This window comes from Streptomyces polyrhachis (genome assembly GCF_042663125.1).
GTDB lineage: Bacteria > Actinomycetota > Actinomycetes > Streptomycetales > Streptomycetaceae > Streptomyces > Streptomyces polyrhachii.
In genome coordinates, this window is the sequence record NZ_JBHSZO010000015.1 from 57,672 (window position 1) to 111,337 (window position 53,666).

A 53,666-nucleotide genomic window follows, 5' to 3' on the forward strand; every position below is an offset into this window, starting at 1 on the left:
CTGGCGCTGGGCCGCCCCGGGCCCGACCACGGCGGGTACGGCAACCGCACGGACCCGGCGCTGGCGCCCATCGGCCGGATGCGCACCCGCCTGGAGTACCTCGACCCGGCCGACCTGGAGCGCGACCTGCCCGTACTGCTGCGGGAGGTCCAGGACGCCTGCACCCAGTCCGCCTCGGCCGTCGCCGAGCGGTTCTTCCCCTACGGCGGCCCCGTGGCCTGGGCATTGGAGGGCGCATGACCGAGCAGCCGAGACGCCGCCTGAAGATCAGCCACCGCACCCGGGCGGTGTACGAGGGAAGCGCCAACTCCTCGCACAACGAACTGCGGATGACCCCGCTGACCCTCCCCGGCCAGACCACGCTGGACTCGCGGATCACGATCACCCCGGCGACGTCGGTGTGGACGTACTGGGACTACTGGGGGACGCAGGTCACCACCTTCGACCTCGCCCAGCCGCACGGCGAACTGGCCATCGAGGCGCTCAGCCTGGTGGAGACCTCCGCCCCCGGGCCGCTGCCCGAGGACCCGGGCTGGGAGGCGGTGGAGGAGCGCCTGGACGCGGACCGGCTGTACGAGTACGTGCTGCCCACCCCCCGTACCGGCATCGCAGCCGCCCCGGTGGCGGCGGCCCGCGAGGCGTGCGCCCAACTCCCGCCCCAGCAGGCCGCGTTGGCAGTGGCGGAACTGGTGCGCGACCGGGTGGACTACCTCCCCGGCAGCACCGGCGTGCACACCGGCGCCCAGGACGCCTGGGACCAGCGCGCCGGCGTCTGCCAGGACCTCACCCACCTCACGATCGCCCTGCTGCGGCGCATCGGCCTGCCCAGCCGCTACGTCTCGGGCTACCTCCACCCCGCCCCCGACGCCCCCGCGCACACGGAGGTCGCCGGCCAGAGCCACGCCTGGCTCGAGTACTGGGCGGGCGACTGGATCGGCCACGACCCCACCAACCGCACCCGCCCCGGCGAATCCCACGTGGTGGTGGCCCGGGGCCGCGAGTACGGCGACGTGGTCCCCCACAAGGGCGTCTACCACGGCGCCCCCTCGGGGCCCCCGCAGGTGGAGGTGACGTTCACCCGGGTGCTGTGAACTGCTGGGCACGGACGGCCTCATGCACACCGAGTTCCGCAAGCGGGTACGCGGTCCCCTTCGGCTCCCAGGGATCGTCAGGGGATGCGCCAACCCCGGTCCGCGGAGAAGTGGCAGGGGAGCGGTCCCATCAACCCGCTGGTACGGAAGGGGAGTTCGCCCTCCCCGATGCGGGTGCGCTCGACCTGATCCCCCCGGCTCCACTCCACCTCCACGTACCACCGCACGTCCACGTCCGAGTCCACGCAGCCTTCGGACATCCCGCAGGCGTTCCACGGGAGCGGTCCGCCGCGCCCGACGACGTGGATACGGACGGCGCGTACCACCAGGGGAAGGCCGTCACGGGGTTCGAACACGACCTCCACGACGGTGCGCCCGCCGTGCACCGCCCCGTGGCTGCGTGCCCAGGAGGGGGCGTACGTACTGACGGGCGGCGGCGGACTCGCGGGCGCCTTCGGGCCAACGGGCGCGGCCGCAGGCGCTCTCGGGCCGCTCGGCTCGCGGCGCAGGGCGTCCGCGTACAGCCAGCGGCGGTGGAGCTCCAGCAGCTCCCCGGACGTGGCGCCGCACAGCCGGGCGAGGCGCTCGGCGGTCACGTACTCCAGGGGGACGGACTCGCCGCTGCAGTAGCGGTGCAGGGTGGAGGCGCTCAGGTGCAGCCGCGCGGCCAGCGCCCCGTAACTGAGTCCGGAGCGCTCCTTCACCTCCCGTACCAGCGCCGCGAACTCCTCCTTCGCACCACTCCTCATCCGGCTCTGCCTCCTGTTCCCCCGTCCCGGCGGGGCGTTCCAGGGCGGGGCGCTTCCCCCTGGTGGGAGGGGCGAATCCGTTCCACCCTCCCGTATCGACGTGTCGGACTTGCGGTTGGTTGCGGTAGTTCGCAAGGTTGTGGGGGAGAAGGCGTCGGACGGACAACGACCCGGCGCCCACGGGCGGTTGCACGAACGGGGGAAGCACATGTACGGCAGGAAGCGGATCGGCGCGGCGGCAGCGGCGGCGCTGGGGGTGGCGGCGCTCGCGGTCGGGGCGACGCAGCAGGGGGCGGTGGCGAAGGAGCCGGCGAAGGCGGCAGTGAAGGGGAGCCCCCACCACACGGGCACGCCCACGTTCCTTGAGCCCGGGGAGCTGCCCCCGTACGCCTACTCCCCGTGGTACGCGGGCCCGGTGACGGCGGGGCTGCCGGAGTACGGGGTGTTCTGCGCACAGGACGGCGTGCTGCCCCAACGGGGCACTTCCCACCGTGAGTTCGGCACCGAGATGGACACGGGGGCGCTGCAGGTGGTGGTCACCACGCGCAGCACGGACGCGGCCAAGCGGCTGGCGGCCCGCCTGGCGGCCTCGATCCGGAACTGCGCCGCGACCTTCGAACGGCAGATCCCCGGCGCGTGGGCCGACTGGAAGGACCTCGGCCCGGTCGAGGCGGAGGACGGCGCCTGGACGGCGGCGGTGGCGACCTCGGTGCCGGAGTCGGAGAACGGCATCGCGCTGTTCGGCGTGGGCCGCGACGGCGCGACGGTCACCCTCGTGCGGTGGAGCCAGATGGGCGGCTTCGCGGACGCCCCGGAAGCCGCGTTCAAGCAGACCACCGCCACCGCGGTGAACAAGCTCTACAACTGAGAGCAGCACCCCGGCGGCCGCCACCCGTGACCGGCGGACCGGGCGCCGCCTGGCGAACCGCCAGGAACGACGGCGGGTTGCTGACGCGGTCCTGTTCCCAGTCCGCACCCAAACCTTCGAACAGGACCGCGTCACACCGCCGCAAGCCCCGATCGACGGGATATGACCGAGCACTGCCCCAAGTCGCCTCTACCGCTGCCGCGTTCGAATCGGCATACTCCCCTTTCATGAGCATTTACGATTCGATCGGTGGCGCCGCGGCCGTGGACGCCGCGGTGGAGGACTTCTACCTCCGCGTCCTGGACGACCCCGAACTGGCGCCCTACTTCACGGGCGTCGACGTCCGCCGACTCAAGGGCCACCAGCGCGCCTTCATCGGCGCGGCGCTGGGCGGACCCGAGGCGTACGAGGGCCGCGGCATGGGCGAGGCGCACGCGCGGCTGGGCATCACCCCGGAGCACTTCGACCGCGTGGTCGGCCACCTGGTGGCCACCCTCGCCGCGCTGGGCGTACCGCAGGAGACGATCGGCGAGATAGGCACCGCCCTCGCCCCCCTCCAGGCGGACATCGCCCCGGGAGCGTCCTGAGGCCAGAATTCAGATCCACGGTGATGCGGGATTCCCGGCGGGGCGGGGGAACGGGCCGTAGGACCGCGGGGGATGCGAGCGGCCGTCGAGGGATGCGACCGTCGCACGCGACCACACCCTGGAGCTCTTCGCCCGCGGACGCTGTCAGCCGGGTATCGGCCACAGGCGGACGGTCTTGTCCCGGCCGGCGCTGGCGAGGACGCTCCCGTCGGGGCTGAAGGCCACCGAGTTGACCGCCTGGGTGTGGTCGGCGAGGGTGGCGACGGCCTTCCCGGTCGCGACGTCCCACAAGCGGACGGCCTTGTCCTGCTTGCTGGCACTGGCGAACTTTCTTCCCCCAGGGCCGAAGGCCACCGAGTTGACCGAGTCGGTGTGGCCGGTGAGGGTGGCGACGGGCTTTCCGGTAGCGGCGTCCCACAGGCGGACGGCCCTGTCTCCCCAACTGGCGCTGGCGAGGGTCCTTCCGTCGGGGCTGAAGGCGACCGAGTTGACCGAGTTGGTGTGGCCGATGAGGGTGGCAGCGGGCTTTCGGGCCGCGACGTCCCACAGGCGGACGGTCCTGTCCCAGCTCGCGCTGGCGAGGGTCCGGCCGTCGGGACTGAACGCGACCGAGAACACCGCTTTGCTGTGGCCCGTGAGGGTGGCGACGGGCTTTCCGGTCGCGATGTCCCACAGGCGGACGGTCCTGTCCCAGCTCGCGCTGGCGAGGGTCCGGCCGTCGGGACTGAACGCGACCGAATTGACCAGATTGGTATGTTTTTGAAGAGTCTTGGCGGTGATGGTGTCGGAAGTTATCTCGCCCGCGATATTCCACAGGAGGACGGTCTTGTCGTCGCTCGCGCTGGCGAGAAGGCTCCCGTCGGGGCTGAAGGCCACCGAGTTGACCGGGCCGGTATGGCCGATGACGATGAATTCGGCCGTGCCGGCCGCGATATTCCACAGGCGGATGCTCTTGTCGTCGCTCGCGCTGGCGAGAAGGCTCCCGTCGGGGCTGAAGGCCACCGAGTTGACCGGGCCGGTATGGCCGATGACGATGAATTCGGCCGTGCCGGCCGCGATATTCCACAGGCGGATGCTCTTGTCGTCGCTCGCGCTGGCGAGAAGGCTCCCGTCGGGGCTGAAGGCCACCGAATTGACCGGGCCGGTATGGCCGATCAGGGTGACGGTTTTCGACGCGGTGGATTCGGGGCGGGCCCGCTGCGAACCGGATCGGGATGAGCGGACGGTCGCCGGGTGCGTGTCGCTGCGGCGGGTCTGCGTGTGGAACGGGGCGCGGGCCGAGGGGAGGAGTGCGGCCAGGGCGCGGGTGGCGTCCTCCGAAGTGACGCGTTGGGCAGGGTCCTTGGTGAGTAGTTCGGCCAGGACGGAGGTCAGGGCGCCTGCGTGATCGGCGGGGCGGGGGTCCTGGGTGAGGATGGCAAGGCAGAGGGAGGTGAACGTGGGTCCAGTGAACGGCGGTTGCCCCTCGACGGCGGTGTAGAGGGTCGCACCAAGGGACCACAGGTCTCCGGCGGCGGTGGCGGGCTTGCCTTCGAGCTGCTCGGGTGCCATGTAGACGGGGGTGCCCAGAATTGTTCCGGTGCTGGTCAACGCCATGGTGGCATCGGACAGACTGGCGATCCCGAAATCGGTGAGAACGATCCGCCCGTTGGCGAGAAGAATGTTGTCGGGCTTGAGGTCCCGGTGTACGACTCCGGCAGCATGCGCCGCCTGAAGGGCGCCGAGGACCGCGATGCCGATTTCCACCACACGCTGCAGGGGGAGACGCCCCTGCTCCCGAATGGCGGTGGCCAGCGGCCGGCCGGAAATGAACTCCATGACGATGGTGGGAGCGCCCTGGTGCTTCGCCACATCGTGCACAGTGACGATTCCGGGATGATTGAGCCGGGCCGCCGCACGAGCCTCGCGTACCACACGCCGGAAGAGGACTTCCTGCTGCCCGCTGTCGAGCCCGGGTGGAAACAGGATCTCCTTTATGGCGACCTCGCGGTCGAGGGTTTCGTCGAGGCCGCGCCATACACGACCCATGCCACCCTGACCGACCGGCTCAACCAGTCGGTAACGGCCACCTATCAGTTCCCCGGATTCGGTCACGGGCGACACGATAGGGCTGGGTGCGGGGAGGCGGCCGGTCCTTCGCCGAACCGTGATGACGGGCCTTCGACGTCGGCCCGGACCCTTCGGCGGGGGCGCCGTGCTTGAGGGCGAGTGCGCACCGCCTGATCGAGCTCGGGGTGGTGCGCGTGCGTCTGCTGCGCGTCGGCGATTGGCGGGGCGCGTCTATCGTGATGCGTCGCACGGGAGGTCCCGGCTAACCTCCCCGGTATGCCCGTGGAGATGAACGACACCGTACGGACCCTGCTGGACGCCCCGTACCCCGCCGTGCTGTCCACCCTCAACCCCGACGGTGGCCCGCAGAGTTCGGTGGTGTGGGTGAGCCGGGACGGCGGTGAGCTGCTCGTCTCCACCGAGCAGGGCAGGCGCAAGGAGCGCAACATGCTCCGCGACCCACGCGTCAGCGTGACCGTCTTCGACCTCGCCGACCCGCAGTTGTACGTCGAGATCCGCGGCACGGCCACCGTCACGGAGGACACCGGCCGCGCGGTGGCCGTCCGTATCGCGGAGGAGTACATCGGCCCGGGCGCCGGCAAGGACTACCTGGAGGCCCCGCCGGAAGAGGTCCGCGTGGTCGTCCGCATCACCCCGACGAAGATCCTCGGCAACGCCGCGAAGGCCGTCTAGCCGCCGCCGGCGAAACGCCTTCGCGGATTGTCAGTGGCGGCTGCGAGGATCGCCTCCATGAACACGAACGATACGAAGGACCCGCTCCAGGCGCGTACGCGGGAGGACCTCGCGGCCCTCGTCGCAGCCGGTGCGCGGCCCAAGTGGCTGATGTTCTGGGGGCATCGGCCGCAGCCCGACGGCTCGATCGGCCCGGGCGCGCTCAGCCAGTGGTGGCCCTCCCCGTTCACCGTGGCCGCAGTGGAGTACGCGAGCGCCGAGCACTGGATGATGGCGGGGAAGGCCCGGCTGTTCGGCGACGAGGCGTCGCTCGCGGCGATCCTGGCGGCCCGCACCCCCGCGGAGGCCAAGGCCCTGGGGCGTCTCGTCCAGCCCTTCGACGAGGCGCGCTGGAGCGCCGCCCGCTTCGAGCTGGTCGTCGAGGGCAGCGTCGCCAAGTTCGCCCAGGACCCGGCCCTGCGCGCGTACCTCCTCGGCACGGCGAACCGGGTGCTGGTCGAGGCCAGCCCCCGCGACCGAATATGGGGCATAGGACTGGGCGCCGCGAACGACCACGCCACCGACCCCACCCGCTGGCGCGGCCGCAACCTCCTCGGCTTCGCCCTGATGGAGGCCCGCGCCCGGCTGACCGCCACCCCCGAAAAGCACATGTGAGCACACCCCGCCCCCGGTTATCCTGCCCCTCCTCAAGCGGCCAGGGAGGCCCCACCATGAGCAGTGCCACATCGCCCCTGCCCGAGCGCATCGAGCTCGCGGGGGAGGGGCTCGTCCTGCGGGACTGGGCGGAGGGGGATCTGGCCGTGATGCCGGAGCTGTTCGACCATCCCGACATCGCGTACTGGACGCCCATCGTCTCGCCCTTCGACGAGGCGGCGGCCCGTACCCGGCTGGACCGGTCCCGGCAGCTGCGCAAGGAGGGCGTCACCATCCTGCTCGCCGTCACCGTCGACGGCGGCGCACCGCTGGGCGAGGTGATGCTGCGGCGCGCCCCCGAGGGCACGGAGATCGGCTACGCGATCGGTCCGGCGCACCGCGGCCAGGGGCTGGCGGCGCGGGCGGTGCGGGTGATGGCCGCGTACGCCTTCGAGCAGTGGGGTGTGGAGCGGGTGATCCTGGAGCTGGAGGCCGAGAACGCCGCCAGCGTCGCGGTGGCCGCGAAGGCGGGCTTCGGCCTGCTGGACGTGCCGCCGATCACGGGTGAGGAGAAGGGACGCCCCTTCACCCTGCAGACCTGGGGCCTGGACCGCCCCTGAGCCGACCCGCACGGGGGCGCGGACGGGGGCGTCAACTCCGCTGCGGCCGTTGGGAGTTCGGTCATGCGCCCGACGCCCGCGGTCTACCTGGAAACCGCCCGCCCTTGCTTTGATGTGCGCGGTGCGCGGCGTCCCGGGAGGGGCGCCACCGCATGCCCCGCAGCCGGGCGCTAGTCCCGCCCCGGCTTCGTCCCCCACGAACGGGAGTTCCTGTGCCGCGTCCCCCGCTCAGCCGCGCCTGCGTCACGACCGCCGCCGCCCTCGCCCTCACCGCCAGTACGCTCGGCGCCGCGAGCGCCGCGCCGGCCCCCGCCTTGCCCAACCTGAGCGTCCTCACGTACAACACGTTCCTGATGAGCACGACGCTCTACCCCAACTGGGGCCAGGCCCACCGCGCTTCGGCGATCCCGGCCGCCGGATTCTTCCAGGGCCACGACGTGGTCGTACTGCAGGAGGCATTCGACAACGCCACCTCCGACGCGCTCAAGAGCCGGGCCGCCGCGGCCTACCCGTACCAGACGCCGGTGGTCGGCCGCGGCAGGACCGGCTGGGACGCCACTTCCGGGGCGTACTCCTCCTTCACCCCGGAGGACGGCGGGGTGACGCTGCTGAGCAAGTGGCCGATCCTGCGCAAGGAGCAGTACGTCTACAAGAACGCCTGCGGCGCCGACTGGTACTCCAACAAGGGCTTCGTCTACGCCGTGTTGAACGTCAACGGCACCAGGGTCCACGTGGTCGGCACGCACGCCCAGTCCACCGACCCCGGCTGCGCCCCCGGCGAGGCGGCGCAGGACCGGGCACGCCAGTTCAAGGAGCTCGACGCCTTCCTGGACGCCAGGAGCATCCCGGCCGCCGAGGAGGTCATCGTCACCGGCGACCTGAACGTCGACTCCCACAGCTCCGAGTACGCCGCCCTGCTCGCCAACGCCGGCCTGGCGCCCGCTGATTCACGCACCGGCCACCCGTACTCCTTCGACACGGCGGAGAACTCGATCGCCGCGGACCGCTACCCCGACGACCCGCGCGAGGACCTCGACCACGTACTGTTCCGCGCGGGCAATGCCAAGCCGTCTGGCTGGAACAACGAGGTCCTCAAGGAGACCTCACCGCCGTGGACGGTCTCCAGCGGGGGCACCGCGTACACCTACACCAACCTGTCGGACCACTACCCGGTGATCGGGTCGGCGGGGTAGCCGAGGCGCGAAAATCGCCGAGCCGCACAGCAGCATCCGCATGCGGCTTTCCCGGACCTGGAAGCGATCCGTCTCGCGCTGGATGAGTGAGGGCAGTTCGGGAGCGGCCTTGGCCAGGTAGGGGAACTCGTCGATCACGATGAGGAGGGGACTTTCGCCCCGGTCGGGTGCGGCCAGGGCGAAGAGGGAGGAGACCGCGTCGTCCCAGGTGCCGAAGGAGAACGGTGCCGGGGCGCCGGCGTGACGGGCCAGCGCCGCGCCGAACTGGCGCAGCGACTCATCCGCGGTCGCGGCGGTGGCCCCGAAGTAGAAGCCGCCCCGCGCTTCGGTGAGGGCGCGCAGCAGGTACGTCTTCCCCATCCGCCGCCCGCTGACCACGCCGAGCATCGCGTGGGGGGTGGGTCGGTCGACGAAGGTGTTCAGGCCGGTCCACTCGGCCTCGCGGTGGAAGAGGTGGGACGGCTTTAGAGGGCGGCGGTCGTTGGCAGGGGCCAGCGGGAGCGCTCCAGGGCCGTGACTCGTGCGTCCAGTTCTTCGACCGTCTTGTCGATCTGGTCGGAGCGCTGGACGAGCAGGGTCAGTTGGCCGTCGATGCGGGCTAGCCCGACTGCGAGGGCGCGGCGGAGTTCGGCGAGCTCCAGGGCGATCTCTCCGTCGGGCATCGGGGCCTTCGCTTCCTGTGGTTCGGGGGGCCGGTTTAGAGGGCGGCGGTCGTTGGCAGGGGCCAGCGGGAGCGCTCCAGGGCCGTGACTCGTGCGTCCAGTTCTTCGACCGTCTTGTCGATCTGGTCGGAGCGCTGGACGAGCAGGGTCAGTTGGCCGTCGATGCGGGCTAGCCCGACTGCGAGGGCGCGGCGGAGTTCGGCGAGCTCCAGGGCGATCTCTCCGTCGGGCATCGGGGCCTTCGCTTCCTGTGGTTCGGGGGGCCGGGTGGCGGGCTACGGCGTCAGCGTGCGTTGGTGCGGACGCCCGCCTTGTGGGCCGGGTGTGGGGTGCCCTGGAGGCCCGGGACGCACTGCTTGTCTCCTGGGCCCGGCTGGGTGGCGGAGGCCGAGGTCGTTGCCGTCAGCAGGGCGACTGCGGCGAGCGCGGCCGCGGTGAGGATGGTGCGGAGGTTCATCAGAGAAGTTCCTTCGGTGGGTTACGGGTGGATGGGGTCGCTCGTGGCCGGGAGCCACGAAGCCGTGGTGCTGCGGCCGATCAGGGTGCCGACGGCTCCCTTGACGACCGTGAGGCCGGCCGGAATCGCGGCGACGGCCGCCGACTGGAGCGCGGTCAGGTCGACGAGGTCGGTGGCGCCGACGGTCAGGAGGAGGCCGAGGAAGGCTTCGAGGTAGGTGAGGGTGGCTCGTTCGGTGCTGTCGGCCAGCAGGCGCGGCTTCGTACGGGGCATGGAACTTCCTTCGGAATAGCGGGGGTTATGGCTGCGGGACGTGGAGCTTGGCCCAGCTGGTGGGGCCCGGGATGCCGTCCGCGTCCGCACCGGAGTAGCCGAGCTTGCGCTGCCAGGCGGCGTAGGAGCAGCGGTCGGCGTCGGTCCAGCGGGGGCTTGGGCCGCTGCGGTAGCGGCCGCAGCCCCCGGCGACGAGGCGCTTGCCCATCGCGGTGACGAGCGGCGAACTGCGGCCCGTACGGAAGTCGGCCATGTCGATGCCGGCGGGGTCGGGCCTGCCGGGCTGCCACTCCTTGTGGGCGATCACCGAGCGCTCGCTCCGGCCGTGGGCGCGGCAGAGCGCGGCGCTGACGGCGTGCGTCGCCTTGAGCTGGGCGTCGGTCCACTTCTGGCCGCCGCCGGTGTTGATGCACTCGAAGCCGTAGAAGTGGCGGTTGCCGTCGGTGTCGGCCTCGTTGTCGGGCGGGAGCGGTTTCTCCGCGATGACCGCGGCGAGGACGTCGCCGTCGCCGGCTCCGGCGTGGTTCGTACGCCCGTAGCCGACGAGGTGGACGGTGCCGGCGCGGTCGACGACGCCGTGGCAGAGGGGGCCGGGGAGGTCGGGGTAGCCGGTGCGGCAGAAGTCGACCATGCCGGCCTCGGTGGCGTACGGGCCGGTGTGGTGGACCATGACGCCGTGGACGGGGCCCCAGGGGCCCTTGTGGTCGCGGTTGTGGGTTCGCCAGCTGCCGTGGGTGACGACGCGCACGCCGGAGGACTTCAGGACGGACAGGAACTGATCAGCGGACAGTGGCTGCGCCACGAGCGCCGCGCTTTCTCCCCGCGCCCCGCCGGTACTTCGGCTGCCGGCCAGGAGCGACCTGGCGGTCCCTCGGGCCGAGCGCCTCGGGGGCGGGCGGCGAGCTGTGCTGCGGAGGGTCGCTGTGATCCAGTCTATGGGGTGCGTCGGGCGTTGCGCAGGGCGTGGTTCGTGATCGGAAGCAGGCCACTCGGCGGGAGCTGTGCTCCTCATGAGGGGGGTGACGTTGCCTGCTCGTCCTGGCAGCATGCGCGCATGAACTTCGAGCTTGTCCCGCCGCATGGTGTCGGCCCGTTGCGAATCGGGATGTCGCGCCGGGATGCGGACATCGCCTTGGAGTCACTGCGAGACCTACGGGACATCTCGACGTCCGACAAGGCGGGGCAACATGTCTTCCGGCCGAGCGGCCTGATGATCAGCATCGGGTGCATGCGCGATCAGTTGGAGCATGTGGAGCTCGGGCGTCCGTCCGATGCCAGCGACGTGGTCTGCTTCCGCGGCATCGACGTCTTCGGACTGCCGGCCCGCGAGGTCGTGCGGCAGCTGTCCGAAGTCGTGGCCGTCGTCCCCGCTGAGGACGATCCGGCGTCGTTCGTCGCGTCGGATCTGCTGCTCAGCTTCTGGCGTGCGTTCGAGGGCGACGACGACCCGGACGACGTGCAGGGCTACTACTTCAATGCGGTACTCCTCGCACGGCCGGGCTACTACGACGGTCCCGGCGGTTGCTGAGTCGGTTCGTGCAGCGTGTCTCCGCACCACTGGCACAGCTACCTGAACTGCGAACAGCAGCGGCCTACCCGTCTACGCTCTCGGCATGCAGCGCAGCGACGTCACGCGGGAAGACGGCACGTGGTTGGGGCTCTCCCTGGAGGCGGAGGGGCGGCGCGAGCCGGGGTTGTGCGTGTTCACGGCCGGGCGGCGGCTCGTGATCGCTCAGCAGTCGCGGCCGGTGCTGTTGGCCCTTGTCGACAGGCATCTGCAGGGCGTGGACTTCTGGCGTACTGATGAGTACCGCTCCGTTGCGCCGCCGTTGCGGGCCGATACCGCGCGGGCCCTGGCGGGGAGCCCCGTGCGGTGGGCTCGTCGCTTCGCGGAGTATCTCGGCGAAGCGGCCGGCGGTCCGCTGCATGACGGACGCTGGCTGCTCTCGTTCGAGAGCCCGCTCCTGCGCTGGCGGCATGCCGGCACCTCGCACGCCGCGTACTGGGAGGAGATGCTCGTCGAGGGGCATCCGGACGGATACCTCGACTGGCACCTCCATTCCTGCGGTTGGGAGGTGCTCGCGCTGCGGCCCGTGCCCGACGCCGCCGACAGCCGGGTGAAGGCGTACCGCAAGCAGGCGCGGGACGGGACGCTGCCGCCGGTGCTGCTGTGGTGGGTCAGCGGGCTGGACTGCCACGTGATCCTGGACGGCCACGCCCGCCTTGCCGCTGCCGTGGCCGAGGACATCGAGCCCCCGCTCCTGCATCTGCACCGCACCACGCCGCGCGACGACCTCGACGCGGGGACCGCCGAAGCCGTGGCCCTCTATGAGGACGAACTCGCACGCTTCGCACGACTGCGCGAAACCCACGGCCCCACCGTCCCGGACGGTACGGCCACCGCCGGCCCGCAGCTTGCCCGGCGCCTGCACGACCTGACCGTGTGGGAGCAGCCGACGTGGGCGTGGCCGCTGCCGGGTGGAGAGGAGGCGTGGCAGCGCGTCGCGGAGGGGGTCACGGGCGGGCGGAGCTGGCCCCGGGGCTGAGCTGCGGGCCCCACTGTCAGTGGCTCGTGCCAGGGTTGCCCCATGAATCCTTATGGAGTGGTCGAGGCGTTGTGGGGTCGGATCCAGGCGCGTGATTGGTCGGCCGTCGCCGATCTGGTCGCGGAGGACGTCGTGGTGGAGTGGCCGATCAGCGCGGAGCGCATAGTCGGCAGCAGGAACTTCGTCGCGGTGAACAGCGAGTATCCGGAAGGCTGGTCGATTCGGGTACTGCGGATCGTGGCCGACGGCGACGAGGTGGTCTCCGAGGTCGAGGTGCCGCATGACGAGCTCGGCGTGTTCCGCGCGGCCTCGTTCTGGACCGTCCGGCAGGGGCGGATCGTGCGCGGCCGGGAGTACTGGACGAGCGTGGGGGCCGATCCGCGCCCGGAGTGGCGGGCGGCTCTGGCTGAGCCCATGTGAAGCTGCTGCCGGAGCGATGTCCGGCTCACGCCTGGTGGGTGGGGACGCTCGCGCGGGCGAGGACGGACAGCTCGGACGGGGGGAGCGCGTCGGTACGTTCCCACTGCGCGGGGTCGATCGTTTCCCGCTGCCGGGCGTAATCGATCGGCTGGAGGCGGTGCTCAAGCAGGAGGGCGTCCATCTGCTCGATGCTGAGGAAGGTCTGCCAGGGCTCGCCCTGCTCTGCCGCCGCCGCCATGACCAGCTCCGCGTACGACTGGCCCGCCTCGTCGCGCAGTCCGGCCGGGAGGAGGTGCTCCACGATGAGCTCCGTGCCGGGTGCGAAGCCGCTGACGACGGCCAGGGTCTGCCCGATCGCCTCCGGGGTCAGGTACATCGTTACCCCGAGCCAGCTGACCAGTGCGGGCCGGCCCAGGTCGAAGCCGGCCCGCACGAGGTGCCCGGTGAGGGAGCGGGCGGACTCCTTCTCGAAGTCGACCGGGACGAAGAAGGCGGACGGCGGCACCGTCGTCCCCGTCTCGGCCAGCAGTGTCCGCTTCCAGTGCTGGGTCAGGGGCTTGTCCACCTCGAAGACCCGTACATCGGCGGCCAGTTGTGAGCGGTAGGCGAAGGAGTCGAGCCCCGCGCCGAGGATCACGTACTGGTCGACACCCCGGCCGGCCAGCTCGGCCAGTCGGTCCTCGGTGTAGCGGCTGCGGATACGGTCCCCGCGGGAATCCTCATCGGTCGCATTCCAACCACGGGAGTGCTGCCGACGCCTTCCCTCACCCCAACCCTCCGGCCGTCCCCCGGGTCAACCCCCGTGCCTGCGCCCCGTACACCGCCAACTGCCGTAGCTCCTCGAACGCCTTCAGGTACAGCGCGATCTCCGACGGCTGCGTGACGTTCACCTGCGCCATCAGGAGTTCCGCCGACACCAGCGTGTCGTCGTAGGCGTGGGAGGTCTCCAGTGGGCGGGTGGGGCGGGCCGGGGTGTCGGCCGGGATGATGCCCAGGGGGACCTGGGGGAGTGCGCCCGCGGTGAGGAGGCGGCCGAGTTGGGCTGCCATCACCTCCGCGTCACCGACGCGCTCCTTGCCGCGCACGTCGACGAGCACTACTGACAGTGCCCGGCCTGGCGCCGACACGACCCGGGACGGGACACCCCTCAGGCGCGGTCCGCGCCGTCACCCGTTCTCCGATCCGCGCGCAGGCGGCGATCGAACGGGAGGGGTGACGGGGCGGCCTCGGTCGTCCGTTACTCGTTGAACTCGCCGGAGTGCGTGCACGGGCCGTTGCCGGTGACCGTGCTCTCGAACGGGTTCGTCGGGTAGCGCCCCCAGCAGATCGTCATGACGTACGAGCCGCCGTTGCCGATGTTGTGCGGTGTCTTGTCGCAGCCGCTGTCGCCGCCGTCCGAGAGCGTCATGACGCGCTGGTAGCCGTCGGTGTAGATGTACGAGTTGTACCAGAGGGCGCCGTAAACGCCCTTGCCGTCCGCGAGGTTGTCACATATCTGGAAGACGTCGCCGTCGTCGATGAAGGTCATGCTGCCCTCGACGATCGAGATCGTCTTGTTCGACAGGGTCGCGTAGTCCTCCCCGGCCTCAAGGGCTGCGGCTGGGGAGATCGACGCACCGAGCAGGGCGATGGCGGCGGTGCCGGCGGCGGCGGTGCGGGTCAACGCGGACATGGGATGCTCCTCACCTCTCCGGCGGTCCACGCTTGTCGTGGACACGGGGTCCGGGGGTAGCGGGAGGAAGGCTTCCACTTCTTGATCGACTCGACCACCGGGTCGACGCATGTGTGACCGCCGTCACGATCGGCCCGGATCGCCGGTCGCGCCGGGGGTGGCGCTGCGCACCGTCGACCTGATCCGCGGCCAGGGCTTCGAGCCGAGCGGGGAACTGCGGTCGGTGGACAGCGCGGACCGCTCGCCGTGCGACGGCAAGGCCCCCGACTCCCACTGAACCGCTCTGCCCTGGGCCCCTGCCCGCACCCCGCACCGGGGCCGCGCGGCGGGGTCCTCCCCACGCCCGAAAGACACGAGATCGCGCCAGTGCCGCATGCCACTCCCAGGGTCTCGTAGCGGGAGCGGAGCCTAACCGGTCGCGGGGCGGGCGACGTCTGCCGGGACGAGCGAGATCAGCCCCTCTGGCTGTCTGGCGTGCGCCGGGCAGTCAAGGGTTGCTCTACCTGGTCTGCGGACGGCGTCGTACCAGTCGCGGACACGGGGCGTCAGTGCGGATCCGTGCCACAGCGGGTCGGCATGAGGCGGCCGGCGCGAGACGTCGGACGTGTGTTCTAGTGCAGAATGCGCGGATGGTCATCATCGACACCTCCGGCCGGTCGCGCCGCCAGAACCGGGCCGGGATCTACGCTTCCGCGATCCTCGGCTGCCTGGCGCTTGCCGTGGCGGCGCTGCTCCTGCTGATCGTGGCCCCCGTCCAGCTTGACGAGGGCCGGGACTTCGATGCCGCGCGGCCGTGTACGGCGCAGGGCGGCGATGACTGTCTGCGCTCCGTCCGGGCGACCGTCGCCGAGATCGCCACTCACCGTAATCGGAAAGGAAGCGGCTCCTATCGGCTCATCTTGATCCAGCGGGACGGAAAACGGGCGGATGTCGCCTTCTCGGGCAGCCCGGAGGCGGCCCCGACCGTCTCGGTCGGGCGGGACATCGCGGTGACCTACTGGCGCGGACAGGTCAGGTTCGCCGACTACCCGAGCGGCCGCAAGTACTCCCGGGCGGATCCGCGCGACGACTACAGGGCGCCGATGGCCTGGGGGCTGCCGGCCGGGATCATGGGTTTGTTCGGGATGTGGAGCTGGCTCTGGTGGGCCAAGCTCTCCCACCTGTCCCGGCTTCGGTACCCCTGGCAGCTCTGGGTACCCGTGTCCGGCTGCCTTACGGTCGCGAGCATCGCCGGCGTGGCGGCGATGACGGCCGGCAGCATGGGGGCGGCACTGCGCGTCACCGGTGGCGGCGCCCTCGTGGTGTTCGCGGTCACCCTGGTGCTCGGACTGATCGCCTGGCGGCGGCAGCGTGGGGACGACACGGTGGCCCAGCGTGGGGACGACACGGTGGCCGTGGAGCCGCTGGCGCCCACCGCGGAACAGGTCATTCAGGGCGTGGTGCGGGGCGAGGTCTCGTACGCCAACCACGGCGTAGCGCTCATCGCCGCCCCCGGGTCTCTGGCCGTGTCGACCGGCCTGACCGGAGGCTCCCGCCGCGAGCTTCCTTCCAGTCTCACCCCGCTCAGGGTCCGCCCCGAGTACTGGACGGACCCGGGTGGCAGCCTGGCCTCCAAGGAGACGAAACCGCTGGTCCTGGAATGCGAGGACAACGGCGTGCCGGTGTTCATTACGGCCGACCGCAAGGACCTCCCGCTGATACTCGGCGCCTTGGAGAGCCGTACGGTGTCCACCACCGCAGCGCCAGCCAGACCGGCTCCGACGCCGTGACCTCATCAGCCGCGATCAAGGTCATCCCGATTTGGAGGCGGCCAGGAAAAGTGGTCGTCCGTGCCTTCGGGAGGGACCTATGGTGCGGCGATGGGGAGTAGTCGCAGGATCCGCCGTATGGTTGTGGACGGCACGGTGTACGGCTGGTGTTTCGCGCACCGGCATGATCGGGTGCGGGGCTACCCGGGCTGCAGCAGCACCGTAACGCTGTGGCGCCCCGGAGGGAGGGCCCGGCTGCGCCTGGTGTTCCAGCCGGGTCCTGATCGCGTTATCGCGGACGGGTACTTCGATGAGGGCGCGGCGGGGCGTCTGTCGGACCGGGCGTATCTGAACCTGCATGAGCCAGGCAGCGTCAGGGCGTTGCTGGACGAGGCCCTGGTCCGGGGGCTGTTTCCTGAGAAGGAGACAGTGGAGGTGGACGGCTGGCCACTGTTCGACGCCGTGATGCCCGCAAGTACCGCTGGACGGCAGGCGTCCACCGACCGACAGCTCGATGATCATTAAGGCCGCGGTCCTTACGCCGGGTTTCCCGTCAACTGGTGCTGGTCATGGACGCATCCCCCGCGGTGGAGCCACTCCCTGGCTGCGTTTGCCAGCTACGCCCGGGAGTGAAGTCGGTGCCCCTGGCCGCCCGGCGTGCACCGGGCGGCCGGGGGTTGCTCTGCCTGGTTCACGGGCGGGACCCGTATCAGGCGTGGTGGGTGCGGTTGGTGGAGCGGGCGTCAGTGCAGGTCCGAGCCGCAGTTGGACGGTCCAGAGCAAGCCTGGAAGTAGATGGTCTTCAGTCCCGTGAAGGTGGTGATGTCCTTCTCGCCCTTCACGACGTTGCTCGACGCCCCGGCGATCGCGTACCAGCCGTCACCCCCGTTGGCCTCCACCCGCATGGTTCCGTTGGTGCTCGAGGAGTCGTACATCCAGACGGTGATCACACCGTTGTAGGCGCCCTTGCCGTCGGACACCCACTCCCAGCAGACGTCCGCGCCGGCCATCATGTCCGCCGTGCCGACCCACCCGCACTTGCTTCCTGCCGCGTGGGCCGGCGCCGCGCCCGCGATGCCGAGGCCGCCAGCGACGATGGCGGCGGATGCCATGGTGGCGAAGGTCTTCTTGAGGTTCATGCCTGGGACCTCTCTCACAGCCTGAGCGCCCCTCACGGGCGCCAGGCAGTTGACGACTGTCGCGTCGAGGATCGCAAGGCTCCTGTCGAGCGCGAATCAACCCACCGCCCGAGGAGGGGTAAACCCTCGCCGTATGCGCAGGTCAACCAGCGATTTAGTTCTTACCGGGCAGCGAACGCGGCGGCAACGGCAGAGATCGACTTAGTGAACTCCGTACCCACGGACCGCCAAAGACGCGAGACGTGGCGACTCGCTCGATGCGTCGTCTGCAGCATCTACCGTCGCCCTGCCAGTCGGCCGCCCTGCGCCAGCCTCGGAGTCGTGCCCCCTCCCCCGTCCATCAGCAGGTCCGTCAGCGCCCATATCGCCGAGTCCAGCAGGTCCGGAGAGCGTGCCTCCGGGTCCGCCGCGCCGACGTACGTCGTCATCTGCTCCTCCAGTGCCGTGAACGTCCGTAGCGGGCCCGCGTGGCTGACGCGGGACTGCTCGTACAGCATCGCCACCGGCGCTGCCCTCGCCCGCTTTCCCCGCGTCGCGTGGACCAGTCGGCACGGCACGTGTGGCGCCACCTCCGCCAGCAACGCCGGCAGGTACTCGCCGCCGTTGTTCGCCTCGATGACCACGTAGTCCGCCTGGTGCTCGCGGTACAGGTCGGCCGCGCGGCGCATCGCAGCGGTCGGGGTACGGCGGGCCTGCTCGGTATGCAGGACGTAGCCGCGGGGGCGGCGGTCGCCGTACATCGCCTCCAGCGGGTACGAGCGTCTCGCCACCGTGAACGCCGTCAGGTCCGCAGTCTCGCCCGCCGTGACCGCCGGGTCGACGGCCACGACCACCCGTTCCAGCGGCGGTACGGACCCGCGCGCGAGGCGGAAGCCCTCCACCTCGAACATCCACTGCTTCCACAGTGCGCCCTCGATGTCCTCCAGCAGCACCCCGTCCAGCTCCTGCCGACCCAGCCGCGTGCCGCCGTACTGCGCGTCCAGCTCCGCCAGCGCGGCGGGGAAGAGGTTCGCCCGGTTGTCCCCGGTACGGCCGAGGTCAGCACCACGCACGAGACGTCCCCGCCCTCCGTACGGCCGCGCTCCACCAGGCGCTTGACGTGCGGCAGCGGCTTGGGCGTCGTGGAGATCACCACCTGCGGCTCCGGCGCCTCACGCAGGGTGGGCCACAGCATGTCGTACACCGTCTGCGCCGTGTGCCGGTTCCACGCCGCGTACCCGTCCAGCCAGCCCTTGCCGAACGCGAAGCCGCGCAGGTTGTCCGGGGTCTCCGCGCCGAAGCCGTAGAGGACCGAGCCGTTGGCCAGGTGCAGCGTGGTCAGCCCGTTGCCGGGGGAGTAGCGGCGGATCTCCGACGGAGGGATCACCGAGAGCAGCCCCGACTTGGGGGACTCGAAGCAGATCTCCTTCACCAGCGTCGCGTTCTTCGCCATCACTGCGACCGCCGTCCCGGGCGCCTGTGCCCACCCGCACACCGTCTGCGCCGCCGTTCGGCTTTCCCCCAGCCACGACCTGTCAGCAGCATCTACGTCGCCCACCGCCCCGCCCGAACGCGCTGCGCGGCGCGGGGGTCCGCCTCGATCAACGCGGCTGCCTCGGACTACAGTTGCGTCTCCGACATATCTGCGGGATCGATCACGGGCTCTCCCCGTCGCCGTCGGTCAGGCATGAGTCCAGTTCGCGCCGCAGCTGCTCCATGCGGGCTCTGCGCTCCTCGTACGACAGTGCCGCGTACAGCACCAGCTTCGCCAGCCGCCGGTACGAGGTCGGCGTGACGGGAAAGTCGGAGAGCAGGCAGACGTTGTGCGGGTCGTGCTTCGGGGTCGAGAACGCGAACGCCACGACCACCATCCCATCGACAGCGGTGCCAGGGCGATACGGTCCCGAGCCGCTCGCCGGGCAGCAACCGCGGGGCGCCGACCGACTTCAGGCGCTGCGCGGGCCGTATGATCCGCGAACACGACACCGAGGAGTACACGTTGATCGATACGCCCCGGTTCGCGGTCTCCACCTGCCCGCGCAGCCGGTCCTCCAGGCCGTCGACGGGGACGTGCACGCCCAGCACCCGGTGCGGCCGGCCGGTGATCCGCTCCACCAGCTCCCGCTTGCCCGCCTTGTCCAGCAGCGGGTACTCGGGCGCCGGCCGGTCCAAGTGCCGCTCCAGCGAGGCGAACTGCGACTCGTAGTCCCCGGCGAAGAACGACGGGAAGCACACCACGGGCGCCTTCTCCGGCACCCGCTCCACCAGCCACTCGTTGACGTCCATCGCCGCGTACGAGGCCAGCCGCAGCCCCACCGCCTCGACCTTCGCCCCCACCCTCTCCAACTGCGCCCGGTACTCACCGGTGAACCGCTCCAAGACGTCCCGAAGAACTCCTGCACCGGCGCGAGCTCGGGAATCCGATGTTCCAGCGCGTACGGCAACGCGAACCGCGCCTTCCTCGCCGGCGCGGTCGAGTAGCTGCGCGCCGCGGCTGGTTGCTGAGGTCTGGCAGTTCCCGCTGCGCGCCTGCCAGAGTCGGGTCATGGCAGACCGTGACGTCGAACTCTTGGCGCTGCTGCGCGATTTCGACGACCCCCAGCACATCGAGCGGCCCCGCGGTTACGAACCGCGCCTGCTGCGCACTCGGTTCAGCGCCCTGGTTGCACGACTCGAGAGCGACTTCGCCACCCCTTGTGACTCCGAACAGGACACGCAGGACTCAAGCGAGTACGGGCGCGTACACGTCCCGGCGGAGGCGACCACCGCCGGGACCCGGATCGTCGTGTGCGTCAGCAAGTTCGGCGACCTGGCCCTCGTGTGTGCGGACAACCCCGGTGCTTTCCTGGGGCTCCAAGAAGCTCAAGATCTCGGCGAGCTGGACATCGCTGATCTTGAGAAGGTTCATCGGACTCTCGTCGACCTCGGGTACGTCGTGGTTCCAGAAGAGCTTCTCGAACGGGACTACGAAGGGCCAAGCGCGCTGTGGTGCCACCGACCCACCTGGTGGCAGCGCTACTTCGGCTCCTGCTGAATATCGACGTCAGGCCGCGGCCTCAACACACAGCCGGCTCCCCCTCCGCGTCCAGAGGGGGAGCCGCCGATCCGCGCTCCTGGAGGTCTGCGGGCCGCTGCTCAAGCCCCACCTCCGCCCCACCCCTCGCTTGAGCGACGGGACCGGTCCGCGGCACACGGTTCCGGTGGCGTCACCCCCTCGAACCGTGCCCGTACTGTCTTCATCCGCAGGCCGGCGTTGGCGGCGTCCAGCAGGAGGACCGGCAGCGCGTAGTCGGAGTCGATCGCCCCCGATCGCCGAGCGTCCGCTCGCCCACGCGCATACGATCGCGCCATGAGCGCAGAGCAAATGATCAACCCGGACGTGCCCCCGTCGGGACCCGGGTGTGTGGAGTGCCTGGAATCCCCGTCGGGCTGGTGGCTGCACCTACGGCGCTGTGCGGCGTGCGGCCACGTCGGGTGCTGCGACAGCTCGCCCTCCCAGCACGCCTCGCACCACGTCAGGGACGTCGGCCACACGATCATCCAGAGCTACGAGCCGGGTGAGGAGTGGTTCTACGACTACACCACCGAACAGTTCACCCAGGGTCCCGAACTGGCACCGCCGACCAGCCACCCGGCGGACCAGCCCGTCCCCGCACCCGCCGACAGGATCCCGGCCGACTGGCAGGAGATGCTGCACTGAGGCAACAGGCCAAGGGGGTCCCACTCACCCACCTGGCGGAATCGCCACCTCGGGCATTCCCGGCGCGAGGCCCACGGGCACAGCCCCCTCCGGCGGCACCGGAACCACCCTGGTCCGCGGCGTCCAGGTCCACCTGCAGGCGATCGCCCCGAGCATCAAGCCGGGCGGCCGCGTCGAACAGGCCGTAGTGGGCGGACGCATCGCCACCCGAGGCTGACCACCTGGCCACCGTCGAGAGCAGGCGCCAGCGACCGTACGGAGATACGGACAGAGGCAGCAGCGCGCGCCCCGACGCCTCGGGCACTGGGGGGCCTTCGCCTACCGCAGAGGTTTACAACTCCATACAACGGGCGGTGGATTCGTCACACACGCCAGGATCCGTACATTCCTCACCATCGGCCATCGAGGCCATCGAGGCCGCCGATCCGGGGAGAGACCTGTGTCCACCGCCAAGACCCGCCTGACCGCCCTCGCCGTCGCCGCGACCGCCGGTGCGATGCTCGGGATGGCCACCACGCCCGCCTCCGCCAGCAGCAGCTACGACGGCGGCGCCTACATCGACGCCTCCGGCTACGTCATCGAGGGCTTCGACCCCTACTTCGACGACTGGCGCGACGAGGGCAAGCTCACCACCAGCATCAACGCCGTCTCCAACGCCACCTGCCTGTGGCAGAAGATCCTGTGGGCCGACAATCTCCTCGGCTGGAACGAGATCGACGGCATCTTCGGATCCAGGACGGCATCCGCCACCGCGACCTGGAAGTCGAGGCACGGCCTGCCCAGTGACGGCATCGTGGGAGACGGTGCGTTCGACAAGGCATCGGACTTCATGCAGGACCGGAACGGTGACCCCGCGGTCGACACGTACCTCGGCGCGGTGCACACCTTCAACCTGTGGCGCACCTCCGACGGCCGCTACCACTTCTACGACAAGACGGGCGCGAACCGAGCCGCCGGCTACAACTACCGCACCTGCGCGTAGCGCCCACCCAGCGGCGCCTTCACCGGTAGGTCCGGCAACGCGCAGGCAGCGCCCCCTCCTGTCGGGAGAGGATGCCGCCGACCTGCGCTTCGGGGGCTCCGCGGACGCTGCCCGAGCCCCACGTGCGCCCCACCCCCGCCCCACCGTCCGCGCAAGCAGCGGGCGCGAGACCGGGGACGGAGCGCCGCTCACGGCTTGCGAGGTGCCGCCCGCTCGAACCGTGTCCGTACGTCCTCCACCCGCAACCCCGTGTTGATCGCGTCCAGGAGCAGCAGCGGCAGCGGGTGGTCCGGGTCGATGGTGGCCGCCTCGGCGAAGGCGACGCGGGCTGTCGCCGTGTCGTCCTGGAGCCATGCCGTCCAGCCCAGGAGGGTGAGGGGCGGCGGGGCGTGGTCCTCTTACGGTGGGACGCAGCGGCGTACGAGGGACAGCCACAGGCGGTGGGCGTGCTCGGTGTCCTCGGGTGCGATCGCGATGACCGCGCCGTCGCGGGCCAGGCGGTCCCGCAGGCCGGTGCGACCGCGCCCTCCCGGAAGTGCCGCACGGCGGAGACGACGTGTGCGCCGGTGCGCTCGCGGACCGCGTCCTGCGAGGCGCGTGCGGTCTGGAGCGCGGCGGCGAGCCGTGCCACCTCGATCTCCCGCACCTGCTCCTCGCGCACCTCCGGCACCTGCACCTCCGACAGCGCCTTCGCCCTGCGCAGCCGCTTGGCCGGCTCGGACGCCGAGCGGCGTACCCGCTCCACCGCGTCCAGGTGCCTGCCTGCCTCGCCCTCGAAGAGCCCCGCCAGCTCCTCGGGTCTCAGCTTCACCGGCTCCTCCAACAGGCCGTCGGCCCGCTCGACTTGGTCGGCCTTGCCCTTCGCCTGCCGACGAGCCTTGGACTGCTCCCCCTTCTCCTTCTCCGACAACTCCTTCTCCGAGAAGAACCCGTCCTGGTTCTCCCGCCCCTGGCGATCGAGGTGGTCAGGTTCGGCAGGCCCATCCGCCACTTCGCGTACTCGGCGCTCTTGCCGAACATCTCCCCGATGCGCTCCGGCGCGTACTCGAAGCCCACCAGGTCCGCGTACGCCTGCGCCTCCTCCATCACGGTCATGTCCGCGCGGCCGAGGTTCTCGGAGATGCCGTTGACGAGCACCTGCACGTCGTCCATGCCCTTGACGACCGTCGCGCGGATCGCGGTCGCTCCCTCGATGGCGCGCTCCTCGAAGAACTTCCGGGGCCAGTGGGGATCGGGCTCGATGTCCGCCAGCGCGATCTCGTAGATCTCGCCGGCCGCGGTCGGGGTCGCGGCGCTCGCGGGCGGCTTCCTCGCCTGGGGTCTCGCGGGAGGGGTTCCTGCAAGGTTGATGATGTAATTCTATGATCAATCGATCTTGACCGTCTGGCGGAACGGGGGAGGTATCGGCGCGAGCGCCTGCGGCTACACGACCACGTATCCCGGATGCACCGTCAGCATTCGGGATGGGTTGTCTAGATTGGATGTACGCACAGGACGCACGGCGGGTACGGAGTCATGAGCTGGTACGTGCTGGTGGAGGCCAACGAGTCGTACGGTGGCAGCAATGAATGGGAGCTGGTGGAACGGATATCCGTCGAAGACGGAAGGGAAGCAGCCCTCGCGCGGGCCGAGGAAATGAGCCGGACCTATGCGGCGCGCCTCTTTGACCGCGAGGAGTATGGCCGTTTCGTGTTCCGTACGTCTCCGACGAGTTGGCTCGTGGAGCAGACCCGGTCGGTCTGGTATGAGGGCTCCAGCAGCCCCAGCACGATCTCCGGACACATGCGCATTTACGTCGCCGAGCTGGTGATGACACGGGAGTTGGTCCCCGCCGATCCTCCCAAGAAGAAGGGATGGCTGCGCAGGTGACTGCCTGCCGCGACTGATCGAGTCGGGGAACGGCACCCTCAGGGCCGGCTTGACCTGGAACGGCACGACATGACGGCCGGGCCTTCGAAGGTGTCGCCGTTCGCGTTGCGCAGTACGTCCTCGCGCTGGCCGCGGCGATCTGGCGCAACCACAAGACCGCACTGCCCGTCATGCGATCTCTGACCGCCTACGGCCACTGACCACATCGGGATGATTCGTCTACAGCGCGACGACGGTAATCACCCTGCGCCTCGCCTCAGGCGCAGGGTGAGGAGCAGGTTCTTGACCCGCCTGGCCACCTCGTTGCGGACAAGGGTGCCTCGGGAAGGGGGGACGCCCCCGACCTACGTGGAAAGAGGGGCGGGCGCGGGAGGGGTGGGGACCGCGGCGCGGATCTCGTGGAGCGCGGCGGTCAACTCCTGCGAGTACCAGCCGTGGTGGGTGGCCAGCTGGTGCCTTACGGCCGGGCTCGACGTGTAGATCGACGTCAGGAGGGCCTTCCAGGCTGCCCGGTTCGCGGGGGAGACGTTGCGCTGCTGGGAGGAGATCTCCTGCATGTATATGCAGTACAACTCGGCCACCGCAGCGATCCGATGGCGCTCGGGATGCTCGGGCGGCGCTTCGGCGTTCTCGAAGAAGTACGGCCGCAGGTGCGGGTGCTCGATGAACACCTCCTTGAGGCGGATGCCCACCTCGTAGGTCGACCGGCGCGCGGTGGAGTGGAGGTTCTCCACCAGGTGCCGCAGCTGGACGATCAGAAACCCCAGGCCGACGAGGGACATCGCGCTGCTGCCGATGGCGGCCCATGCCTGGGCGTTCTGAGCCCACTCCATGGCGTCTCCCTTCCCTTCAACTGGGCGAATGATCTGGTCCGTTGAGAGGTGCGGTCAAGACCGGCCCGGGCGGCGGAAGAACCCCCGGGGTGTTCGATCCGAACAGAAGCCGTGGCCCCATGGCACTGATCTGCTTCACCACACCTCATCCCCCGCGAAAGCGGTGCCGGGTTCGCTGTCGGCGCCCGTACGCGCAGCGGAAAATCCAACCGGCGTCTCAGGGTTGTCGGGGGCCGCGGCCGCCCGAACGTACTCGGTCATCCCCCTGCGCCGTCGAAGTCACCGCTCGGTGGTCAGGTGCGGGGAGAAGAAGCCCCTATGCATGGCCGGTGGTGAGGCCGCGGCCTTCAATCGGTGCTGCGCGCCTCACCCTCAAACGCCGCACGGGCGGGGTCCGCGGTCTCGTACGTCCTATCCGCCGGCCTCACCGCCCGGGCCGCCAGGCCCACCGCGACCGCCAGCGCCGCCGGGAGCAGCAGTGCCGTCGTCAACGTCGTCGCCTCGGCTGTGAAGCCGATCAGGGCCGGGCCCGCGAGGCCGCCTGCCGTGGCGAGGGTGGTGACCCAGGACAGGGTGCGCGCGCCGCCCGGGGACGTGCCTGCCGCGCTCACCACGACCGGCCAGACCAGCGCCATGCCCGCGCCGGCCAGCGCCCACCCCGCCGTCGCCGCCGGGACGCCCGCCGCCGTCAGGACCAGCGCGTAGCCCGCCGTGGCGGTCGCGCCCGCCAGGCGGAGCGTGCGGACGGGGCCCAGGCGGGGGCGTACCGCGTCGCCCGTGAAGCGGACCGCCGTCATCGCGGCGAAGAAGACCGTGTACGTCAGCGACGCCGCCGCCGGGTCCGCGCCGAGCACGCGCCGCGCGTGGACGCCCGCCCAGTCCGTCGCCGCCCCCTCCGCGAGGAACGCCGCCGCGCCGATCAGCCCGAGAGCCAACCCGGGAGCACGCCCGGATGGGCCCGGCCGGCGGCGTACGGGAGGCTCCGCGTCGTCGTAACCCCCGACCGCCGCGAACGCCGCCGCCAGCATCGCCGCCCCCACCCCCTGCAGCACCTGCGCCGGCACCCCCGCGTGCAGCCCGGCCGACGTCGCCGCGCCGCCCGCGACCGCGCCGAGCGTCCACACGCCGTGCAGCGTCGAGATCACCGGCCGGCCCGAGCTCCGCTCCACGGCCGTCGCCCGCAGGCTGAGCGCCACGTTGAGGGCGCCCAGGAGACCGCCCAGGACGACCGCGGCGGCGAGCAGCGCCGGATAGCCGCGGGCCAGCGCCGGGCCCGCGAGGGCGGCGCCCGCGGCGGGAGCCGCCGTACGCAGCAGCAGGGAGCCGCCGCGCCGGGCGGCCAGGCGGCCGGCGAGCGGCATGACGGCGATGCCGCCCAGCGCCAGCGCGAGCAGCGTCGAGCCGAGGCGGGCCTCGCCGAGACCGAGGCGCGCGTCGGTGGCGGGCAGCGTGGCGCCCCACAGGGCGGTGAGGACACCGGTGAGGCCGTACTGGACGGCGGCGGTCGCACGTTCGCGGTTCATACGACGACGGTCGCGCCCGCAACCCGCGCCGGGCCAACACCTGTGGGTCCCCGATCCACACCCTGCGGATGTAGACGCAGGCCGCCGCGCCGTGTAGGCCTGCCGCATGCCCCACGATCTGGAGCCCCGCCTGCTGCGCTACTTCACCGCCCTCGCGGAGGAGCTCCACTTCAGCCGTGCCGCCCAGCGGCTCTACATCAGCCAGCAGGTCCTCAGCCGCGAGATCAGGCGGCTGGAGGAGCGGGTCGGCGTACCCCTGGTCGAGCGCAGCACCCGGCACGTGGCGCTCACCCCCGCGGGGGAGACGCTGCTGCGCCGCGCCCGCGAGCTCCTCGCGCTGCACGACCAGACGCTGCGCGAGCTGGGCGGCGAGCGGCCCGGGCTGATCGTGGACGTCGTGGCGCCGGGGCTCACGCCCTCCCTCGTGCTGGACGCGGCCCGGCGCGGCGCCCCGCACCTGGAGTTCTTCGCCCGCTTCCAGAACGGCCCCGAGCCCGCGCTGCACGCCCTCCAGGCCGGCCGGCTGGACGCCACCTTCGGCCGCCCAGGGACCGCGGCCGTCGCCCAGCAGCCCGTACGCAACGAGCCGCTCGCCGTCCTGCTCCCCGAGCGGCACCCCCTCGCCGCGTACGAGGCCGTCCCCCTCGCGGCCCTGAAGGACGAGCGCCCCTGCGTCCGCGCCGGCGGCCACGCAACGCCAGGCTGGGAGGCGGCGGTCCTGCAACTGCCGGCGCCCTTCGGGGCGGACGCCGCCCGCGCGCATCCGCACGTGGCGGGCGGCGACGAGCTGGCGCGGCACATCCGGGACCGGGACGCGCCGGTGCTGGTGCTGGCGACGCAGCCCCCCGTCCCGGGCGCGGTGCTGCGTCCGCTGGTCGAGCCGGTCGCCCTCTTCCCGTGGCGGCTGATGTGGCGGCCGGGGGTCGCGGACCACCCCGGGCTGCGGGTGCTGCGCGAGGCGGTGGACGCGCTGGGGGTCGAGGGGCGCTGGCTGGAGGCGCCGGCGGGGGCCTGGCTGCCGCGGGACGCGTGACACGCTCGGCCCATGACCGAAGACGACGGCGCACGCCGCCGCGCCGCCGCGTACCGCGCGGTCGGTGAGGCGGCTCAGCTCGGGGTGCTGCTGCTCGCGCAGCGTCGCCGGCATCACGGCCGTGAACTTGTCGATGAGGCGCCGCGTCGTGCCGGGCGCGACGACCGCGTCGCCGTCGTGCACCGAGCGGATCGCCGTGAGGAGCTCACCCGGCGGCACGTCCTTGAGCATGAAGCCGCTCGCCCCCGCCCGCAGCCCCGAGAACGCGTACTCGTCGGGGTCGAACGTCATAACGCACGCATTGTGCGTGTCCATCGCGTAACCGGACGCGGGCGCGGCCTTCCAGCTGTCCTTGCGGGCGGGGGCGGGGGCCTGCGGAGAGAGGTGTGGGGCCGTGCCGGCGACCTCTCGGGCCCAGTTCGGGCCCATGATCTTGGTTTCGGCATAAGCTGAGGCCCATCGCGTGGGCGCGATGGGCCTCAGTCTGGTGAAGCTGCTGGTCAGGGGCGGTTTTCAAGCCTCTGTCCGGTGGGGCGGGTGGGACTCGAACCCACGGCCGGCGGATTATGAGAACAGTGAGGGCCTGCACCCCGACTGGGTCTCACGCCGCTTCCGCCGCCTGGTCGAACTCTCCGGCCTGCCCCCGGTCCGCCTGCATGACCTGCGCCACATCTCCGCGACGCTCTCCCTCCTCGCGAAGAACGACATCAAGGTCGTCCAGGAGCGCCTCGGCCACTCCTCCCGCCAGATCACCTCGGACACCTACACCAGCGTTCTGCCGGAGATGATGCGCGCCGAGGCGGAGTCGGTCATCGCGGTGGTGCCGCGCGGCATCACGTACGAGACCACGACCGCGCTGTCGGTTCCCGAGGACGCCCACCACCACGACGTGATCGCGCTCTACGTCCGCGCGGTCCGCGAGGCGGCCGAACCCTCCTGGACCATCAACGCGGCGACCATCCGGGACGGCCGCCCCTGCGGCACGATCACCGTCACAGGCGGCGCCCGGGAACGCGCCACGGAGGCGGCGGCCCAGTGGCTCCGCACCCACTGCACCGCACGCTACCTCGACCTCTTCCGTACGGATGACCTCACGCCGCACGTCCCCAAGGACGAGCAGCAAACCACCGTCCTTCTCCGCTTCCTGGCCGGACGACAGCCGACCACCCCGGCGCCGCGGCCTTCCGGCAAGCGGCAAGCCCGGAAGCGACCCGCACCCGGGTAGGCTCCCGACCCGATGACGAAGCAGCCGCCTACTCCGTGGAAGCCGCCCAAGGGCTCGTGGGCCTCCTCGGCCGGCAACCGCAGGAGCATGCTTGCCAACCGGGGCCGCGACACCAAGCCGGAGCGGGAGTTGCGCTCCATGCTGCACGCCGCGGGGCTGCGTTACCGCGTCTCCGTACGGCCGCTGCCGGAGTTGCGCCGCACCGCCGACATCGTCTTCCGCCCGGCGCGCGTCGCGGTCTTCGTGGACGGCTGCTTCTGGCACGGCTGCCCCCAGCACTTCACCGCCCCGCAGACCAACCCGGACTACTGGCGTGAGCGGATCAACCGCAATATCGAACGCGACCGGGAGACCGACGCCCGCCTGCGGGAGGCCGGCTGGCTCGTCCTGCGCTTCTGGGAGCACGAGCCGGTGGAGGAGTGCAGCCGCGCAGTACGCGAGGCAGTGGGCCGCCGCCGCCCGCCAGCAGCTTCGTGACGGTGCGTCCGACAATTTCCTTTGACAAGACCCCACTTGTCAAAGGAACCCTTTAGGGTGGTCGCCTGAACGGTTGACCGAGAAACGTGGGGGGCGGCAGTGGCGGTGGCACCGGGGCGTGACTTCGGAACGTGGCTGAACCGACAACTCGACATCACGCGGATGTCCCAGACCGAGCTCGCCGAGCGGCTCAACCTCACCCGCGCCGCGGTCTCGGCGTGGATAAACGGTCGTGCCGAGCCGCGCGAGGAGATGAAGCGGGCCATCGCCGAGGTCTTCGGGGTGGACCTCGCCACCGTTTACGAGCGCACTGCCGATGTGGCACCCTCCATGCCGCTCACCTGGCACCACAGGCCGGCGCACACGGACGGCGGCCGGGAGTACGGCAATGCCGCCGCCTTCGCCTTCGACGCCGACCTGGCCGTACTGGCGCGCGAAGCCACGCAGAACTCCCTGGACGAGCAGACCGACCGCAACCGCCCGGTGCGGGTGCGCTACACCCTGCACGAGATCTCCGGCGAGTCGTTCCACACCTTCCGCGGCGCGCTGCGCTGGCACGAACTGGCCGACCACTACGAGGCGGCTGCCTCCGGCGGCCAGAAGGTCTCGCGTAGCCTGCGCGCCGCCCTCGATGATCTCCAGGACCACCAGAGTCTGCTCCTGCTGCGCATCGACGACTACAACGCCGCCGGCCTCACCGGCCCGGAGTACCAGGACGGGCGCTTCGCGGCGGTCGTCCGCCGGCAGCTCGACAGCCACAAGCAGTCGGCCGGACGCGCCGGCGGCTCGTACGGTCTGGGCAAGGCCACCCTGTGGGCGACCAGCCGCTTCGGGCTCGTCCTCATGAACTCCACGCTCTCCGAACCGCACGAGGGCCGCACCGCGGGGCGCGTCGTGGGTCGGCTTGACCTGCCTTGGCGCGAGGTGGACGGCCTCGCCTACGCGGGGCCGGCCTGGTTCGGTGAGCCCGACACCGAGCCTGCCCACAAGGGCATCTCGCGGTCCTGGTGGGCCGACGACAAGACGCTGCGCGAGCTGCACCTGGAGCGCACCGGCGACGAGCCGGGGACCTCGTTCCTCATCGTCGGCGCCCACGATGCCTCCGGCGACGCCGAGGATCTGCACGAGATGCACGCCAAGCTGGTGCGCTCCCTGGCTGACGGGTTCTGGGCGGCGATGATCGGCGGCGACCGAGCCGGCCCCCTGCTCGAAGCCCACGTCACCACGATGCGCAACGGGCAGGTCGTCATCGCTGAGGAGCGTGTCGACCCCTACAGCCGACACCCGGCCCTCTCCCGCGCCCTGCAGGCGCACCTCGACGGGGAGACCGTCTCCGAACTGACCGCAGCCCACCAGGTGGCAGCTGTGGACGTGCCGCTGACCGTCACGCCGCTGAAGGGCCGCGGCCGCAGCCGCGACAAGGGACGCGAGCACAAGGCCGTCCTCCTCATCACCGCGGCGGCCGAGAACGCCGAGCATCCCAACCGGGTTGTGCTGATGCGCGGTAACCGCATGAGCATTTCCCAGCACCGGCCGCGCGAACTGCCTCTCGGCGCCATGCCGTTCCAAGGAGTGCTTCTCGCCGGCTACGCCACCGAACGCGACAGTGAGGATGTACGTCTCGCTGAAGAGTTCCTCCGCGCCTCGGAGCCGCCCGAGCACGACCGATGGGACCGCACCGAGGAGTTGACCTCCCTCTACGAGCGGGGCGCCCTGACCCGACTCCGCGAGTTCCGCAGCGCCATCGACCAGGCGGTACGTGACCTGGTGGGCCGGCGTGAGAAGGCACAACAGGACGGTCCCTCCGTCCTGCGTGAGCTGTTGAAACTGGATGCGCCCGGCGTTCCCGGCACCCCCGGGGCAAGCGCCCGACCGCAGAACTTCCCCACCGTCCGCAACGTCTCCGCTCACGTCCTCGCCGACGGAGCCTGGCAGATTTCCGTGGTGGTCAAGGTTCCGGAGAACCCTGACGGCTGGCAGCTGACCCCAGTCGCGAAGTTCGACGTGCGTTCCGGCGGACGACGCCTGGTGGACTGGGCCTTCCTGGCCGCGACGGAGAACTGTCGCGTCGTCTCCGACACCCTCATCATCGATGGCGGCGTGCGCACCGCGACGTTCACCGGCACCACCGACCCCTCCACCCATCCCGTCCGCAGCGGGTTCGCCCGCCTCATCGTGGACCTCACCAAGGCCCGCGGAGGTGCCGCGTGAAGGCTGTCTACCCCTACCCCGTCCTTTTCGGCGACACCACCGCCGAGGTCCTGTCCGTCTCCGTAGATGATTCCCCGCTCCCGTACGCCACTTGCGTATCCACCGACGAGCAGACCGTCGCGCTGCACCTCTCCGGCCGCGAGCACTGGGAGCGCGCCACCCTGAGCGTCGCCGCGGTGCTGCCCAAGGCCGAACTGCCCGACGGGCCTTGGTCGCAGGTGCAGTGCGTCGCCGTACTGACGGAGAAGGCCACCAACGCCCGGACCGTGGCCCGGCTGGCGGGCGGAGAGGACGGACGCTGGCACGGCAGCATCGACCTTCTCAAGTCCCTGCACCGGGTACGGGCCACGCTGAGCCTCATCGTCGTCGCCACAGTCGAGGGCATCGCGGGCCGCGTCATCGGCACCGCCCAGCAGCCCTGGTACATCGACCTCATGGCTGCCAAACCCAATCGCGCCAGCGAGGTCAACATCCTCGCCAGCGACTTCCGTAACGGTGAACTGGAGTGGCTGCGTCCCTACGCGGACGCCGCTTGGCTGGTCGAGCCGGCAGGGGATCTACCCACCGTCCATCTCAACACCGGCGCGGTCGAGGGCCTGATGGACGTTCTGAACGGGAGCGGTGGCTCCGTTGCCGAGCGGACGCTGCGGGAGCTCACCGCGGGTCAGATCGCCCAGGACGTGTGGACCTCGCTCTTCCACGCCGCGGTCAGCGACCTGGAGACCGAGGATGACGGCACGCCCGTCATGCCCGGCGGCTGGCGTGAGTCGGTGCTGACCCTGATGATGCCCGACGTCATGCCGGGTCGTACGACGGCGGACGCCCTGTACGAGATCAGCAAGCGGCGCGTCAACGGCTACGGCTGGGCCGAGCTGCAGACGGGTATCCAGTACGCCGCCACCAAGCGCAGCCAACTCACCAGGAAGCTGACCAGCGCGGTGCGCTCCGCCGCCCGCGCAGAGAAGGGGACCGTCTGATGAGCCCTCGAACCGGTCTCGGCACCGCTCAGGTGCTCGGCCTGCTCCCCGACGCCGTGGTGGCCGAACACCTCACGCCCGCAGTGCAGTCGGGCCACGAACTCCCGCCACGCACCGCCCTGGTCAAGGCAGCCTCGCTGCTGCCGGAGGACCATGCCCGGTGGCGTACGGCACCGGTGCGTGAACTCCTCGACGAGGCGATGGACCGCTTCGCAGACAACCCGTCCACGGCTGACAGTTGGCTGGCGCCGCGCCTGCACGCCACCCTCCGCATGACGCGCGCCGAGGCGGCGGACAGCCGACTCTGGAACTTCCTCGCCCTGGTCGTCGCCCCCGACTATGTGGTGTGGCGGTGGGGAGGCGGCGGAACGAAGGAGGCACCCGCGGGTCGCTTCACCGGCCTCCACTACACGCAGGCGTTCTCCCGCCTGTGGTGGGCGGCCGAACTCTTCCGCAACGGCCCCGACTACCAGCCCGTCGAGGTGGCCTGCCGCGTCCAGGACGTGCTCAACACGACGATGCGCCTCGACGTCATCGACCACCGGCCCACCGCCCAGGCGATCCTGCGGATCGTTGCGCGTCTGCTGCACGAGCAGGTCTCCAAGCCGGGCGATCACGTCAACGCACTGTCCTCCGCCGTCAACGCAGCCGGCAGCACCCTCTTCTACGATCTGCTCGCCCCCGACGAGCCGTGCGACCAGGAGGAACTGCTGGCCTGGATCGCGGAGACGGGCAACGCCCCGGCGGTGCCGTGGGACCGCCTGCCCGACGGCCCCGAGGACGGACACGTCCACCCGCGCGCGGTCGAGGCACTGCTGCCCCTGTTCGAGAAGCTCCTGGAGGAGGCGCCGCTCAGACAGCGACCGCAGGGCGGTGCGGCGACGGTGCCCCACCAGAGCGACGGCGTACGCCTGGACAAGCCGACCGATACGGCGGCGTGGTAGCGGCCGATGATGAGTCTCTGTGGAATCGGTGATCTTCTACCCAGGGGATGATCCCCTGGGTAGAAGATCACCGCAGCCCTGCTCGCGATTCCCCGCCTGCGGAACGAGATAACCGGTGGGGCCGGGAGACGCGTTGTTCCTCCGCCGACGATCAGGGCTGGTCCGCGATCCGCCGGCCGAGCTGTTCGAGGAACTCCTGCAAGCTGGACGCCACAACCTCGAAGTCGTCAAGCCAGGAAGCCGTGGTGGACCTCCAGACCCGTCCGCTGTCTCCGATCGCGAACAGGTGGCCCCCGCCGTCGCTGGCGAAGACCAGCGCGACGAATTCACCGCCAATCGGAGCGGGACCGTACTCGCGGAAGTGCGCCGCCGCTGTTGCGGGTGAGTGAATGAAGTAGCCGCTGTCGACGTCGGGCAGGGAAGCCTCGCTGATCACCCGGTAGAGCGTGGTCAGGTCGGAGGGAATCGGTGTCAGGTCCACGAGTGCGGACGTCGCCGCGTGACTGTCGTCGGTTGCGAGCATCACGACGTTGTGGTCGGGCGGGAAGCCGTGCGTCGGGAAGAAGGACTGCATCAGCTGTGTCAGTGCAGCGTCGGCCTGCTCCCACCAGGACAGGACCCACTCTGCGGCAAGCCGCTCACCAGACACGTTTCCCCTCGAATACACGTGGGACCTACCAGCGCAGGCCCGGAAGACCATACCGAGGTGCGTGCGGGTCGTCGCTCAGAAGCCGTCGTAGCCCAGTACCTGACCGGCCGGTCGCGACGGCAGGCCCAGCGCGGCGGTGAGGATGTGTGCGGCGAGCAGCGGCGGGATCGCGTTGCCGATCTGCTGCTGCACGTCGTTGTCGATGCCCTGCCACGGGTAGTCGCGGGGGAAGGTCTGCAACAGGCCGGCCTCGGAGGCGGTGAAGCGCCCCAGGTCGCGGCCGTCAGGCGACACAAGCCGGTTACGGCCGATCTTGCCCGTCACGGTGAAGGCGGGGTCGGCCTGCGTGCGCCGTCCCCGCTTCTTGGGGTCGCCGCCGGTGCCGTAGTTCGACACGACCGTGAAGGCACCGCGCTTGAGGACCGAGTCCATCGACGCCCACGGCAGCCGACCTTCGGGATGATCCTCGACCGGGGCGTGGCCCTTCTTATACCGCTGGTGGGTGAGGGCGGGGAACGTCACGGGACCTTCGCGTCGCGCGATGAGCAGCGCACGCTTGCGGGTCTGGGGAACGCCGTACTCCTCCGTGTGCAGCACTCCCGCCTCGGCCGCGTACCCACGGTCCCGTAGCACCCTCGCCACCGCGTGCCAGACCGGCAGAACGGCCGGCACCTGCTCCATGACGATGACGTCGAACGGGTTGCTGTCGTGCCGGGCGAGGACCCACTTCAGTGGCTCCAGGACCAGGCCGGTGCGCGGATCCTCCAGGTTCTCCAGCTCCGCGGTGACGTCCTCGCCGTCGCCCATGCGGTGCAGGAAACCGAGCACCATGTCCAGGTTCTTCCGGCCGGTCCCCGTGCCGGCGACGCTGAAGGTCTGGCAGGGCGGTCCCGCGGTGAGGACGTTCGCTGAGCCGTACTTCTCCGGGTGACAGTCGCGGACGTCGGCTTCCTCGGTGCGCATGTACGGACCCTCGTCGCCCACGGTCTTCGCGAAGGCACGCCGCGTCGCGCAGGCATGGGCGTCGAACTCGATCCCGGTGACCGGGATGCCGAGACTGTGGGCGCCCATATCGAGCCCACCGGGTCCGGCAAAGAGGTCGATGATCTCGAAATCGCCCACACGTACTCCAGTTTGAACCTTGCACGCCCTGGGTCAGTGTGGCTCCAGAGGCTTCACCAGCGGCGTTCGCCACCGAAGAGCTCACAGGTTACCGGTGTCCAGCGATGCGGTGTACGGCGGATCGGGAGAGCTTGACAGTAGACCCTCTCAGTCCAGCGCCGACCGTATGGATCGGCCCAGCGCGCGTCCCACTGGAGGCGGCGTCGCGTTGCCCACCTGTCGATAGCGCGCCGTCTTGCGACCGGCGAAGACCCACTGCTCGGGGAAGCCCTGCAGCGTGGCGGCCTGCTCGACCGTGAGGGGCACCAGACCGGCACGTCCCTGATCAGGGTCCCAGCGGAAGTCGGGGCCCGGCACCTCGTTCGCCACGGTGCCGCCGTCGACCCCCAACCGGGCCCAAGCGCGCTTCGAGCCCGTCGGCCCGAGGTCGGCACCCCCACGCTTCCAGGAGCCGCCGACCAAGGTCGGCGCCACGGAGTCGGCCTGAGCCGCCCACGCGGACGCCTGCGGCCAGCCCCCGCCCGCCATCGACTCGCCCAGCGCCTCGCCCACGGTCGGCGCCCGCGCTCCGGCCGGCGCCGGCGGAACGTACCGTCCCATGGCATCACCGGCGAGGGCGACCAGCACCCCCTCCTTGCGGTCCTGCGGAACGCCGAAATCCCGTGCGTTGAGCGTGAACCACTGCTGCTCGTAGCCGAGGTGGGACAGCTCCTGCCCCATGTACGAGCGGATACCGGCGTACGTCTCCTTGGTGGCCAGCTCGGGCACGTTCTCGATCAGCAGGGCGCGCGGCCGGACCGCGTGGACGAGGAGGACCGCCGCCTCCAGGAGACGGACCTCCTCGTCACCGTTGCCACGCCCCGCGACGGCGCTCGCCGGGACGCGGGGCAGCCCTCCGTAGAGGAGGTCGACGTCATAGGCGACAGGATGCTCGGCCGGATCGAAGTCCAGGAGGTCCGCCTCCAGGACGTTCCACTCCGGACGGTTCTGCCGCAGCGTCTCGCAGGAGACGGCACGGTTCTCCACCAGGAGCACCGGATCGAACCCCGCCTCTTCCAGCCCGAGCGCCAAGCCCCCGGCTCCCGCACACAGCGCCACGGCGGACATCCGCCGACCCTCACCACGCACATCGTCCCCCTGTCGCCATGTCGACTACGCGTCGATGATCGGACCCTTGGTCGAGTCGATGACCCGGAAGCGGACCGTACGGCCGTCATCGCTGCGCGCCGACATGGGCGCCACGAACGCGAACGCCATCACCAGCTTGCCCGCCTCGATCCGCCCGGTCTCCTCCACCTGCTGCCGATTCGGCCCCTCCACGACGGGATAGAGCACGACGGCACCGCGTCGGGGCGTCACCAGGTCCTCAAGGGCCTGGTTGCCCGGCAGCGCCTCAGCGCCCGCGATGCGCAGACCCGCCGTACGGTGCTTGGGGTCGCTGATCGCGCTGAACAGCGGGCCGCGCCGGCGGCTACGCGCGAACCACGAGAAGCTGCGCTCGCTACCGGCCAAGGTGAACCCGGCACCTGACCGGGCGTGCTGGGGGGCCAGAACCACCCAGTCATCCACCTTCCGGGCGGACGCGTCCGTGATCTTCTGAAGGAACGCCAGGTGGGGGAAGAACTTGTCCGGGTCCTCCCACTTGAGTGCGTTGACCAGCGTGTAGAACGCCGCAGCGTCCAGTCTGCCCGTCAGCGCGGAGAACCGGTTCGTGGCGCCCGGGTGGGAGAACTCGGTCGTCGTCGCCGAAAGGGACTCAAGCACCGGCGCCCACAGCCCCGTGTTGTGCCGCAGCGCGGTCACCGACGTCGGATAGGCGACCGGCTCCTCCCATGCGCCCGCCGAGTCCTGCTCCACCAGGCGGGCGTTGTACATCTTGTTGGCGCTCGCCGGCTTGACGTGCGGCAGGTGCGCGCAGACCAACGGTGCGACATCGCGCGGGCGGATCTGACGCTCGCCGTTGACGGGCTTGGCGTACTGGCGGATCTCCTGCCGGAACAGTTCCTCGTCCCGGCAGATCGCCTCGAACTCCTCGTAGAGGTCACGCTCCTTGCGGCCGACCTTCTCCTCCCGCCCCAGGTACAGCCGCACCAGGTCGCGGTAGCCCTCGCGGAAGCCGAACCAGCGGCCCATCTGCATGAGCGTGGAGGCGTTGTTGGCCGCACGGCGGAAGTAGGAGACGGTCAGTCCTTCCACGGTGAAACCCCGGGACAGCTTCTGCCCACCGATGATGATCTTCCAGATCGGTCGGCGGTCGAAGTCCGCCTCCCGGTTCTCGATCTCCTTGTCCCCGTTGACGACGATCACCGGCTTGTCGTCGCCGCCGATGCGATGGAACGCCGCGCCCACGTACCGGGACAGCTCCTCGAAGGACGACGGAACGGGATAGCCGGCGGCCCGCGCCTGGGAGACCGGCAGGACATCGTCCTCGAACAGGCGCCGCAGGCGTTCGTGTCCACGCGGACCCGTGTAGCCGCCCTCCCACCACAACTTGGTCACCCTTCCCAGGAGTTCGCGGTGCTCCAAGGTGCGCACCGACTCGTGGATCAGCATGGTGTGGTGCTTGAAGCGGAGGCGGCCGTCCGGATCGTGCTCCTCGCGGTAGATCTTCATCGCGGCCGTGAGGACGAACATGTCGATCGCCTGCTGAAGGCTCTCGTCGTTGTCCTCATCGGTCACCACCACATCCCGGACGTGGGCCTTCTCGTTGGAGTTGGCGAACGTCCGCTCCTCCTCCGGAAGTCGGCCGCCGAGGTCGTGGAAGTCGCTCGCCCCCATGTATCCGGCCGGACGGGGCAGGGAGATGATGAAGTCCTTCGGGTAGATGTCCTCCGTGTCGCTGGGGTCAACGAAGACGTTCGCGTACGGGGTCGCGGTGTAGCCCACGTACTGCGCCCGGGGCAGCATGCCCAGCAGCTCCGAGATCTTCTTGTTGATCGCGGTGCGCTCCGCGTCCGGCTTCGCCGGGTTGGCGGTGTTCACGGACGCCTCGTCGGCCTCGTCATCGATGATCAGGACAGGGATCTCTGACAGGGGTGTCTTGATCTTGTTGAGGTCCTTGACCAGCTTCGCGAGCACGGTCTTGTTCTTCTTCACGATCATCAGTCGTGCATGGGAGCGGTGCAGGTTCTGCTGATCGTGCAGCGGAAGCGCGGGCTCCTGCTTCTCGAACTCCAGGGCGACTATGCCTTGCAGCAGGCTCTTGTAGTCGTGGTCGCGGGTGGTCATCCGCACGATGTCGAAGCCGCCCAGAGTGGACGGCGACGCACCGAAGGTGGCGAAGGACCCCTTCGCCCAGTCCGGGTCGTCCGCGTAGTCCGACTCGTACTCGCCGGCTCCGCGCAGGATGTTCTCGCGCCCCACCAGCTCCATGTCCAGGCGTCGCTGGGTCTGGCCGCGCAGCAGGTTCAACGTGCCGCTGAGCACGATCACCAGGCGGTAACCCGCGTCCATCGCCTTGGCGATCACGCCGGTGAAGTTCGCGGTCTTACCCGACTGGACGTAGCCCACGACCAGCCCACGGGACTGGTAGACGGCCGGTGCCGCCGGATCGGCCAGACACTCCACCACCCGGTCCGACGCCTCGTCCAGCCCGCTCACAGCATGTGCCGGCCAGCCCTTCGCCGTAAGCAGCTGCTGATACCTCGGCCAGTAGAACTCCCGGCCGTGCTGGACGCTCGTGGAGTACCACTCCTGGTGGTCCTCGCTGATGACGACCGGCGTCTCCTCCTTGAACACCGGGATCAGGGAGGTGAGCAGCTTGCGGGTCTCCTCGGCCAGCTCCAGGCGTGCGTAGATGTCGGCACGCCGCGCGTCGGTACGGGCCTCGGCCCGCGACCACGCGGCAGCGTCCTGGTAGTCCCACGCGGTCAGCTCCTTGCGCCACAGCTCTATCAGCGCGTCTGTCACCTTCGCGTTGCGCAGTGCCAGCTGGAAGTCCTCCTCGCTGGCGCAGCCCTCCGCGATCCCTCGGTCGTCGCCCTCGAAGTCGTCAGCCTGGTATCGGAGCGCCTTGACCAGCTGCTTGGGCCGGCTGGAACGCATGTCGCCCAGAACAGCGTTGTGCAGGGCGATGCGGACGGTGTCGATGTCGTTCACAGCGTGTTCCTCGCGGTTCAGGGGAGACGAAGCGGAGAGAGGGCGACGGGACAGTCCGTAGCCGGCTCGGCCCCGGTCACGTCGACGTCGTAGGTGACGGCCGTGATGCGGCCGGTGTGGCTGGTCGGGAGCAGGTCGAGGGTGAGCCGGGGCATCGAGGTAGCGCGAAGCACCAACGGCTCATCGCGTATCGTCCACCGCTCGTCGTCCGGCTGGTCGGCATCCCAGCCGGCGCTTCGCAGCGCCTCCTCCAGCGGGGTGAGCGAGCGGATATCCGCAGCGGCGACGGCTTCCCGTACGGACTCGACGGATTCGAGCAGCGTGCGGCCCCCGCGTCCACCCCGGGTGGCCTGCGCGGAGACGAACCACAGCGGGCGTCCGGGCGACTCCTGCAGCTGCCCCACCCCGTCGATGGTGTGGAAACGCCGTTCCGAGGACGTGGTCTTCACCTCCAGGTCACAGTCGACCAACGCGAAGTCGTGCTCCTCACCGAAGGGCCCCACCCACGCCGCTACGGCCGCCGGCCACCCCTCCCGCTCGGCCAGCGAACGCATCACCGCGAGCTCGCCGTGCAGCCCCAGCCTGCGCTGCGCACTCATCGAGCGCGGCCGGCTCAGCAACGCCGCCCAGGCGTGCACCGTCAGATCGAAGGCATGCTGGAGCGAGCGCCCCTCGACGAGGATGCGCCCCGCCACCGCCATCAGCAGATCGTGGAAATCCCGCAGCAACTCCGGCCGCGGCGTGCTGAAGCGCGCCATACGGTGTCCCTCGAAGGAGACGGCCTCGACACGGACCGCCGAGAGCGGAGAGCGCGGAGGCTGCTCCGTACGCTCCAAGCCGACCAGCAAGGAGATGCCCGTCCGGCCGCCCTCGACGTTGTAGACCACTTCCGGGCCATCGCCGACCCCCGGCCCGGCAGACAGCGGATACCGCACACCCATGCCCTGTGCCAGCTGCTCCTCGACTGTCGACCAGGCAACGCCGGTGAAGGACTGCTCAGGCATGGGCCTCTCCGTTCACGCGCGCCGACTCCATCGACACCGCCGGCTTGAGGACCCCGCGCCAGGACTGAAGGTCGCCGCCCGCCCGCTCGACCTCGCTCTGGGCGGCGGCCAGCATCACCGACTGCCACAGGGCGAGGTTGTCCTTCTGGCGCGAGCCGATGTACTCCTTCTCGAAGACCTCGTGCAACAGCAGGTACAGCAGGGACTTGAGCAACGGGGCGTCGTTGAGCCCTCCTCGACGGCCGCCGAGGATCGTGTCGCGGAAGCGCCGGTTCAAGACGATGACGCGCCCCTCGCGGTCGATGTCGAAGAAGAGGGAGTCGTCCAACGCCTGCCAGCGGATCGCGATGGGCTCCTCGCCGGGGATGAGCGGCAGCTCGTCCTCGATGACCTCCCGCACGGCCGGGTCAAATCCCTTGCCGGGGCCGATGACGGGCTTACGGGTGGCGCCGGCGCGCTTGCGGGCGTCCCGGTAGACGCCCTGCGCCTCCTCTATGTACTGCCCGAAGGCGCGCTCACCGCCTACGCAGCCGTCCAGCAGCGCGGCAGCGAACTCCGGACCCGCTTCCACGCCCTGCTTCTTCACGGTGAGGCGGAAAACCTCACCGCCCGCAGGCGGAAGCTCGACCGCGACGCGGGCCAGGGACAAGTGCTGCTCGGGCTGGCGGTAGCCGTTCCAGCCACCGGCCTGGACCAGACGGTCGTTGCGGTAGAAGTAGAACCCCTGCCGCTCCATGACGGGGCCGACGGCCTTGTACTCGTCCAGCGACGACTTCGGTGGCCAGATGTGTGCGCGCAGCGCCACGGCGCCGACGTTCGGCACCTCGGCGGTGAAGTCGAGCGGGTACTCGGGGTGCCCCGGAGTCGGGTAGGCGAAGGGGTCCAGCGGCTGCACGCCGAAGTTCATGTACTCCGTACGGGTGGCGACGTCCTCCACGGCGATGGTGATGTTGAAGTCATCCCGGGCGAGGAAGCGGTGCAGGTAGAGCCCCAGGTGCAGGCCGAGCTTGTTGATCGTCTGGTGGAGATAGCGGTCGGTCTGCCGGTCCCCGCCGTACTGCGGGAAGTTCTTCACACCATCCCAGCGGATCACCGTGCCCTGCCAGGTGATCGGACGCCCCGAGTAGCGGTCGATGAGCGACTGCGAGTAATCGGGGTCCACGATGTCGCACTGGAAGCCCTCCACCGCGCGCTCCATCACCCAGCGCCGCCCGACGGCCCGCGTACGCCGCGTCTTGGACACGACGGTCACCGAGGCGGCGTGACTGAGGGAGGCGGACTTCAACCCGGTGCCGAACATCCCGAGCGCGTGCTCGTCATAGCCGCGGCGCCCGCCGACGGTCATGGCGACGTCGAGCTCCTCCTCGCCCATGCCCTTGCCGTCATCGACCACGAGGAGGCTGAGGAGCTGGTCCCCGTCGCGCAGGAAGTGGATGACGACGTCCTTGGCACCCGCGTCGATGGAGTTGTCGACGAGGTCGGCGATGGCTGTCTCGAAGCCGTAGCCCTGATTGGCCAGGGCTTCCATGTAGCGCCCGTCCGGCGGCAGGTGCTTGCTACCGGCGGTGGGGACTTCGTACAGCCATGCATCGGTCATGTGCGGCCTCGGGACGAGAAGTTGCGTGTCGAGTGATGGCCAGAGCGTAACGAAGGGCACTGACAATCGAGCCGGCATCCGGGCAAAGGAGACCGGCCGTGCTCCTTCACAACCAGAACGCTGAAACCCCTGTCTGGGATTGCGATCGCGGCTCGTGCCAGCGGGGCCGCGCGGAGCATTCCGCTTCGGTAGGGCGCGTGCCCCCTACCGAAGCGGCACTCGCGGGCAGGAACCATGCCTCCGCAGATTCAATGGCCTCTACACGTTGAACCGATATGGCCGATGGTGAGGCTGATGCACGCATCCCGAGTGTCCATCGTGTGACCGGACGCGGGCGCCGCCCTCCAGTCGGCCTTGTGGGCGGGCTGGGGCCCGTCGAGAGGGGCGCGGGACCCCGCCGGTGACCTCTCGGGCACGGTTCGGTCACATGATCTTGGTTTCGGCATAAGCTGAGGCCCATCGCGTGGGCGCGATGGGCCTCAGTCTGGTAAAGCTGCTGGTCAGGGGCGGTTTCAAGCCTCTGTCCGGTGGGGCGGGTGGGACTCGAACCCACGGCCGGCGGATTATGAGTCCGCTGCTCTAACCGGCTGAGCTACCGCCCCGTTACGGCGTGCCGCGTACAGATGTGCGCGCCGTCTGCCGCAGCATAGCCGTTCATACGATCTGTCGCCCGGGGTCCCCCTGTCATATGACCGGGGGCCTGTGGTGCGTTGTGCGTGGTGGGGGACGCCGGGGGTGGAGCGGTTGGTTCCGGTGGAGTTCCGCCGGGTGGGTGGGGGCCCGGGCGCTGTGTGCGCTCCGTGGCGAGAAGCGCGGGGCGTGGGGCGTAACGAAGAAGAGGCCCCCGAAGGGACCTCTCTCGTCTGCTCCCCCGACTGGACTCGAACCAGTAACCTGCCGGTTAACAGCCGGCTGCTCTGCCAATTGAGCTACGGAGGAATGCTTCGTGGGGGTGCTCTCCGGTCTCCCGGTGGGCGTTCCCTCGCTGCGAGCAATACATTAGCGCATGGCGGGGCGTGCTCTGAAATCGGTATCCGCGGGTGCCGGGGGCGCCCTCGATCAGCAGCCTGACCAGCGCGAGGAGGATGGCAGCCATGGTGCACCGGATCACGTTCGCCGCAGGGATGGCCGTGGGGTACGTGCTGGGGGCGCGTGCCGGGCGCGAGCGCTACGAGCAGATCAGGAAGGGCGCCCGCGAGCTCGCCCAGAGCCCCGCGGTGCGCAACGCCGCCGAGGCCGCCGGTCTGGGCGGGCGCGAGGCCGTGGTGCGGGTGGCCGCCGTCGTCACCGAGCGCCTCCCCGAGCCCCTCGCCGCCCGGCTGCGGCGCGGGCGCGGCGACGGGGCGTCCGCCGACGAGTGGGGCACCAGCAACACCTGAACCCGTGTGGCGATCGTCACGTCCGAGCCTCTTGCCCCGCCCTCTCCGCGCCGACGCCGCCGGGCCCGGCGGCGCGATGGTGCATCATCGTCCGCATGGGCATAGTCGCCGGGCTGGACAGCTCCTCCGAGAGCACGCACATCGTCGTCTGCGACGCCGAGACCGGTGCCGTGCTGAAACAGGGTTACGCCGCGCACCCCTCCGCCGCCGCGGCGGCGGACGGTGACGCGAAGGCGTACGGGGTCGATCCGCAGTCCTGGCTGCTCGCCCTGGGCGAAGCCTGCGGCGGCGGACTGCTGGAGGGCGTGCAGGCCATCGGCGTCGCCGCGCGCCAGGACGCCGTGCTCCCGCTCGACGCCATGGGCGCGCCCGTGCACCCCGCGCTCGTCGGCAACGACCCGCGCGCCCAGGGGGCGGCCGCCGATCTGACCGACGCCCTCGGCGGGCGCGCCGCCTGGGCCGAGGCGGTCGGCACGGTGCCGCAGGCCAAGCTGCCCGTCGCCAAGCTCGCCTGGCTGCGCCGCGAGGAGCCCGAGGCCGCACAGCGCACCGCCCAGGTGCTGCTGCCCCAGGACTGGCTGGTCTGGCAACTGCTCGGCTGCCCCCAGCGGCGTACCACCGACCGCGGCGCCGCCTCCGCCACCGGCTACTACTCCACCGCCACCGAGCAGTGGCGCGGCGACCTGCTCGCCGCCGCCCTCGGCCAGGAGGCACGGCTGCCCGAGGTGCTCGGCCCCGCCGAGGCCGCCGGGCGCACCCCCGAGGGGCTGCTGATCTCCGCCGGTACGGGCGAGACGATGGCCGCCGCCTTCGGGCTCGGGGTGGGCGTCGGTGACGCGGTCGTCACGCTCGGCGCCTCGGGGGCGGTCTTCGCCGTGCACGACCGGGCGCTGCCCGACCCCTCGGGGATCATCACCTCCCTGGCCGACGCCACGGGCATGCACCTGCCCGTCGTCCACACGGCCAACGCGGTGCGCACCCTGCGCGGCGCCGCCGAGCTGGTCGGGCTGGAGCCCACCGACCTCGCCGGGCTCTCCGCGCTCGCCCTGCGCTCCACGCCGGGCGCCCACGGGCTCGTACTGCTGCCCTATCTGGAAGGTGAGCGCACGCCCGAACTGCCGCACGCCGCCGGGTCGCTGCACGGGCTGCGGCGCGAGTCGATGAAGCCCGAGCACCTGGCGCGGGCCGCGTTCGAGGGGATGCTCTGCGGGCTCGCGGACGCGCTGGAGGTGCTGCGCGGGCGCGGCGTGGCCGTCGAGCGGGTCTTCCTGCTCGGCGCCGCCGCCGCGCTGCCCGCCGTCCAGCAGTTCGCCCCCGCGCTCCTCGGGGCGCGGATCGTCGTCCCCGAGGCCGCCGACTACACGGCGCTCGGCGCGGCGCGGCAGGCCGCCTGGGCGTGGGGTGCCGCCGAGGGCAGGTTCCCGGCGGACACCCCGCCACCCTGGCCCGGCCGTGCGCACCAGGTCTTCGAGCCGGGCGAGCAGCTCGCGGTGGGGCAGGCGGTGCGCCGGCAGTACGAGGCGGTGCGGGAGCAGCAGTACCCCGGGGCCCTCTGAGGGCCCGGCCGGACCGCGGCTCTCCGGGCGGCTCAGTCCAGATAGCCCCGCAGCTGGTCCGCGAAGGTGTGGTCGCGGAGCTTGTTGAGGGTCTTGGACTCGATCTGGCGGATCCGCTCGCGCGTCACGCCGAAGATCCGGCCGATCTCCTCCAGCGTGCGCGGGCGGCCGTCGATGAGGCCGTAGCGCAGCTGTACGACCTTGCGCTCGCGCTCGCCGAGGGTGGAGAGCACCGCCTCCAGATGCTCGCGCAGCAGCAGGAACGCCGCCGACTCGACCGGGGAGGCGGCGTCGCCGTCCTCGATCAGGTCGCCGAGGGCCACGTCGTCCTCCTCGCCCACCGGCGCGTGCAGCGACACCGGCTCCTGGGCCAGGCGCAGCACCTCGCTGACCCGCTCGGGCGTCAGGTCCAGCTGGGCGGCGACCTCCTGCGGCGTGGGCTCGTACCCCCGCTCCTGGAGCATGCGGCGCTGCACCCGTACGACGCGGTTGATCAGCTCCACCACGTGCACCGGGACCCGGATGGTACGGGCCTGGTCGGCCAGGGCGCGGGACATGGCCTGGCGGATCCACCAGGTCGCGTAGGTGGAGAACTTGTAGCCGCGGGCGTAGTCGAACTTCTCCACCGCCCGGATCAGGCCGAGGTTGCCCTCCTGGACCAGGTCCAGCATCGTCAGCCCGCGGCCCACGTAGCGCTTGGCCACGGAGACCACCAGCCGCAGGTTCGCCTCGATCAGGCGGCGCTTGGCCATCCGGCCCAGCACGACCAACCGGTCGAGGTCCAGGGCGAGTTGGGAGTCGAGGTCGCGGGCCCCGGCCAGCTTCTCCTCGGCGAAGAGGCCCGCCTCGACCCGGCGGGCGAGGTCGACCTCCTCGGCGGCGCTGAGCAGGCGTATCCGGCCGATCTCGCGCAGGTACTGGCGGAAGAGGTCGGAGGAGGGGCTGCCGGTGTCGGCGGTGCGCGGCGCGGACGAGCCGGACGCGCCGGACGGGGGCGGTGGGACGGGTGGGGCCTGGGTGAGGAGCGCCTCCGGGGGCTCCGCCTCCCCCTCCGGATGGTGGTGGACACGGGTCTGCCGGCCCACGGTGTGCGTGGGCGGCTGCGCCGGAGGAGCAAGGGTCCGGGTCTGCACGGGGGCGACCTCCAGAGTGATCACTGCCGGTTCGAGGGCGTGCGGCAGGGGAACGGTCGCGGCTGCCGCGCCGCGCTCCGCCCCGTATGTCGTGAGCGCATCCCCGGCGGATTCGGCCGTATCGAGGTCGTTTCCACCGCGCTCCGAAGACTCAGGCACCGCCCCCAGTGTGCTGTATGCCACACCGCGCGCAGTAGGGGCGTGCGAGCACTATTTGTGGCCGCCCCGTGACGCGGCGGTGACCGTGGGTGGCGGAAGGGCGGCGGACGCGGGGGGCGTGAAGCACTCGGGCGCCGGTCAGAGCGCCGCCGCGCCGCCCTCGCGCAGCGAGCGGTCGTACTGCTGGAGCGACCACAACTCGCTCTGCGCGGCAGCCATTTGATCGGCGGCGGCCTGGGGGCCGAGGCGGCGCAGCCGGCCGCGGACCTCCGCGATGGCGCGCTCGACCGCCTTCAGCCGCACCGCGATCAGCTGCTCGCCCGCGTAGATCTCGTCCGGCTCGCGGCGGGTGTGCAGCGGCTCCACGGCCAGCTCCGTGACCGCGCGGCGCACCGTGTCGTCGGGGGCCGCCTCGCGCACCCGGGCCAGGAAGCCGTCGTCGGCCTCGACCGCGGAGGCCACCCCGCCGGCGCGGGCGATGGCGGAGCGCACCGCCACGTGGGCGGCGGCGGTGAACTCGTCCTCGCGGTAGGCGTCGAAGGTCGGCGCCACCAGGGACGGGAACTGCAGGGCCAGCTTGAGGAGCTCCCGCTCCACCTGCTGCCCCGGATTGCGCGGGCCCGCACCGCCGGCGCGGCCCGCCCGCGGCTGCGGCTGCTGCCGTACGGGCTCGGCGCGGCGGTGCTGCTGCGGGCGGTCGCCCTTCTCCCGGGCGAACCGCGCCAGTTGGCCCACCCGGCGCACCACGAACGTCTCGTCCAGGATGCCCAGCATCCCGGCGAGCTGGACGGCGTAGTCGTGCCGGATCGAGGGGTCCTTGATGCGGGCCACCACCGGCGCCGACTCCTCCAGCGCGGCCGAACGGCCCTCCGCCGTGTCCAGGTTGTGCTGTCGGACGAAGGAGCGGATGGCGAACTCGAAGAGCGGCGAGCGCTCCTCCACCAGCTGCGCCACCGCCTCGTCGCCCTTGGCCAGCCGCAGCTCGCAGGGGTCCATACCACCGGGGCTGACCGCGATCGACGTACGCGCCGCGAACTTCTGGTCGTCCTCGAAGGCCCGCAGCGCCGCCTTCTGGCCGGCCGCGTCGCCGTCGAAGGTGAAGACCACCTCGGAGCGGGAGTTGTCCAGCAGCACCCGGCGCAGGATCTTCACGTGCTCGCCGCCGAAGGCGGTGCCGCAGGTCGCGATGGCGGTGGTGACACCTGCGAGATGGCAGGCCATGACGTCGGTGTAGCCCTCGACGATCACGGCCCGGGACTGCTTGCCGATGTCCTTCTTGGCGAGGTCGATGCCGTAGAGCACCTGGGACTTGCGGTACAGCGGCGTCTCGGGGGTGTTCAGGTACTTCGGGCCGTTGTCGTCGTCGCGGAGCTTGCGCGCGCCGAAGCCGACGACCTCGCCCGTGATGTCGCGGATCGGCCACATCAGCCGGCCGCGGAAGCGGTCGATGGGGCCGCGGCGGCCCTCCTGCGCGATGCCGCAGAGGGTCAGCTCCTTGTCGCTGAAGCCCTTGCCGCGCAGGTAGCGGGTGAGATGGTCCCAGCCCGCCGGGGCGTAGCCGACGCCGAAGTGCTCCGCCGCCGCCTGGTCGAAACCGCGCTCGGCGAGGAAGCGCCGGCCGATCTCCGCCTCCGCGCCGCCGAGCTGCTCGGCGTAGAACAGCGCGGCGGCGCGGTGCGCCTCCACCAGCCGGATGCGCTCGCCCTGCTGGCGGCCGGGGGCGTAGCCGCCCTCCTCGTACCGCAGTGTGATGCCCGCCTGGGCGGCCAGGCGCTCGATGGTCTCCGAGAAGGAGAGGTGCTCCATCTTCATCACGAAGTCGACGGTGTCGCCGCCCTCCTGGCAGCCGAAGCAGTGGTAGAAGCCCTTGGCCGGGCTGACGTGGAAGGAGGGGGACTTCTCCTCATGGAAGGGGCACAGGCCCTTCAGCTGGCCGCCGCCGGCGGAGCGGAGCTGCAGGTAGTCGGAGACGACGGAGTCCAGCGGGACCGCGCTGCGGACCGCCTTGATGTCGTCGTCGTTGATCCGTCCTGCCATGGGGGGATTCTACGGGCGCGCGGTGACAGGACGGGCCGGGTCGCCGGGGGCGGGGGCAGTGGTCGGGGCGGCGGCGGTGGCGAGGGTGGCGGTCATCACGTAGTGCGGGCCGACCGTCTCGATCACGAACTCGGGGCCGCGGATCGTGAAGCCGTGGCGCTCGTAGAAGCCGCGGGCTTCGCTGCGGGCGTTGCACCAGGCCAGCGCGGCGCCGCGGGCGCGGGCCGCCGCCAGGCCGGCGCGCAGCACGGCCGCCCCGTAGCCCTGCCCGCGCAGCTCGGGGGCGCTGGCCATGCCGCGGAAGCGGTAGGCGGGGGAGGGGGTGTGGGGGGCGGGGATGGTGCCGGAAGCGGCGTCGGGCAGCGGCTCGGCGCAGAAGGAGATCACCGCGCCGATCCCGCCCTCGGGGGTGTATGCCGCCAGGTGGAAGGCGCCCGGTGCCTCGTCCTCGGCGAAGAGGGCGGACTCGCGGGGGAGGCCGGGGCGCAGGACCGCCCAGCGCAGCGGGACGACGTCGGCGGCGGGGACCTCGGCGGTGCGTATCGTCATGGGGCCGAGGGTAGCGGGGCCGGGATCTCCACCCCGCCGGGGTGCGAGGGCGTGCGCCCCGGCCCGCCGCGCTCAGTCCGCCGGGGCCGCCAGGGAGGCGAGGTCCGTGCCCGGGTCCGCGAGCGCGGCGGTGTCCACGGGGCGGCCGGTGCGGATCAGGCGCTGGATGTCCTCCACCACGTCCCAGACGTTGACGTTCATGCCGGCCAGCACGCGGCCCTCCTTCAGCCAGAACGCGACGAACGTGCGTCTTGCCACGTCGCCCCGGCAGATCACCTGGTCGTAGGAGCCGGGCGGCGCGTGCCCGGAGTACTCCATCCCCAGGTCGTACTGGTCGGAGAAGAAGTACGGCACCCGGTCGTACACGACCTCCCGGCCCAGCATGGAGCGCGCCGCCGCCGGGCCGCTGTGCAGGGCGTTCGCCCAGTGCTCCACCCGCAGATGCGTGCCGTACAGCGGGTGCTCCGCCGCCGCCACGTCCCCGCAGGCCCAGATGCCCGGGTCGGAGGTGCGCAGCGCCGCGTCCGTCCTGATGCCGCCGCCGCGCTGCGTCGGCAGCACCGCCAGGCCCGCGCTCTGCGCCAGCGCGGTGCGCGGGGCCGCGCCGATCGCCGACAGGACCGCGTGGGCCGGGTGCTCGTCGCCGTCGTCCGTGAGGGCCGCCAGCACCATGCCGTCCTGGCCCGTGATCTCCGTGAGACGGGCGCCGAAGTGGAAGAGCACGCCGTGCTCGCGGTGCAGGTCCGTGAAGACCTCGCCCAGCTCCGGGCCCAGCACCTGGTGCAGGGGGGAGGGCGCCGCCTCCACGACCGTCACCTCCGCCCCGTACTCCCGGGCGGCGGCCGCCACCTCCAGGCCGATCCAGCCGGCACCCGCGATCAGCAGCCGGCCGTTCTCGCGGCCGAGCGTGGCGAGCACGCCGCGCAGCAGCTCCGCGTGGGTGAGGCGGCGCAGGTGGTAGACCCCGGCCAGTCCGGTGCCGGGGATGTCAAGCCGGTGCGGCTCGGCGCCCGTGGCCAGCAGCAGCTTGTCGTAATGCACCCGGGTGCCGTCGCTGAGCGTGAGCGTGCGGGCGGCGCGGTCCAACTCCGTGACGCTCTGGCCGAGATGCAGCTCCACCTCGTGCCGCGCGTACCAGGCGGGCTCGTGGACGAAGAGGCTCTCGCGCTCCTCCTTGCCGAGGAGGAACTTCTTCGACAGGGCGGGCCGTTCGTACGGGGGCGCCGGCTCGTCGCCGATCAGTATCACCCGCCCCGTGAAGCCCTCAGCCCGCAGCGCCTGCGCCGCTTTGGCCCCGGCGAGACCTCCGCCGACGATGACGAACGTCTGGTGTGCATTGACCACGGGTGCCTCCTGGGGCCCTGTATCGAGTCGGCCTTCGTCCGCGCGGAGCGCTGGTGCGCCGGGGCGCGGAAGGCCGACTCGATACAGGCCCCCGGCTCCCCGGCAGGACCTCCCAGTCTGCCGTCAACTGGAGCGTCCCGCACCGGGGGTGAGGTGGGAAGGGCGTTCGAAGGGTGGTGTCACCAGAGCCCGGGAGCGGCTCGGGAGGAGAGCCCTCACTCGCTGCGCAGCACCTCCGCGATCGTCAGCCGCGCGGCCCTGCGCGCCGGTATGTACGCGCCCAGCGCCGCGAGCGCCGTGCCCGCCAGGGCGAGCGGGGCCAGGGTCCACACCTGCCAGACCTGCATGAGCCGATCCGGCAGTACGTACCCCACGGCCCCCGCCATCTCGGGCATGACCAGCGCGTGCCCGAGGACCCCCAGCGGGAGGCCGAGCAGCCCGCCCACGAGGCCGAGGGCCGCCATGGACACCACCATCATCGCCGTGACCTGACGGGGCGTCATGCCGATGGACTTCAGCATCCCCAGATCGCGGCGCCTGTCGCGGGTGTTGAGCACGACCGTGTTGAACACGCCCAGCGCCGCGACCACCGCCAGCATCAACGTGAGCCCCGACGCCGATCCGACGATCGTCTGGACGACGGCGTTCGGTCCGCGCACCGCTGTCGAGACCCCGTGGTCGGCGGCGCGCGCCGCCGCCGCGTAGCGGGCCGGATCGGCGCCGGCGGTCAGGCGTACGTGGTACTGGTTCGGCTCCTCGGCGGGGGAGAGCGACGTGACCGCCGGCCAGTTCGCGTACAGCGAGCGCCCGTCGCCGAACAGCTCCTGGCCCACCATCCGCACCCGCAGCTCGTGCTCCCCCTTCCGCAGCCGCACCGTGTCGCCCACCTGAAGCCCCCGCCGCTCGAGGAAGGCCGACGGTGCCACCACCTCGTGCGGTCCGCGCATCCACCGCCCGCTGACCAGGCCCTGCCCCAGAGTCGGGTCGGGGCCGCGCCGCCCGTCCAGGACGACGCCCTCGGACATCCCCTCGATCCGTACGTCCGCGAAGCCCTGCGCCACCACCTGCGCCGCCCCCGGCAGCGAACCCAGCAGCGACTGCAACTCCGCCGGGTCGTGCGCCGGCTTCACCTCCTTTCCGCCTCGCAGCGCCGTCGCGTAGACCGTCACATCGCGGGCGTGCACGTCCTCCGCCGTGGCCATCCGTGTCATCGTGGCGGCCAGCCCGGTCGCGAAGGTCACCGTCGTCACGCCCAGCACGACCGCCGCCATCGTCAGCGCGCTGCGCCCCGGCCGGGCGAACGGCAGTCCCAGCCCCAGACTGACCGGGCGCGGCAGCCGCGAGCCCGCCAGCCCCCGCTGGATCCGCAGCGCCCGCCCCGCCGCCGGTGCGCTGCCGGCGCTGATCGCCCGGGCTGCCGGGAGCCGGTGCGCCCGCAGCGCGGGGAGCAGCGCGGCCAGCAGCACGACGGCGGGCATCCCCAGCAGCGCCACCGCGTTCACCCGCGGACTGATGCCGATGGCCCCGTGCAGCACGCCCGCGTCGGGCCCCTGGAAGGCGAACTCCAGGAGCGGCCCGGCGAGCAGATTGCCTGCGCCGGCCCCCAGCAGGCAGCCCAGCCCGGCCGGGACGCCGATCATCGTCAGATACACGCCCACCACCTGGTTGGGGGTGAAGCCGAGGGACTTCAGCACGCCGATGCGGCGGAAGCCGGAGATCACCGCACCGCTGACCACGTTGGCCACGATCAGCACCGAGACGGCCATCCCCAGCACCCCGAAGGCCAGCAGGTAGGGTGCGAACGCCCTGGCCGTGGCGCCGATCTGCTCCTTGAGGGCCAGATACGACTGCTGGGCCACCAGCGACCCGGCGGGCAGCCCCGCCGTCGCCTCCCCGACCGAGGCACGCAACTCCCCGGCCGTGGACGCCCGGTCGAAGCGGTAGAGCATCTGGACGGCCTTCGGGTGCAGTGCGCCTATCTGCTCCGGCGCCACCCACGCCTCGGCGGTACGGCTCAGGCTGTGCGCGAAGCCGACCACCGTCAGCCGCGGGCCGCCGGGCACCTGCAGCCGCGCACCCAGGTCGTCCAGCCCCCAGTTCGGATCCCGCCGCAGCACGATCTCGCCCGGCCCGCGCGCCCAGCGGCCTCCCAGCAGCTCGACCCGGTCCACCGGGCCGCCGGGGCCGGGGCGGCCCACCACCCGCAGACCGCTGTCCAGCCCCAGGGACGAGGACACCTCACGCGGCAGCTCCACGTCCGCCTGCGGGAACGGCCCCGAGGCGGCCGCGACCCCGGGGCGCCGGGCGGTGGCGGCGAGCTGCCCGTCGGTGACGTCCGCACGGTCGAAGGAAGCCGTGACATGGGCGCCGCGCTGCTGGGCGAACGCCCTGTCGAACGGCGCCGACGCCGCGTCGACCAGGCCCAGCGCGACGACCAGCACCCCCGTCGACACCAGGGTGACCAGCCAGATGACCAGCGTCTGCAGCCTGCGCCGCCGCACCGCCGCCCGCGCGGCCTGCCACACGGCGCTCATCCGAGACGCTCCAGCGTCTGCTCGCCGGCCACCCGGCCGTCGGCGAGGCTGACCAGCCGGCTCGCACACCGATGGGCCAGCCGCTCGTCGTGGGTGACCAGCAGCAGGGTCTGCCCTATCTGGTTGAGGTCGAGCAGCAGGTCCATCACCTGCTCCCCGGCCGCGCTGTCCAGGGCGCCGGTCGGCTCGTCGGCAAGAAGCAGCGCGGGTCTGTTCATCAACGCCCGGGCCACCGCGACGCGCTGGCGCTCACCACCGCTGAGCGTCGCGGGCCAGGCGTTGCGGCGGTCCGCGATGCCGAGCTCGTCGAGCAGCTCCAGCGCGCGGCGCCTGGCCTGCCGGGCCGGGGTGCCGGTCAGCTGGGCGGCGAGCGCGACGTTGTCCAGCGCGCAGAGGTCGTCGATGAGGTTGAAGAACTGGAAGACCATGCCGATCCGGCTGCGCCGGTAGAGCGCCAACTCCCGCTCGCCCAGCCGCCCTATGTCCTGGCCCGCCACCCGCACCGTGCCCGCCGTCGGGCGGTCCAGCCCCGCGATCATGCTGAGCAGCGTGGACTTGCCGCAGCCCGACGGCCCCATCACCGCGACCGCCTCCCCGGCGCGGATCTCCAGGGAGACGCCGCCCAGGGCGGTGGTCTCGCCGTACTCCTTGCGAATGCCGTCCAGTTGGACGACGAGCTCTGCAGTCATCATGGTCAGGACGCTAAGGGAGCGGCCCGTGGCGGGACATCAGCCTGGGGATGGCATCGCGGGGAGCGGCTCCATCCGTGGATGGAGCCGGCTGCATCCACAGGCCGATGCGGCGGGACCCGCCGTCTGCCAGGGTGTTGCCATGTGGATCTCGACGACGGGCTGGCTTGTCCTGGCGCTGGGGGTGGCGGTGGCCGCCGCCGCGGCGCTCGGCTTCGCCCTGCGCGTGGCCCGGGGGAAGTATCGCCGGGCGCTGGAGGAGCGCGGCTGGCTGCTCGAACGTGAGCGCCAGGGCGCCGCGGAGGCCGCAGTCCAGGCCGAGCGGGACCGCATCGCACGGGAGTTGCACGACATCGTCAGCCACAACGTGAGCCTGATGGTGGTGCAGGCCTCCGCCGCGCGGGAGGTGATGGCCGCGATGCCCGACGAGGCGTCCACGGCGATCCGCGCGGTGGAGGACGCCGGCCGCTCCACGATGACGGAGCTGCGCCACCTGCTCGGACTGCTCGCACCGTCCCCGGACGGTGCGGGGGAGGAAGAGGACTCCGCCGACACGGTGTTCGCGCCGCAACCGGGGCTCAGTTCCCTCAGCAGGCTGGTGGACAAGGTCTCCTTTGCCGGACTGCCCGTCGAGGTGCGGATATCGGGGGAGCCGCGCCCGCT

The 53,666-nt window shown here is 71.2% G+C and carries 55 protein-coding genes, 2 tRNA genes and 5 pseudogenes (2 of these 62 cut by a window edge); 28 read left to right on the top strand and 34 right to left on the bottom strand.

All coding sequences use genetic code 11. The annotated features are described in order from the left end of the window. Both ACFQLX_RS11640 and ACFQLX_RS11645 read left to right on the top strand, forming a co-directional pair. Positions 1-240, top strand: the final stretch of a protein-coding gene (locus ACFQLX_RS11640; RefSeq protein WP_386414356.1) for an alpha-E domain-containing protein. Its footprint begins 711 nt before the window's first position; the window shows 240 of its 951 coding nt (coding positions 712-951); its start codon lies beyond the left edge, outside the window; the stop codon is at positions 238-240. Further along, complete coding sequence (locus ACFQLX_RS11645; RefSeq protein ID WP_386414279.1) at positions 237-1,091, top strand: transglutaminase family protein; 855 nt, start codon at positions 237-239, stop codon at positions 1,089-1,091. The genes ACFQLX_RS11640 and ACFQLX_RS11645 overlap by 4 nt, the downstream gene beginning before the upstream one ends. A gap of 77 nt (positions 1,092-1,168) precedes the next feature. Here the strand turns inward: ACFQLX_RS11645 and ACFQLX_RS11650 are convergent, their stop codons facing one another. Beyond that, the gene (locus tag ACFQLX_RS11650; protein ID WP_386414280.1) at positions 1,169-1,840 is read right to left on the bottom strand and encodes a helix-turn-helix domain-containing protein; all 672 of its coding nucleotides are present in this window, start codon (positions 1,838-1,840) and stop codon (positions 1,169-1,171) included. Positions 1,841-2,048: 208 nt separating this feature from the next. Here ACFQLX_RS11650 and ACFQLX_RS11655 point away from each other — a divergent pair, with 208 nt between their 5' ends. Further along, positions 2,049-2,708 (top strand): hypothetical protein, encoded by a 660-nt coding sequence (locus tag ACFQLX_RS11655; RefSeq protein ID WP_386414281.1) that lies wholly within the window; start codon positions 2,049-2,051, stop codon positions 2,706-2,708. A 227-nt stretch (positions 2,709-2,935) separates the two neighbouring features. After that, a complete protein-coding gene (locus tag ACFQLX_RS11660) occupies positions 2,936-3,295 on the top strand; it encodes a group I truncated hemoglobin (protein WP_386414282.1) in 360 nt (119 codons plus the stop codon). Positions 3,296-3,439: 144 nt separating this feature from the next. Here the strand turns inward: ACFQLX_RS11660 and ACFQLX_RS11665 are convergent, their stop codons facing one another. Further along, positions 3,440-5,389 (bottom strand): WD40 repeat domain-containing serine/threonine protein kinase, encoded by a 1,950-nt coding sequence (locus ACFQLX_RS11665; protein ID WP_386414283.1) that lies wholly within the window; start codon positions 5,387-5,389, stop codon positions 3,440-3,442. Positions 5,390-5,620: 231 nt separating this feature from the next. On the opposite strand from ACFQLX_RS11665, the gene ACFQLX_RS11670 reads away from it, so the two are divergent. The 4 genes from ACFQLX_RS11670 to sph all read left to right on the top strand — a co-directional run bounded on the left by ACFQLX_RS11670 (position 5,621) and on the right by sph (position 8,483). After that, positions 5,621-6,037 (top strand): PPOX class F420-dependent oxidoreductase, encoded by a 417-nt coding sequence (locus ACFQLX_RS11670; protein WP_386414284.1) that lies wholly within the window; start codon positions 5,621-5,623, stop codon positions 6,035-6,037. A gap of 57 nt (positions 6,038-6,094) precedes the next feature. Continuing rightward, entirely contained in the window at positions 6,095-6,691 is a 597-nt protein-coding gene (locus ACFQLX_RS11675) for an NADAR family protein (RefSeq protein WP_386414285.1), read from the top strand. Positions 6,692-6,747: 56 nt separating this feature from the next. Next, entirely contained in the window at positions 6,748-7,290 is a 543-nt protein-coding gene (locus ACFQLX_RS11680; protein ID WP_386414286.1) for a GNAT family N-acetyltransferase, read from the top strand. 212 nt (positions 7,291-7,502) lie between these two features. Then, positions 7,503-8,483: a sphingomyelin phosphodiesterase gene (gene sph, locus ACFQLX_RS11685; RefSeq protein ID WP_386414287.1), complete on the top strand. Its 981-nt coding sequence runs from the start codon at positions 7,503-7,505 to the stop codon at positions 8,481-8,483. Here sph and ACFQLX_RS11690 read toward each other — a convergent pair. From ACFQLX_RS11690 to ACFQLX_RS11715, 6 genes are all read right to left on the bottom strand, one after another. Beyond that, positions 8,394-8,870 (bottom strand): AAA family ATPase, encoded by a 477-nt coding sequence (locus ACFQLX_RS11690; RefSeq protein WP_386414288.1) that lies wholly within the window; start codon positions 8,868-8,870, stop codon positions 8,394-8,396. The two genes, sph and ACFQLX_RS11690, sit on opposite strands and share 90 nt — an antisense overlap. Positions 8,871-8,947: 77 nt before the next feature. Continuing rightward, the gene (locus tag ACFQLX_RS11695) at positions 8,948-9,145 is read right to left on the bottom strand and encodes a hypothetical protein (RefSeq protein ID WP_386414289.1); all 198 of its coding nucleotides are present in this window, start codon (positions 9,143-9,145) and stop codon (positions 8,948-8,950) included. 35 nt (positions 9,146-9,180) lie between these two features. Further along, positions 9,181-9,378 carry a hypothetical protein gene (locus ACFQLX_RS11700; RefSeq protein WP_386414289.1) on the bottom strand — a complete coding sequence of 66 codons (198 nt, stop codon included), beginning with the start codon at positions 9,376-9,378 and terminating at the stop codon, positions 9,181-9,183. Positions 9,379-9,428: 50 nt separating this feature from the next. Further along, entirely contained in the window at positions 9,429-9,602 is a 174-nt protein-coding gene (locus tag ACFQLX_RS11705) for a hypothetical protein (protein ID WP_386414290.1), read from the bottom strand. Positions 9,603-9,623: 21 nt separating this feature from the next. After that, positions 9,624-9,875 (bottom strand): hypothetical protein, encoded by a 252-nt coding sequence (locus ACFQLX_RS11710; protein ID WP_386414291.1) that lies wholly within the window; start codon positions 9,873-9,875, stop codon positions 9,624-9,626. Between the two features lie 25 nt (positions 9,876-9,900). Continuing rightward, positions 9,901-10,677 carry a peptidoglycan-binding protein gene (locus tag ACFQLX_RS11715; protein WP_386414292.1) on the bottom strand — a complete coding sequence of 259 codons (777 nt, stop codon included), beginning with the start codon at positions 10,675-10,677 and terminating at the stop codon, positions 9,901-9,903. Positions 10,678-10,929: 252 nt separating this feature from the next. Between ACFQLX_RS11715 and ACFQLX_RS11720 the strand changes: the two genes are divergently transcribed. From ACFQLX_RS11720 to ACFQLX_RS11730, 3 genes are all read left to right on the top strand, one after another. After that, the gene (locus tag ACFQLX_RS11720; RefSeq protein WP_386414293.1) at positions 10,930-11,403 is read left to right on the top strand and encodes a hypothetical protein; all 474 of its coding nucleotides are present in this window, start codon (positions 10,930-10,932) and stop codon (positions 11,401-11,403) included. Positions 11,404-11,488: 85 nt separating this feature from the next. After that, positions 11,489-12,421 carry a hypothetical protein gene (locus tag ACFQLX_RS11725; RefSeq protein ID WP_386414295.1) on the top strand — a complete coding sequence of 311 codons (933 nt, stop codon included), beginning with the start codon at positions 11,489-11,491 and terminating at the stop codon, positions 12,419-12,421. A gap of 42 nt (positions 12,422-12,463) precedes the next feature. Further along, positions 12,464-12,841, top strand: coding sequence for a nuclear transport factor 2 family protein (locus tag ACFQLX_RS11730; protein ID WP_386414297.1), 378 nt, complete (start codon positions 12,464-12,466; stop codon positions 12,839-12,841). Between the two features lie 25 nt (positions 12,842-12,866). Here ACFQLX_RS11730 and ACFQLX_RS11735 read toward each other — a convergent pair. The 3 genes and pseudogenes from ACFQLX_RS11735 to ACFQLX_RS11745 form a co-directional block, all read right to left on the bottom strand. Then, a pseudogene (locus ACFQLX_RS11735) lies at positions 12,867-13,565 on the bottom strand (class I SAM-dependent methyltransferase); the annotation flags it as partial. A gap of 40 nt (positions 13,566-13,605) precedes the next feature. Continuing rightward, positions 13,606-13,968: a Scr1 family TA system antitoxin-like transcriptional regulator gene (locus ACFQLX_RS11740; protein ID WP_386414299.1), complete on the bottom strand. Its 363-nt coding sequence runs from the start codon at positions 13,966-13,968 to the stop codon at positions 13,606-13,608. 110 nt (positions 13,969-14,078) lie between these two features. Further along, positions 14,079-14,513 carry a hypothetical protein gene (locus ACFQLX_RS11745; protein ID WP_386414301.1) on the bottom strand — a complete coding sequence of 145 codons (435 nt, stop codon included), beginning with the start codon at positions 14,511-14,513 and terminating at the stop codon, positions 14,079-14,081. 109 nt (positions 14,514-14,622) lie between these two features. On the opposite strand from ACFQLX_RS11745, the gene ACFQLX_RS11750 reads away from it, so the two are divergent. The 3 genes from ACFQLX_RS11750 (at position 14,623) to ACFQLX_RS11760 (ending at position 16,786) form a co-directional block, all read left to right on the top strand. Further along, positions 14,623-14,790: a hypothetical protein gene (locus ACFQLX_RS11750; RefSeq protein WP_386414302.1), complete on the top strand. Its 168-nt coding sequence runs from the start codon at positions 14,623-14,625 to the stop codon at positions 14,788-14,790. A 352-nt stretch (positions 14,791-15,142) separates the two neighbouring features. Further along, entirely contained in the window at positions 15,143-16,282 is a 1,140-nt protein-coding gene (locus ACFQLX_RS11755) for a hypothetical protein (RefSeq protein ID WP_386414303.1), read from the top strand. 117 nt (positions 16,283-16,399) lie between these two features. Beyond that, positions 16,400-16,786, top strand: coding sequence for a hypothetical protein (locus ACFQLX_RS11760; protein WP_386414305.1), 387 nt, complete (start codon positions 16,400-16,402; stop codon positions 16,784-16,786). A 218-nt stretch (positions 16,787-17,004) separates the two neighbouring features. Here the strand turns inward: ACFQLX_RS11760 and ACFQLX_RS11765 are convergent, their stop codons facing one another. From ACFQLX_RS11765 to ACFQLX_RS25800, 4 genes and pseudogenes are all read right to left on the bottom strand, one after another. Beyond that, positions 17,005-17,400 carry a hypothetical protein gene (locus ACFQLX_RS11765; protein WP_386414307.1) on the bottom strand — a complete coding sequence of 132 codons (396 nt, stop codon included), beginning with the start codon at positions 17,398-17,400 and terminating at the stop codon, positions 17,005-17,007. A gap of 275 nt (positions 17,401-17,675) precedes the next feature. Further along, positions 17,676-18,452: a phage terminase large subunit family protein gene (locus tag ACFQLX_RS11770; RefSeq protein ID WP_386414308.1), complete on the bottom strand. Its 777-nt coding sequence runs from the start codon at positions 18,450-18,452 to the stop codon at positions 17,676-17,678. Positions 18,453-18,487: 35 nt separating this feature from the next. Beyond that, positions 18,488-18,832: pseudogene (locus ACFQLX_RS11775) on the bottom strand (hypothetical protein); the annotation flags it as partial. 167 nt (positions 18,833-18,999) lie between these two features. Continuing rightward, on the bottom strand, positions 19,000-19,758 hold the full coding sequence (locus ACFQLX_RS25800) for a putative antirestriction adenine methyltransferase (RefSeq protein ID WP_465270545.1): 759 nt from the start codon (positions 19,756-19,758) through the stop codon (positions 19,000-19,002). Between the two features lie 166 nt (positions 19,759-19,924). Between ACFQLX_RS25800 and ACFQLX_RS11790 the strand changes: the two genes are divergently transcribed. The 3 genes from ACFQLX_RS11790 (at position 19,925) to ACFQLX_RS11800 (ending at position 22,061) form a co-directional block, all read left to right on the top strand. Further along, on the top strand, positions 19,925-20,413 hold the full coding sequence (locus tag ACFQLX_RS11790) for a hypothetical protein (RefSeq protein WP_386414311.1): 489 nt from the start codon (positions 19,925-19,927) through the stop codon (positions 20,411-20,413). Between the two features lie 315 nt (positions 20,414-20,728). Next, positions 20,729-21,079 (top strand): UBP-type zinc finger domain-containing protein, encoded by a 351-nt coding sequence (locus ACFQLX_RS11795; RefSeq protein ID WP_386414312.1) that lies wholly within the window; start codon positions 20,729-20,731, stop codon positions 21,077-21,079. 439 nt (positions 21,080-21,518) lie between these two features. Further along, entirely contained in the window at positions 21,519-22,061 is a 543-nt protein-coding gene (locus tag ACFQLX_RS11800) for a peptidoglycan-binding domain-containing protein (RefSeq protein WP_386414313.1), read from the top strand. A 188-nt stretch (positions 22,062-22,249) separates the two neighbouring features. On the opposite strand, the pseudogene ACFQLX_RS11805 reads toward ACFQLX_RS11800, so the two are convergent. Both ACFQLX_RS11805 and ACFQLX_RS11810 read right to left on the bottom strand, forming a co-directional pair. Further along, positions 22,250-22,438 (bottom strand): annotated as a pseudogene (locus tag ACFQLX_RS11805) (DUF4192 family protein); the annotation flags it as partial. Between the two features lie 430 nt (positions 22,439-22,868). Continuing rightward, a complete protein-coding gene (locus tag ACFQLX_RS11810) occupies positions 22,869-23,213 on the bottom strand; it encodes a hypothetical protein (protein ID WP_386414314.1) in 345 nt (114 codons plus the stop codon). Between the two features lie 363 nt (positions 23,214-23,576). Between ACFQLX_RS11810 and ACFQLX_RS11815 the strand changes: the two genes are divergently transcribed. Both ACFQLX_RS11815 and ACFQLX_RS25805 read left to right on the top strand, forming a co-directional pair. Further along, positions 23,577-23,930, top strand: a complete 354-nt coding sequence (locus ACFQLX_RS11815; protein ID WP_386414316.1) for an HAD family hydrolase — start codon at positions 23,577-23,579, stop codon at positions 23,928-23,930. A gap of 65 nt (positions 23,931-23,995) precedes the next feature. Next, positions 23,996-24,130 (top strand): annotated as a pseudogene (locus ACFQLX_RS25805) (IS982 family transposase); the annotation flags it as partial. A gap of 144 nt (positions 24,131-24,274) precedes the next feature. On the opposite strand, the gene ACFQLX_RS11820 reads toward ACFQLX_RS25805, so the two are convergent. Both ACFQLX_RS11820 and ACFQLX_RS11825 read right to left on the bottom strand, forming a co-directional pair. Next, a complete protein-coding gene (locus tag ACFQLX_RS11820; RefSeq protein WP_386414317.1) occupies positions 24,275-24,763 on the bottom strand; it encodes a hypothetical protein in 489 nt (162 codons plus the stop codon). Positions 24,764-25,110: 347 nt separating this feature from the next. After that, on the bottom strand, positions 25,111-26,286 hold the full coding sequence (locus tag ACFQLX_RS11825; protein ID WP_386414318.1) for an MFS transporter: 1,176 nt from the start codon (positions 26,284-26,286) through the stop codon (positions 25,111-25,113). A gap of 106 nt (positions 26,287-26,392) precedes the next feature. Here ACFQLX_RS11825 and ACFQLX_RS11830 point away from each other — a divergent pair, with 106 nt between their 5' ends. Further along, positions 26,393-27,319 (top strand): LysR family transcriptional regulator, encoded by a 927-nt coding sequence (locus tag ACFQLX_RS11830; RefSeq protein ID WP_386414319.1) that lies wholly within the window; start codon positions 26,393-26,395, stop codon positions 27,317-27,319. Between the two features lie 57 nt (positions 27,320-27,376). On the opposite strand, the pseudogene ACFQLX_RS11835 reads toward ACFQLX_RS11830, so the two are convergent. Further along, positions 27,377-27,607 (bottom strand): annotated as a pseudogene (locus ACFQLX_RS11835) (DNA-binding response regulator); the annotation flags it as partial. Positions 27,608-27,791: 184 nt separating this feature from the next. On the opposite strand from ACFQLX_RS11835, the gene ACFQLX_RS11840 reads away from it, so the two are divergent. From ACFQLX_RS11840 to ACFQLX_RS11860, 5 genes are all read left to right on the top strand, one after another. Further along, a complete protein-coding gene (locus tag ACFQLX_RS11840) occupies positions 27,792-28,544 on the top strand; it encodes a tyrosine-type recombinase/integrase (RefSeq protein ID WP_386414320.1) in 753 nt (250 codons plus the stop codon). A 12-nt stretch (positions 28,545-28,556) separates the two neighbouring features. Then, positions 28,557-29,021 carry a very short patch repair endonuclease gene (locus ACFQLX_RS11845; protein ID WP_386414322.1) on the top strand — a complete coding sequence of 155 codons (465 nt, stop codon included), beginning with the start codon at positions 28,557-28,559 and terminating at the stop codon, positions 29,019-29,021. A gap of 162 nt (positions 29,022-29,183) precedes the next feature. Beyond that, complete coding sequence (locus ACFQLX_RS11850; protein WP_386414324.1) at positions 29,184-31,232, top strand: helix-turn-helix domain-containing protein; 2,049 nt, start codon at positions 29,184-29,186, stop codon at positions 31,230-31,232. Further along, positions 31,229-32,209 (top strand): hypothetical protein, encoded by a 981-nt coding sequence (locus ACFQLX_RS11855; RefSeq protein ID WP_386414326.1) that lies wholly within the window; start codon positions 31,229-31,231, stop codon positions 32,207-32,209. The genes ACFQLX_RS11850 and ACFQLX_RS11855 overlap by 4 nt, the downstream gene beginning before the upstream one ends. Then, positions 32,209-33,153, top strand: coding sequence for a DUF6339 family protein (locus tag ACFQLX_RS11860; RefSeq protein WP_386414327.1), 945 nt, complete (start codon positions 32,209-32,211; stop codon positions 33,151-33,153). Before ACFQLX_RS11855 ends, ACFQLX_RS11860 begins: the two co-directional genes overlap by 1 nt. Positions 33,154-33,304: 151 nt before the next feature. Here the strand turns inward: ACFQLX_RS11860 and ACFQLX_RS11865 are convergent, their stop codons facing one another. The 8 genes from ACFQLX_RS11865 to ACFQLX_RS11900 form a co-directional block, all read right to left on the bottom strand. Next, a complete protein-coding gene (locus ACFQLX_RS11865) occupies positions 33,305-33,802 on the bottom strand; it encodes an SMI1/KNR4 family protein (RefSeq protein WP_386414328.1) in 498 nt (165 codons plus the stop codon). Between the two features lie 75 nt (positions 33,803-33,877). Further along, the gene (locus tag ACFQLX_RS11870) at positions 33,878-34,924 is read right to left on the bottom strand and encodes a DNA cytosine methyltransferase (RefSeq protein ID WP_386414330.1); all 1,047 of its coding nucleotides are present in this window, start codon (positions 34,922-34,924) and stop codon (positions 33,878-33,880) included. 147 nt (positions 34,925-35,071) lie between these two features. After that, positions 35,072-36,031 carry a DNA cytosine methyltransferase gene (locus ACFQLX_RS11875; protein ID WP_386414332.1) on the bottom strand — a complete coding sequence of 320 codons (960 nt, stop codon included), beginning with the start codon at positions 36,029-36,031 and terminating at the stop codon, positions 35,072-35,074. A gap of 45 nt (positions 36,032-36,076) precedes the next feature. Continuing rightward, positions 36,077-39,022 (bottom strand): Z1 domain-containing protein, encoded by a 2,946-nt coding sequence (locus tag ACFQLX_RS11880; RefSeq protein ID WP_386414333.1) that lies wholly within the window; start codon positions 39,020-39,022, stop codon positions 36,077-36,079. 17 nt (positions 39,023-39,039) lie between these two features. Beyond that, positions 39,040-40,026 (bottom strand): PD-(D/E)XK motif protein, encoded by a 987-nt coding sequence (locus ACFQLX_RS11885; RefSeq protein WP_386414334.1) that lies wholly within the window; start codon positions 40,024-40,026, stop codon positions 39,040-39,042. After that, on the bottom strand, positions 40,019-41,623 hold the full coding sequence (locus ACFQLX_RS11890; protein WP_386414335.1) for an ATP-binding protein: 1,605 nt from the start codon (positions 41,621-41,623) through the stop codon (positions 40,019-40,021). Before ACFQLX_RS11890 ends, ACFQLX_RS11885 begins: the two co-directional genes overlap by 8 nt. A gap of 528 nt (positions 41,624-42,151) precedes the next feature. After that, positions 42,152-42,225: transfer RNA gene (locus ACFQLX_RS11895), tRNA-Ile, on the bottom strand. Positions 42,226-42,489: 264 nt separating this feature from the next. Then, a tRNA-Asn gene (locus tag ACFQLX_RS11900) sits at positions 42,490-42,562 on the bottom strand. Between the two features lie 155 nt (positions 42,563-42,717). Here ACFQLX_RS11900 and ACFQLX_RS11905 point away from each other — a divergent pair. Beyond that, complete coding sequence (locus ACFQLX_RS11905) at positions 42,718-43,002, top strand: YtxH domain-containing protein (RefSeq protein ID WP_386414336.1); 285 nt, start codon at positions 42,718-42,720, stop codon at positions 43,000-43,002. A 95-nt stretch (positions 43,003-43,097) separates the two neighbouring features. Beyond that, positions 43,098-44,558, top strand: a complete 1,461-nt coding sequence (locus ACFQLX_RS11910) for an FGGY family carbohydrate kinase (protein ID WP_386414337.1) — start codon at positions 43,098-43,100, stop codon at positions 44,556-44,558. Positions 44,559-44,590: 32 nt separating this feature from the next. Here the strand turns inward: ACFQLX_RS11910 and ACFQLX_RS11915 are convergent, their stop codons facing one another. The 6 genes from ACFQLX_RS11915 to ACFQLX_RS11940 all read right to left on the bottom strand — a co-directional run bounded on the left by ACFQLX_RS11915 (position 44,591) and on the right by ACFQLX_RS11940 (position 53,003). Next, the gene (locus ACFQLX_RS11915; protein ID WP_386414338.1) at positions 44,591-45,850 is read right to left on the bottom strand and encodes an RNA polymerase sigma factor; all 1,260 of its coding nucleotides are present in this window, start codon (positions 45,848-45,850) and stop codon (positions 44,591-44,593) included. 138 nt (positions 45,851-45,988) lie between these two features. Further along, positions 45,989-47,887 carry a DNA primase gene (gene dnaG, locus ACFQLX_RS11920; RefSeq protein ID WP_386414339.1) on the bottom strand — a complete coding sequence of 633 codons (1,899 nt, stop codon included), beginning with the start codon at positions 47,885-47,887 and terminating at the stop codon, positions 45,989-45,991. 9 nt (positions 47,888-47,896) lie between these two features. Then, entirely contained in the window at positions 47,897-48,436 is a 540-nt protein-coding gene (locus ACFQLX_RS11925; RefSeq protein WP_386414340.1) for a GNAT family N-acetyltransferase, read from the bottom strand. A 72-nt stretch (positions 48,437-48,508) separates the two neighbouring features. Next, on the bottom strand, positions 48,509-49,780 hold the full coding sequence (locus ACFQLX_RS11930) for an NAD(P)/FAD-dependent oxidoreductase (RefSeq protein ID WP_386414341.1): 1,272 nt from the start codon (positions 49,778-49,780) through the stop codon (positions 48,509-48,511). A 215-nt stretch (positions 49,781-49,995) separates the two neighbouring features. Next, positions 49,996-52,314 carry an ABC transporter permease gene (locus tag ACFQLX_RS11935; protein WP_386414342.1) on the bottom strand — a complete coding sequence of 773 codons (2,319 nt, stop codon included), beginning with the start codon at positions 52,312-52,314 and terminating at the stop codon, positions 49,996-49,998. Then, positions 52,311-53,003: an ABC transporter ATP-binding protein gene (locus tag ACFQLX_RS11940; RefSeq protein WP_386414358.1), complete on the bottom strand. Its 693-nt coding sequence runs from the start codon at positions 53,001-53,003 to the stop codon at positions 52,311-52,313. Before ACFQLX_RS11940 ends, ACFQLX_RS11935 begins: the two co-directional genes overlap by 4 nt. A 142-nt stretch (positions 53,004-53,145) precedes the next feature. Here ACFQLX_RS11940 and ACFQLX_RS11945 point away from each other — a divergent pair, with 142 nt between their 5' ends. Beyond that, positions 53,146-53,666 carry the 5' portion of a sensor histidine kinase gene (locus ACFQLX_RS11945; protein WP_386414344.1) on the top strand. Its footprint extends 367 nt past the window's final position, so 521 of the gene's 888 nt are visible here — the first part of the coding sequence; the start codon lies at positions 53,146-53,148; its stop codon lies off the right edge, out of view.

Excerpts from the sequence above, each read along its gene's own strand:
- ACFQLX_RS11720 (WP_386414293.1), top strand. The coding sequence starts at position 10,930 with ATGAACTTCGAGCTTGTCCCGCCGCATGGTGTCGGCCCGTTGCGAATC.
- ACFQLX_RS11760 (WP_386414305.1), top strand. The coding sequence starts at position 16,400 with ATGGTTGTGGACGGCACGGTGTACGGCTGGTGTTTCGCGCACCGGCAT.
- ACFQLX_RS11935 (WP_386414342.1), bottom strand. The coding sequence starts at position 52,314 with ATGAGCGCCGTGTGGCAGGCCGCGCGGGCGGCGGTGCGGCGGCGCAGG.
- ACFQLX_RS11910 (WP_386414337.1), top strand. The coding sequence starts at position 43,098 with ATGGGCATAGTCGCCGGGCTGGACAGCTCCTCCGAGAGCACGCACATC.
- ACFQLX_RS11670 (WP_386414284.1), top strand. The coding sequence starts at position 5,621 with ATGCCCGTGGAGATGAACGACACCGTACGGACCCTGCTGGACGCCCCG.
- ACFQLX_RS11660 (WP_386414282.1), top strand. The coding sequence starts at position 2,936 with ATGAGCATTTACGATTCGATCGGTGGCGCCGCGGCCGTGGACGCCGCG.
- ACFQLX_RS11905 (WP_386414336.1), top strand. The coding sequence starts at position 42,718 with ATGGTGCACCGGATCACGTTCGCCGCAGGGATGGCCGTGGGGTACGTG.
- ACFQLX_RS11830 (WP_386414319.1), top strand. The coding sequence starts at position 26,393 with ATGCCCCACGATCTGGAGCCCCGCCTGCTGCGCTACTTCACCGCCCTC.
- ACFQLX_RS11655 (WP_386414281.1), top strand. The coding sequence starts at position 2,049 with ATGTACGGCAGGAAGCGGATCGGCGCGGCGGCAGCGGCGGCGCTGGGG.
- ACFQLX_RS11695 (WP_386414289.1), bottom strand. The coding sequence starts at position 9,145 with ATGCCCGACGGAGAGATCGCCCTGGAGCTCGCCGAACTCCGCCGCGCC.
- ACFQLX_RS11850 (WP_386414324.1), top strand. The coding sequence starts at position 29,184 with ATGTCCCAGACCGAGCTCGCCGAGCGGCTCAACCTCACCCGCGCCGCG.
- ACFQLX_RS11680 (WP_386414286.1), top strand. The coding sequence starts at position 6,748 with ATGAGCAGTGCCACATCGCCCCTGCCCGAGCGCATCGAGCTCGCGGGG.
- ACFQLX_RS11725 (WP_386414295.1), top strand. The coding sequence starts at position 11,489 with ATGCAGCGCAGCGACGTCACGCGGGAAGACGGCACGTGGTTGGGGCTC.
- ACFQLX_RS11790 (WP_386414311.1), top strand. The coding sequence starts at position 19,925 with ATGGCAGACCGTGACGTCGAACTCTTGGCGCTGCTGCGCGATTTCGAC.
- ACFQLX_RS11795 (WP_386414312.1), top strand. The coding sequence starts at position 20,729 with ATGAGCGCAGAGCAAATGATCAACCCGGACGTGCCCCCGTCGGGACCC.
- ACFQLX_RS11755 (WP_386414303.1), top strand. The coding sequence starts at position 15,143 with ATGGTCATCATCGACACCTCCGGCCGGTCGCGCCGCCAGAACCGGGCC.
- ACFQLX_RS11750 (WP_386414302.1), top strand. The coding sequence starts at position 14,623 with ATGTGTGACCGCCGTCACGATCGGCCCGGATCGCCGGTCGCGCCGGGG.
- ACFQLX_RS11730 (WP_386414297.1), top strand. The coding sequence starts at position 12,464 with ATGAATCCTTATGGAGTGGTCGAGGCGTTGTGGGGTCGGATCCAGGCG.
- ACFQLX_RS11840 (WP_386414320.1), top strand. The coding sequence starts at position 27,792 with ATGGGCCTCAGTCTGGTGAAGCTGCTGGTCAGGGGCGGTTTTCAAGCC.
- ACFQLX_RS11845 (WP_386414322.1), top strand. The coding sequence starts at position 28,557 with ATGACGAAGCAGCCGCCTACTCCGTGGAAGCCGCCCAAGGGCTCGTGG.
- ACFQLX_RS11885 (WP_386414334.1), bottom strand. The coding sequence starts at position 40,026 with ATGCCTGAGCAGTCCTTCACCGGCGTTGCCTGGTCGACAGTCGAGGAG.
- ACFQLX_RS11925 (WP_386414340.1), bottom strand. The coding sequence starts at position 48,436 with ATGACGATACGCACCGCCGAGGTCCCCGCCGCCGACGTCGTCCCGCTG.
- ACFQLX_RS11645 (WP_386414279.1), top strand. The coding sequence starts at position 237 with ATGACCGAGCAGCCGAGACGCCGCCTGAAGATCAGCCACCGCACCCGG.
- ACFQLX_RS11765 (WP_386414307.1), bottom strand. The coding sequence starts at position 17,400 with ATGAACCTCAAGAAGACCTTCGCCACCATGGCATCCGCCGCCATCGTC.
- ACFQLX_RS11705 (WP_386414290.1), bottom strand. The coding sequence starts at position 9,602 with ATGAACCTCCGCACCATCCTCACCGCGGCCGCGCTCGCCGCAGTCGCC.
- ACFQLX_RS11710 (WP_386414291.1), bottom strand. The coding sequence starts at position 9,875 with ATGCCCCGTACGAAGCCGCGCCTGCTGGCCGACAGCACCGAACGAGCC.
- ACFQLX_RS11745 (WP_386414301.1), bottom strand. The coding sequence starts at position 14,513 with ATGTCCGCGTTGACCCGCACCGCCGCCGCCGGCACCGCCGCCATCGCC.
- ACFQLX_RS11650 (WP_386414280.1), bottom strand. The coding sequence starts at position 1,840 with ATGAGGAGTGGTGCGAAGGAGGAGTTCGCGGCGCTGGTACGGGAGGTG.
- ACFQLX_RS11890 (WP_386414335.1), bottom strand. The coding sequence starts at position 41,623 with ATGACCGATGCATGGCTGTACGAAGTCCCCACCGCCGGTAGCAAGCAC.
- ACFQLX_RS11700 (WP_386414289.1), bottom strand. The coding sequence starts at position 9,378 with ATGCCCGACGGAGAGATCGCCCTGGAGCTCGCCGAACTCCGCCGCGCC.
- ACFQLX_RS11825 (WP_386414318.1), bottom strand. The coding sequence starts at position 26,286 with ATGAACCGCGAACGTGCGACCGCCGCCGTCCAGTACGGCCTCACCGGT.
- ACFQLX_RS11675 (WP_386414285.1), top strand. The coding sequence starts at position 6,095 with ATGAACACGAACGATACGAAGGACCCGCTCCAGGCGCGTACGCGGGAG.
- ACFQLX_RS11815 (WP_386414316.1), top strand. The coding sequence starts at position 23,577 with ATGAGCTGGTACGTGCTGGTGGAGGCCAACGAGTCGTACGGTGGCAGC.
- ACFQLX_RS11875 (WP_386414332.1), bottom strand. The coding sequence starts at position 36,031 with ATGTCCGCCGTGGCGCTGTGTGCGGGAGCCGGGGGCTTGGCGCTCGGG.
- ACFQLX_RS11690 (WP_386414288.1), bottom strand. The coding sequence starts at position 8,870 with ATGCTCGGCGTGGTCAGCGGGCGGCGGATGGGGAAGACGTACCTGCTG.
- ACFQLX_RS11860 (WP_386414327.1), top strand. The coding sequence starts at position 32,209 with ATGAGCCCTCGAACCGGTCTCGGCACCGCTCAGGTGCTCGGCCTGCTC.
- ACFQLX_RS11820 (WP_386414317.1), bottom strand. The coding sequence starts at position 24,763 with ATGGAGTGGGCTCAGAACGCCCAGGCATGGGCCGCCATCGGCAGCAGC.
- ACFQLX_RS11940 (WP_386414358.1), bottom strand. The coding sequence starts at position 53,003 with ATGACTGCAGAGCTCGTCGTCCAACTGGACGGCATTCGCAAGGAGTAC.
- ACFQLX_RS11810 (WP_386414314.1), bottom strand. The coding sequence starts at position 23,213 with ATGGACGACGTGCAGGTGCTCGTCAACGGCATCTCCGAGAACCTCGGC.
- dnaG (WP_386414339.1), bottom strand. The coding sequence starts at position 47,887 with ATGGCAGGACGGATCAACGACGACGACATCAAGGCGGTCCGCAGCGCG.